Annotated in this window: 39 protein-coding genes (1 of these 39 running past the window's edge); 16 read left to right on the plus strand and 23 right to left on the minus strand. The window is 59.9% G+C overall.

Annotated elements, in window-relative coordinates:
- Positions 1–267 precede the first annotated feature (267 nt).
- Positions 268–2640 (minus strand): FAD-dependent oxidoreductase, encoded by a 2373-nt coding sequence (locus ACILSR_RS18925; protein WP_395751364.1) that lies wholly within the window; start codon positions 2638–2640, stop codon positions 268–270.
- A gap of 264 nt (positions 2641–2904) precedes the next feature.
- Entirely contained in the window at positions 2905–3963 is a 1059-nt protein-coding gene (locus ACILSR_RS18930; protein WP_395751365.1) for an NAD(P)-dependent alcohol dehydrogenase, read from the minus strand.
- Positions 3964–4053: 90 nt separating this feature from the next.
- Between ACILSR_RS18930 and ACILSR_RS18935 the strand changes: the two genes are divergently transcribed.
- From ACILSR_RS18935 to ACILSR_RS18950, 4 genes are all read left to right on the plus strand, one after another.
- Complete coding sequence (locus ACILSR_RS18935; RefSeq protein WP_395751366.1) at positions 4054–5058, plus strand: LacI family DNA-binding transcriptional regulator; 1005 nt, start codon at positions 4054–4056, stop codon at positions 5056–5058.
- Positions 5059–5388: 330 nt separating this feature from the next.
- A complete protein-coding gene (locus ACILSR_RS18940; protein WP_395751367.1) occupies positions 5389–6468 on the plus strand; it encodes an efflux RND transporter periplasmic adaptor subunit in 1080 nt (359 codons plus the stop codon).
- A 12-nt stretch (positions 6469–6480) separates the two neighbouring features.
- Positions 6481–9684, plus strand: coding sequence for an efflux RND transporter permease subunit (locus ACILSR_RS18945; RefSeq protein WP_395751368.1), 3204 nt, complete (start codon positions 6481–6483; stop codon positions 9682–9684).
- Positions 9685–9694: 10 nt separating this feature from the next.
- Positions 9695–11173 carry a TolC family protein gene (locus ACILSR_RS18950; protein WP_395751543.1) on the plus strand — a complete coding sequence of 493 codons (1479 nt, stop codon included), beginning with the start codon at positions 9695–9697 and terminating at the stop codon, positions 11171–11173.
- Positions 11174–11683: 510 nt separating this feature from the next.
- Here ACILSR_RS18950 and ACILSR_RS18955 read toward each other — a convergent pair.
- Positions 11684–12355: a hypothetical protein gene (locus ACILSR_RS18955; RefSeq protein WP_395751369.1), complete on the minus strand. Its 672-nt coding sequence runs from the start codon at positions 12353–12355 to the stop codon at positions 11684–11686.
- 96 nt (positions 12356–12451) lie between these two features.
- On the opposite strand from ACILSR_RS18955, the gene ACILSR_RS18960 reads away from it, so the two are divergent.
- The 7 genes from ACILSR_RS18960 (at position 12452) to ACILSR_RS18990 (ending at position 17189) form a co-directional block, all read left to right on the plus strand.
- Complete coding sequence (locus ACILSR_RS18960; protein WP_395751370.1) at positions 12452–13042, plus strand: TetR family transcriptional regulator; 591 nt, start codon at positions 12452–12454, stop codon at positions 13040–13042.
- 38 nt (positions 13043–13080) lie between these two features.
- Positions 13081–13368, plus strand: coding sequence for a YciI family protein (locus tag ACILSR_RS18965; RefSeq protein WP_395751371.1), 288 nt, complete (start codon positions 13081–13083; stop codon positions 13366–13368).
- Positions 13369–13375: 7 nt separating this feature from the next.
- Positions 13376–13987: a DNA-3-methyladenine glycosylase I gene (locus tag ACILSR_RS18970; protein WP_395751372.1), complete on the plus strand. Its 612-nt coding sequence runs from the start codon at positions 13376–13378 to the stop codon at positions 13985–13987.
- A gap of 6 nt (positions 13988–13993) precedes the next feature.
- Positions 13994–14350 carry a TfoX/Sxy family protein gene (locus tag ACILSR_RS18975; protein WP_395751373.1) on the plus strand — a complete coding sequence of 119 codons (357 nt, stop codon included), beginning with the start codon at positions 13994–13996 and terminating at the stop codon, positions 14348–14350.
- Entirely contained in the window at positions 14347–15447 is a 1101-nt protein-coding gene (rlmN, locus tag ACILSR_RS18980) for a 23S rRNA (adenine(2503)-C(2))-methyltransferase RlmN (RefSeq protein ID WP_395751374.1), read from the plus strand. Before ACILSR_RS18975 ends, rlmN begins: the two co-directional genes overlap by 4 nt.
- Positions 15448–15654: 207 nt before the next feature.
- Positions 15655–16116: a cupin domain-containing protein gene (locus tag ACILSR_RS18985; RefSeq protein WP_395751375.1), complete on the plus strand. Its 462-nt coding sequence runs from the start codon at positions 15655–15657 to the stop codon at positions 16114–16116.
- Between the two features lie 176 nt (positions 16117–16292).
- The gene (locus ACILSR_RS18990) at positions 16293–17189 is read left to right on the plus strand and encodes a class I SAM-dependent methyltransferase (RefSeq protein WP_395751376.1); all 897 of its coding nucleotides are present in this window, start codon (positions 16293–16295) and stop codon (positions 17187–17189) included.
- 290 nt (positions 17190–17479) lie between these two features.
- Here ACILSR_RS18990 and ACILSR_RS18995 read toward each other — a convergent pair whose 3' ends face one another.
- From ACILSR_RS18995 to ACILSR_RS19015, 5 genes are all read right to left on the minus strand, one after another.
- Positions 17480–18130, minus strand: a complete 651-nt coding sequence (locus tag ACILSR_RS18995) for an SGNH/GDSL hydrolase family protein (RefSeq protein ID WP_395751377.1) — start codon at positions 18128–18130, stop codon at positions 17480–17482.
- 5 nt (positions 18131–18135) lie between these two features.
- Positions 18136–18348 (minus strand): hypothetical protein, encoded by a 213-nt coding sequence (locus ACILSR_RS19000; RefSeq protein WP_395751378.1) that lies wholly within the window; start codon positions 18346–18348, stop codon positions 18136–18138.
- 95 nt (positions 18349–18443) lie between these two features.
- Complete coding sequence (locus ACILSR_RS19005; protein WP_395751379.1) at positions 18444–19220, minus strand: hypothetical protein; 777 nt, start codon at positions 19218–19220, stop codon at positions 18444–18446.
- Between the two features lie 15 nt (positions 19221–19235).
- A complete protein-coding gene (locus tag ACILSR_RS19010; protein ID WP_395751380.1) occupies positions 19236–19769 on the minus strand; it encodes a SelL-related redox protein in 534 nt (177 codons plus the stop codon).
- 42 nt (positions 19770–19811) lie between these two features.
- Positions 19812–19970 carry a hypothetical protein gene (locus ACILSR_RS19015; RefSeq protein ID WP_395751381.1) on the minus strand — a complete coding sequence of 53 codons (159 nt, stop codon included), beginning with the start codon at positions 19968–19970 and terminating at the stop codon, positions 19812–19814.
- A gap of 98 nt (positions 19971–20068) precedes the next feature.
- Here ACILSR_RS19015 and ACILSR_RS19020 point away from each other — a divergent pair, with 98 nt between their 5' ends.
- The gene (locus tag ACILSR_RS19020) at positions 20069–20527 is read left to right on the plus strand and encodes a DUF5069 domain-containing protein (protein WP_395751382.1); all 459 of its coding nucleotides are present in this window, start codon (positions 20069–20071) and stop codon (positions 20525–20527) included.
- A 25-nt stretch (positions 20528–20552) separates the two neighbouring features.
- Here the strand turns inward: ACILSR_RS19020 and ACILSR_RS19025 are convergent, their stop codons facing one another.
- Together ACILSR_RS19025 and ACILSR_RS19030 are read right to left on the minus strand one after the other, a co-directional pair.
- Entirely contained in the window at positions 20553–21479 is a 927-nt protein-coding gene (locus ACILSR_RS19025) for an NADP-dependent oxidoreductase (RefSeq protein ID WP_395751383.1), read from the minus strand.
- Between the two features lie 17 nt (positions 21480–21496).
- Positions 21497–22252: a 3-oxoacyl-ACP reductase family protein gene (locus ACILSR_RS19030; protein WP_395751384.1), complete on the minus strand. Its 756-nt coding sequence runs from the start codon at positions 22250–22252 to the stop codon at positions 21497–21499.
- A gap of 152 nt (positions 22253–22404) precedes the next feature.
- Here ACILSR_RS19030 and ACILSR_RS19035 point away from each other — a divergent pair, with 152 nt between their 5' ends.
- Positions 22405–23322, plus strand: a complete 918-nt coding sequence (locus ACILSR_RS19035) for a LysR family transcriptional regulator (RefSeq protein ID WP_395751385.1) — start codon at positions 22405–22407, stop codon at positions 23320–23322.
- A 254-nt stretch (positions 23323–23576) separates the two neighbouring features.
- Here the strand turns inward: ACILSR_RS19035 and ACILSR_RS19040 are convergent, their stop codons facing one another.
- Positions 23577–24596 (minus strand): methyltransferase, encoded by a 1020-nt coding sequence (locus ACILSR_RS19040; protein ID WP_395751386.1) that lies wholly within the window; start codon positions 24594–24596, stop codon positions 23577–23579.
- Between the two features lie 122 nt (positions 24597–24718).
- Here ACILSR_RS19040 and ACILSR_RS19045 point away from each other — a divergent pair, with 122 nt between their 5' ends.
- The gene (locus tag ACILSR_RS19045) at positions 24719–25735 is read left to right on the plus strand and encodes a fatty acid desaturase (protein ID WP_395751387.1); all 1017 of its coding nucleotides are present in this window, start codon (positions 24719–24721) and stop codon (positions 25733–25735) included.
- Between the two features lie 38 nt (positions 25736–25773).
- On the opposite strand, the gene ACILSR_RS19050 is transcribed toward ACILSR_RS19045, so the two are convergent.
- The 3 genes from ACILSR_RS19050 to rpsO form a co-directional block, all read right to left on the minus strand.
- Positions 25774–26364: a hypothetical protein gene (locus ACILSR_RS19050; protein WP_395751388.1), complete on the minus strand. Its 591-nt coding sequence runs from the start codon at positions 26362–26364 to the stop codon at positions 25774–25776.
- 100 nt (positions 26365–26464) lie between these two features.
- Positions 26465–28615: a polyribonucleotide nucleotidyltransferase gene (locus tag ACILSR_RS19055; RefSeq protein WP_395751389.1), complete on the minus strand. Its 2151-nt coding sequence runs from the start codon at positions 28613–28615 to the stop codon at positions 26465–26467.
- Between the two features lie 179 nt (positions 28616–28794).
- Positions 28795–29055 (minus strand): 30S ribosomal protein S15, encoded by a 261-nt coding sequence (gene rpsO / locus ACILSR_RS19060; RefSeq protein ID WP_395751390.1) that lies wholly within the window; start codon positions 29053–29055, stop codon positions 28795–28797.
- 334 nt (positions 29056–29389) lie between these two features.
- On the opposite strand from rpsO, the gene leuB reads away from it, so the two are divergent.
- A complete protein-coding gene (gene leuB, locus ACILSR_RS19065; RefSeq protein WP_395751391.1) occupies positions 29390–30496 on the plus strand; it encodes a 3-isopropylmalate dehydrogenase in 1107 nt (368 codons plus the stop codon).
- Between the two features lie 91 nt (positions 30497–30587).
- On the opposite strand, the gene ACILSR_RS19070 is transcribed toward leuB, so the two are convergent.
- From ACILSR_RS19070 to ACILSR_RS19100, 7 genes are all read right to left on the minus strand, one after another.
- Positions 30588–31544: a D-2-hydroxyacid dehydrogenase gene (locus ACILSR_RS19070; RefSeq protein ID WP_395751392.1), complete on the minus strand. Its 957-nt coding sequence runs from the start codon at positions 31542–31544 to the stop codon at positions 30588–30590.
- A gap of 40 nt (positions 31545–31584) precedes the next feature.
- Positions 31585–34092: a VWA domain-containing protein gene (locus tag ACILSR_RS19075; RefSeq protein WP_395751393.1), complete on the minus strand. Its 2508-nt coding sequence runs from the start codon at positions 34090–34092 to the stop codon at positions 31585–31587.
- A gap of 391 nt (positions 34093–34483) precedes the next feature.
- Entirely contained in the window at positions 34484–36193 is a 1710-nt protein-coding gene (locus ACILSR_RS19080; RefSeq protein ID WP_395751394.1) for a VWA domain-containing protein, read from the minus strand.
- On the minus strand, positions 36190–37056 hold the full coding sequence (locus ACILSR_RS19085) for a DUF58 domain-containing protein (protein WP_395751395.1): 867 nt from the start codon (positions 37054–37056) through the stop codon (positions 36190–36192). Before ACILSR_RS19085 ends, ACILSR_RS19080 begins: the two co-directional genes overlap by 4 nt.
- Entirely contained in the window at positions 37053–38033 is a 981-nt protein-coding gene (locus ACILSR_RS19090) for an AAA family ATPase (RefSeq protein ID WP_395751396.1), read from the minus strand. Before ACILSR_RS19090 ends, ACILSR_RS19085 begins: the two co-directional genes overlap by 4 nt.
- Positions 38034–38093: 60 nt before the next feature.
- Positions 38094–39779, minus strand: coding sequence for a hypothetical protein (locus tag ACILSR_RS19095; protein ID WP_395751397.1), 1686 nt, complete (start codon positions 39777–39779; stop codon positions 38094–38096).
- A 62-nt stretch (positions 39780–39841) separates the two neighbouring features.
- A complete protein-coding gene (locus ACILSR_RS19100; RefSeq protein WP_395751398.1) occupies positions 39842–48676 on the minus strand; it encodes a hypothetical protein in 8835 nt (2944 codons plus the stop codon).
- Between the two features lie 135 nt (positions 48677–48811).
- On the opposite strand from ACILSR_RS19100, the gene ACILSR_RS19105 reads away from it, so the two are divergent.
- The gene (locus ACILSR_RS19105; protein ID WP_395751399.1) at positions 48812–49612 is read left to right on the plus strand and encodes a ThuA domain-containing protein; all 801 of its coding nucleotides are present in this window, start codon (positions 48812–48814) and stop codon (positions 49610–49612) included.
- 20 nt (positions 49613–49632) lie between these two features.
- Here ACILSR_RS19105 and ACILSR_RS19110 read toward each other — a convergent pair whose 3' ends face one another.
- Together ACILSR_RS19110 and ACILSR_RS19115 are read right to left on the minus strand one after the other, a co-directional pair.
- Positions 49633–54510, minus strand: a complete 4878-nt coding sequence (locus ACILSR_RS19110) for a PAS domain S-box protein (protein WP_395751544.1) — start codon at positions 54508–54510, stop codon at positions 49633–49635.
- A gap of 292 nt (positions 54511–54802) precedes the next feature.
- Positions 54803–57671, minus strand: the 3' portion of a protein-coding gene (locus tag ACILSR_RS19115; RefSeq protein WP_395751400.1) for a PAS domain S-box protein. Its footprint extends 326 nt past the window's final position; the window shows 2869 of its 3195 coding nt (coding positions 327–3195); the start codon falls outside the window, past its right edge — the gene reads right to left on this strand; it ends in the stop codon at positions 54803–54805.

The following is a 57671-nucleotide window of genomic DNA, read 5'->3' on the forward strand; positions in this document are numbered from 1 at the left end:
GAGCGGCCCCATTGGCTGCGTTAGTCGCTTGCCTGTCATTCTTCAATAGCAGGCGGCGCTCCCGCCTTGCCACTGGGGCCGCTGCGCTCGCCGGTCAAAATGACAATCTTTTCGAGAACTGGTCTACTTGGCGGGGAGGATCTGGACGGCGTCGAGGTGGACGTTGCCGCCGGCTCCGGTGGTGCGGAAGATGACGGCGGATTCTTCGCCGGCGGTGAATTGCGGGAGGGAGTTTAAAGTTTCAGGTTTAAAGTTCCCATTCGGGGGTCATTTGGCGGGGACGATCTGGACAGCGTCGAGATGGACATTGCCGCCTGCGTTTGCGGTGCGAAAAATCACTGCGGACTCTTCGCCTGCATTGAACTTGTAAGTTCCCAAAGTGTAAGCTCCCTGAGGATCTTTGGGGGCTTTGGTTTGATCGACGGTCACCTGCTTTTCGCCGTCGGCGGTGAGGAGGGTGACGGGGGCGGTTTTGGCGCGGTTTTCGTGGGGCTGGAAGTAGATGCGGACTTCGTAGTTGCCGGTCTGCTTGACGCTGAAGGGGAAGCGGGCGCTGGCGGCTTTGTCGCCGGTGTAGCTGTAGTGTTTGCCGATGTAGGGCTTGAGGCCCTGGCCGTGGGCCCATTTGCCGGTGAGCTCGGCTTCGGTGTCGTCGATGACGATGCCTTCGAGCTTTTTGGGGTCGATGCTGCCTTCGCCTGAGTCGGCGGCGCCGGGTGGGGGGAGATCGGGGAGTTTTTTGGCGTTGGCGGGGAGGTAGAGGCTGCCTTCGAGGGTATCGCGGCGCATGGCGCCGGGCTGGGACATGAGGTCTTTGAGGATGTCGAGGTACTGCTCATAGACGCCACGGGGGGAGGTGTGGTGGCGGACGCAGATCCAGGCGGCTTTGCCGACGACTTCGCCCATCATGCCGCAGGTGCGCATGACTCGGGTGGAGCCGAGGGCGTGGCGCTCGACGGAGATGGTGCGGCCGGCCATGAAGAGATTGCCGATGTCTTTGCTGTAGAAGCAGCGGTAGGGGACGGGGTAGCCGTTTTTGCGGTCGGTGTGCTTGCCGAATTCGGCGCGGCTGATGAAGGGATTGTCGGGGAAGTTTTTGGCGTACTGTTCTTTGGGGTAGTGGAGGTCCTGGTCCCAGGTGGTGGGGACGCAGCCATCGGGGTGGATGATGCCTTTGACCATGTCTTCGCCGTTGAGGATCATGTCGCCAACGATGCGGCGGGATTCGCGGGGGCCGCCGATGTAGGCGAGCCAGGTGAGATCGAAGTCGGCGTACTTGTCGGCCTTGAGGGTTTTGAGGGCGGTAACGGCTCCGTAAACGGCGCGGAAGTTGTGGTCGCGGATGAGTTCGAGGTCGTTGATGGGGTGCTTGTCGAAGCCGCTTTCCCAGAACCATTCGCCGTGGACGTAGTCTTCGGGATCGGGCACGGGGGTGTAGCCGAGGTCGTAGCCTTTCATGTTTTCGGCGTTCTTTTTGCCGACGGGGGCGAGGGGGCGTGGCTCGGGGAAGTCCTCCAATTTGAGGGGGAGGGCCCAGGGGGTGGCGGGCCAGGTGACGGGGTGCTTGAGGTTTTGCATGACCCACATGTTGCTCATGCCCATGCGGCCTTTTTCCTCCATCATGAACTCGGCTCCGGCGAGGGCACCGACGCTGCCGTGGCCGGTACAGTCCACGAAGAGCTTGCCGAGGAAGCGGGTTTCTTTGCCGGTCTTGGTATCGAGGCCGATGACGGAGCGGATGTTCTTTTTGTCGGTGGTCATTTCGACGCCGTAAACGTGGGTATTGAGATGGAGGGAGATGGTTTTCTCGGCTTCGACGGTGTCTTCTTTGAGCTTGTCATTGAACTCCTGGGGATTGGCGGCGGGGCTGTTGCTGGCGCGGTCGGCGAATTCTTCGACGATCTCGCCGAGGTGGGGGTAGAGGCCGCGACGGGTGCCGCCCATGGCCCAGACCTGGATTTCGCTGGAGCCGTTGCCGCCGAGGACGGGGCGGTTTTGGATGAAGGCGACTTTGAGGCCCTGGCGTGCGCCGGAGATGGCGGCGCCCATGCCGGAGTAGCCGCCGCCGATGACGACGAGATCGTACTCGGTGGTCTCGGGGGCTTTTTCGGGGAGGCCGAGGAGCTGGCGGCGGAGCTTGTTGGTGGCGGCGAGGTCGTTTGGCGGGGTGAAGCTGTCGTCTTTGCTGAGGATGAGGGCATCGACGCGGCCATCGAAGCCGGTGAGGTCGTGGAGGGCGAGGGTGGTTTTTCCTTTGCCGGTGATTTTGACGGGGGCTGATTTTTCCCACTGCCAGTCTTTTCCGGTGGTGCCGAAGGTGTGGTCGAGCTTCTGGCCGTTGACGGTGATCTCGAAGCGGCCGGGGGCGCCGGTGGCATTGAAGGGGGCGACCCAGTTTTTGGTGCGGGCCCAGAGGGTGTAGGTGCCGGCGGGGAGGTCGATGGTGGTGGTGGCGTCTTTGACGGGCTTGCCCATGCCGTGGGCCATGAGGTAGGGGGAGCCCATGACATCGATGAACTGGGTGTCGAGAACCCAGCCGCCGGGAGAGGAGAAGGATTCGGCCTCGAGCCAGAGGGGCTGCGCGTGGGCCGCAGCGGCGGCGCCGAGGGTGAGGAGGGTGGCGAGGAGGACGGATTTCATGGTTGAGGGTGGTTTTAAACGATGGCGAGGGGGGAAAGCAATCGTGGAGTGTTTGTTACGGTAACAGAGGGGCGGGGGAATTTATGATTTACGATTTATGATTTATGATTTGGGACATGGGGGAGCGCGGAGGTGTGGTTGCGACGGAGCGGATGGATCAAGGACGAGTTCGAGTAGGAGGACGAGGACGAAAGTGGGGCGATGGAGGAAAATGAAAAACGCGGTGCCTTTGGGAGGGCACCGCGTTTTGGAGAGGGGTTTCGTTTACTCGGATTTGAGGGAGGCCATGTCGATGGAGAAGCGGTATTTGACGTCGCTTTTGAGGAGGCGGTCGTAGGCTTCGTTGATTTTTTGGATGGGGATGATTTCGACGTCGGAGGTGATGTTGTGAGTGCCGCAGAAGTTGAGCATTTCCTGGGTTTCGGCGATGCCGCCGATGAGGGATCCGGCGAGGCGCTTGCGACCGAAGAGGAGGCCGAAGGCGGAGACGGGGAGAGGTTTGTCGGGGGCGCCGACGAGGGTGAGGGTGCCGTCGATTTTGAGGAGGTTGAGGTAGGCGTTGATGTCGTGGTCGGCGGAGACGGTGTCGAGGATGAAGTCGAAGCTGAAGGCGTGGCGCTGCATTTCGTTGGCGTCGGTGGAGATGATGACTTCATCGGCACCGAGGGCGAGTGCGGCGTCTTTCTTTTTGGGGGAGGTGGAGAGGACGACGGTGTGGGCACCGAAGGCGTGGGCGAATTTGACGCCCATGTGGCCGAGGCCGCCGAGGCCGACGACGCCGACTTTTTTGCCTTTGAGGTCGCCCCAGCGGCGCATGGGGGAGTAGGTGGTGATGCCGGCGCAGAGGAGCGGGGCGACGCCGGGGAGGCTGAGGTTTGCGGGGACGGTGAGGGCGAAGTGCTCATCGACGACGATGGAGGAGGAGTAGCCGCCGTAGGTGACGGGGGCAGTGCCGTGCTTGTCGGGGGAATTGTAGGTGAAGGTGGCGTGGGGGCAGAACTGCTCAAGGTTGGCGGCGCACTGGGGGCAGGACTGGTCGGAGCCGACGAGGCAGCCGACGCCGACGATGTCGCCGACTTTGTGCTTTTTGACGGCGGAGCCGACCTGGGTGATGCGACCGACGATTTCGTGGCCGGGGACGCAGGGATAGACGGTGGGCATGGCGCTCCACTCGTTGCGGGCCTGGTGGAGGTCGGAGTGGCAGACGCCGCAGTAGAGGATGTCGAGCTCGACATCGCGGTCGGTGGGAGCGCGGCGGGGGATGCTGAGGTGGGAGAGTGCGGAGGTGGGGCTGGAGGCGGCGTAGGCTTTGGCGGTGGGCATGGCGAGGAGGGGGTGAGAGCGGGGATACGTGTGGCGGGGAATTTATGATTTACGATTTATGATTTATGATTTGGGAGGGTAGAGTGGGGGATGGGGCGGGTTTCTTTGAATGATCTTGCGGTGAGGCTTGGGGTTTCCAAGATGACGGTTTCGCGTGCGCTGCGCGGGGGGAAGCATGTGGAGGCGTCTTTGAAGGAGAGGATTGTGAGGATGGCGGAGAAGATGGGGTACCGGCCGGACCCGGAGATCGCGAAGCTGATGAGGCATATGCGGCAGGCGCGGGAGGTGGCGGAGCCGAGGACGCTGGCGTTTGTGTGGGCGGAACGGGGGGCGGAGGAGATCGGGCGGTCGTCGTGGTCGCAGCAACTGGTGCTGGGGGCGCGGCGGCAGGCGGCGAAACTGGGGTTTCAGCTGGAGGAGTTTCACCTGGCAGCGCGGGGGATGACAGGGCGGAGGCTTTCGGAGATTTTGGAGGCACGGGGGATACCGGGATTCATCCTGTCTCCGCTGGTGTCGCGGAGCCGGGGGCATGTGAGCATGGCTTGGGAGAAGTTTTGCAGTGTGGTGATCGGGCTGGGGTATGCGCGGCCGCAGTTGCACCGGGTGCATCATCACCATTATCTGGGAATGATGACGGCGCTGCGGATGCTGAAAAAGCAGCGGTATAAGAGGATCGGATTTTACTGTGGAAGCACGATCAATGAGCGCATGTTTCGTGCATGGTCGGCGAGCTTTCTGGCGCACCATCCGCTGGCGGAGCCCGGCAAGCTGCTGGCGCTGAGGAAGGTGCCGAGCCGGGGTGACTTTCTGGATTGGGTGAAGACCGTGAAGCCGGAGGTGGTGATCGACGGAGGGCATGTGGTGAAGGGCTGGCTGGAGAGCCTGCCTGCAGGACGGAGGCCGGAGCATGTGACGCTGGGGTGGCGGGCGGACATGGCGGAGGTGGCGGGGATCGACCAGCAGGCGGCGGTGCTGGGAGCGGCGGCGGTGGACCTGCTGGTGACGCAGTATCAGCAGAATGAACGGGGGGTACCCGGATCCCCTAAAATCGTGATGACAGAGGGGGTGTGGAGGGGAGCGGAGAACGCAGGCTGAATATCAAGGGAGCTTTAGCAGCCCGGGTGCCATGCCAGGATTCCATGAGCGGGGAATGAATTGGATTTATATCATTGATATTAAATGTTTTAAGCGGTCCTTTTTTGGGCCAACTCTTGATGATTGCGGTGCCAGGAGCAGCCCTTCGACGGGGGTGAAATAGACGATTTTGTATGGCTTTGTGGCGGCATTCCTTTCTGGGGGAGGCTGCCAGTGGTGCCGGGGCTGGGTGTAAAAACCCCCTGAAGAGGTTATATGAATAGACCGTGGTTTATGGCTTCGTATGCACCAAGAATGGAATCCCTGCATATCTCTCCCCGCAAATCCCTCATGTTAGTCGGCCTGCTGGCCAGCGTGATCCTCAGCGGCTGCCACCACAAGGAGGCGGAACACACGGAGGAGGAAGAGAAGCCGCAGCTGGTCCTGACGAACCCGATCCAGCAGGATACGCTCGTGTCCCGTGAATATGTCTGTCAAATTCGCTCCTGCCGCAACATTGAGGTGAGAGCCCTGGAGAGAGGCTACCTGGAAGGAGTCTTTGTGAAGGAAGGCCAGCTGGTGAAAGAGGGCGATCCGATGTTCAAAATCATGCCGCTGGTGTACCAGGCGGAGCTGAAGAGTGCGGAGGCGGAAGCGCAGGTGGCGAAGGTGGAGTTCGAGAACACCAAGCGCCTGACCGAAAACAAGGTGGTGTCTGACAAGGAACTGGCGATGGCGAAGGCCAAGTATGACGCGAAGATGGCGGAGGTGAACCTGGCGCAGGCGCATCTAGGGTTTACCAACATCAACGCGCCGTTTCCGGGACTGATGGACCGACTGAGGCTGCGAAACGGAAGCCTGGTGGACGAGGGGGACCTGCTGACCACGCTTTCTGACAACAGCGAGATGTGGGTGTATTTCAACGTGCCCGAGGCGGAATACCTGGACTACATGACCCAGCCGCAGCCGGAAGAAAGAAAGAAAGTCCAGCTGGTGATGGCGAATGGCAAGACTTTCAACCAGCCCGGAAGACTCAACGTCATCGAGGCAGAGTTTAACAACCAGACAGGAACCATTCCGTTCCGCGCGGATTTCCCGAATCCGGACCGTCTGCTCCGCCACGGAGAAACGGGCAACATCCGGATGCAGAAAATGGTGAGAGGCGCGATCCTGGTGCCGCAGAAGGCGACGTTTGAAATCCTAGACCACCACTATGTGTATGTGGTGGGCAAGGATGAGATCATCAAGCAGGAGAGAATTCACGTGGTAGAGGAAGTGGAGGATCTGTTCATCGTCAGTTCAGGTGTGACCACGGGCGACAGGATCATTTTTGAAGGAGTGCTGCAGGCACGCGATGGCGACAAGGCAAGCGACTACAAGACAGTCGGAGCGGCGGAAGCCTTCAAAAATTTGAAGATCAAGGCGGAATAAAATACCTCTACCATGTTTACGAAGATCCTGAAAAGGCCAGCCCTGGCCATTGTTATTTCGCTGATCATCCTCTTTCTGGGAGGGCTTTCGATCCTAACGCTGCCCATCTCCCAGTTCCCGAATGTGGCGCCGGTGCTTGTGACGGTGACGCTGGACTACCCGGGTGCGAGCGCGAAGGTGCTGGAAGAGTCCTGCCTCATCCCGCTGGAGCAGTCCATCAACGGGGTGCAGAACATGAAGTACATGGTGTCCAGCGCGGCGAGCTCCGGCGAGGCGGTGATCCAGATCTTCTTCCACATGGGGACGGACCCGAACCAGGCGACGGTGAACGTGCTCAACCGTGTGAACGCGGTGTCCTTCCGACTACCGCCGCTGGTGGTTCGAGAGGGCATCATCGTGTGGAACCTGGCGCCGAACATGCTGATGTACGTGAACCTGTACAGCAAGGACAAGAACGCGGACATGAAGTTCCTGTTCAACTACGCGTACATCTCGCTGTTTCCGGAACTGTTCCGCACACGCGGCGTCGGTTACGTAAAGATTCTCGGAACGCGCCAGTATGCGATGCGCGTGTGGCTGAAGCCGGACCGCATGCGTGCCTACAATGTCTCAAGCGAGATGGTGATGACGGCGCTACGAGAGCAAAGCATGATCGGGTCTCCGGGACGAATAGGACGAGCGGACAGCAAGACGTCCCAGTCGCTGGAATACGTGCTGACGTATGTGGGACGATTTAACACAGCAGAACAGTATGAGAACGTGATCCTGCGCTCCACGGAGAACGGGGAGCTGCTGAAGCTGAAGGATGTGGCAGAGGTGGAACTGGGAAGCGAATTCTACGACTTGTACTCCGACCTGGATGGCGACCCTTCCGCGGCGATCGTGATCAAGCAGAGCTATGGAAGCAATGCAGCGGAGGTTATCAAAGAGCTGAAGGGCAAGCTGGAGGATGCCAAGAAGACCTTCCCGCCGGGCATGGACTACAAGATCAGCTATGACGTCTCCAGCTTCCTGGATGCCTCGATCCACCAGGTGCTGCACACGCTGGTGGAAGCCTTCGTGCTGGTGGCGCTGGTGGTGTTCGTCTTCCTGGGAGACTGGCGATCCACGCTGATTCCGACCCTGGCGGTGCCGGTGTCCCTGGTGGGAGCTTTCTTCCTGATGCAGATGCTGGATGTGAACATCAATCTGATCACGCTGTTCGCGCTGGTGCTGGCGATCGGGATCGTGGTGGACGACCCGATCGTGGTGGTGGAGGCCGTGCATGCGAAGATGCATGGCACGGACATCTCGCCGTATCGAGCGACCCAGATGGTGCTGCATGAGATCGCGGGTGCGGTTATCGCGATCACGCTGGTGATGACGGCGGTGTTCGTGCCGGTGACGTTCATGTCCGGCCCGGTGGGCGTGTTCTACCGACAATTCTCGATCACGATGGCGGTGGCGATCATTCTTTCCGGCGTGATGGCGCTGACGCTGACGCCGGTGCTGTGCGCGATGATCCTGAAGAAGTCGGATCATCATCATCACAAGCCGAGAGGGCCGATCGCGTGGCTGCTGGGCATCTTCAACTACTGGTTCGACAAGGCGACGAATGTGTATGTGGGCCTGCTGAAGCACATCGTGCACCGCCGTCTTCTGACCTTCCTGGTGCTGGGAGGAGCGATGGCGGGGATCTACTTCATCAACCTCACGCTGCCGTCCGGATTCATTCCGACGGAGGACCAGGGCATGATCTACGCGATCTTGCAGACGCCACCGGGGACGACACTGGAGCGAACCTATGCGAAGTCACGTGAGATGATGAAAGTGGCCAAAGAGATCGAAGGCATCGACTCGGTCTCCACGCTGGCAGGCTATGAAGTGCTGACGGAAGGCCGCGGCTCGAACTCGGGAACGTGTCTGATCAACCTCACCAACTGGGAGGAACGCAAGATGACAGCGCCGGAGATCATCGCGGAGCTCAAGGAGAAGTGCTCCAAAATCTCGGGCGTGCGGATCGAGTTCTTCGAACCGCCGGCGGTGCCAGGCTACGGTGCGGCGGGCGGCTTTGCGCTGAGCCTTCTGGACAAAACGAACTCGGGTGACTATGACCGTCTGCAGGTGGTGAACAACGAGTTCATGGAGAAGCTGGCGAAGCGAAAGGAAGTGCGCGGCCTGTTCACCTTCTTCAGCGCGAACTATCCGCAGCTTGAAATCGTGATCGACAACAAGATTGCGATGCAGAAGGGAGTCTCGATCGGCAAGGCGATGGACAACCTGGACATCATGGTGGGAAGTACTTACGAGCAGGGCTTCATTCTGTTTAACCGGTTCTGGAAGCTCTACATTCAGGCGCATCCGGACTACCGCAAACTGCCGAAGGACCTGCAGGACTTGTACGTGGCCAATGACAAAGGCGAGATGGTGCCCTACTCAGCCTTCATGACGCTGAAGCCGCGGCTGGGCCTGAATGAAATCACCCGATACAACGCGTATCCGGCTCCGAGCATTCAGGGAGCGCCGGCGGATGGATTCAGCAGCGGCGAAGCCATCGCCGCGATCAAGGAGGTGGCGAAAACCCTGCCGCGCGGCTACGACATCGCGTGGGCGGGCCTGTCGTTTGACGAAGCTGCGCGAGGCAACGAGGCGATCGTGATCTTCATCGTGGTGCTGCTGTTCGTTTACCTGGTGCTGGTGGGCCAGTATGAGAGCTTCACGCTGCCGCTGGCGGTTATTCTGTCCCTGCCGATCGGGGTGATGGGATCCTTTGTGCTGCTGAAGGGCATGGAGCTGAGCAATGACATCTATGCGCAGGTGGGGCTGATCATGCTCGTGGGTCTGCTGGGGAAGAACGCGATTCTGATCGTGGAATTTGCGCAGCAGCGACACCATGAAGGCCTGACCATTCTGGAAGCCGCCATTGAAGGTGCGAAGGTGCGCTTCCGCCCGATTTTGATGACCTCCTTCGCCTTTGTTGCCGGGATGATTCCCCTGCTGAGGGCCTCCGGAGCGGGTGCCATCGCGAACAAGACCATCGGTGCCTCAGCCGCCGGCGGCATGCTGCTGGGAACGATCATCGGCCTCCTCGTTATTCCCGGACTCTACTACATCTTTGGCACCATAGCCGCCAAGGGGAAACTCCTCCCTGACGAAGACGATATGCCGTTGAGCGAACTCGGAGAGTACGGTAAGCATGATCATGAAAAAAGTGAATCGCAAGTTCCTAGCATTTAATCTGGCCTGCATGTGTGTCCTTGTGCAGGGGTGCTCGTCGGTGCTCCGACGCGGACCGCTGCCCTCGAGCGACCCGCCATTGCCGAAGAATTTTCCAGACACGATCGGGAAAAAAAGTTCCGCGATGATCGGGTGGCAGGAATACTTCAAGGACCCGAACCTGAAGGCGCTGATCAGCAATGCGCTGCAGAACAACCAGGAGCTGAACATCCTGATTCAGGAGATTGAGTTTGCGAAACAGGATGTGCGCCTGACCCGAGGGAGGCTTTTCCCGTTTGTGAGCGCAGGAACGACGACGGGCATCGACAAGGTGGGACGTCATACGTCAGCGGGGGCAGCGGAGGATAACATCGCAAACGAGATCGCGGCTGGAAGGGCCATACCGACCAACACGCCGAACTTCGGGCTGTCCGCGGACTTCGACTGGGAAGTGGACATCTGGAGAAAGCTGCGGAACGAGCGTGATGCCGCGATCCTGCGCTACCTTGGCACGCAGGAAGGACGAAACTTCATGATCACAACGATCGTGGCCGAAATCGCTCAGACCTATTATGAGCTGGTGGCCTTTGACAACCAGCTGTCCATTCTGACGGCGATGATCGAGAACCAGAAGAATGCGCTGGAAGCCGTGAAGCTGCAGAAGGCGAACGCGCGAGTGACGGAGCTGGCGGTGCGACGCTTTGAGGCTGAAGTGCTGAAGAACCAGAGCCGGCTCTTCAAGATCCAGCAGCAGATCGTGGTGGCGGAAAACAGGCTGAACTATCTGACCGGCCGCTATCCGCAGCATGTGAAGCGCAGGTCCGACGGGTTCGACAAACTGATGATGGCAAACATCAACACCGGGCTGCCGATCGAACTGCTGAGGAACCGTCCGGACGTGCGCCGTGCGGAGCTGGAACTGGCGGCGACGGGACTGGATGTGAAAGCTGCGGCGGCGCGGTTTTACCCTGCCCTGAGCATTCAAGGTGCGCTGGGCCTGCAGTCGTTCAGCCTGGGCTCATTCTTTAATGCTCCGGCCTCCGTGGCGTATGGTGCAGCAGCCAACCTGATGGCACCGCTGATCAACCGAAGCGCCATCAAGGCGGCGTTTCTGGGAGCGAGCGCGAAGCAGATCTCTGCGATCTATGCCTACCAGCAGACGGTGCTGAAAGCGTACATCGAGACGGTGAACCAGCTGGCGCAGATCAAGAACTACGGCAGCAGCTACGACCTCAAGAGCCAGCAGGTGGCAGCACTCAATGATTCGATCACGATCGCCGGCCAGCTGTTCTTCAATGCACGCGCGGACTACACGGAAGTGCTGTTTACCCAGCGTGATGCGCTGGAGGCTAAGATGGACCTCGTGGAGCTTAAGCAGCAGCAGCTGGGTGCGTTTGTGAAGGCCTACAAGGCGCTGGGCGGCGGCTACAACCGCAACGCTGGCGGGTCTGGAAACACCACGCAAATGCCGGTGCCGAAATCGGCGGGGGCGCTGCGCGGGGGGAGCTAGGATGAATGAATATACCCCACAGCGACAGGGTTGTGGGGTGGTGATTTGAGAGAGCATGAGCGAGAGCGCGTTGGGATATGTTTCCGGCGCGCTTTTTTGTTCTCTGTTCTCTGTTCTCTGTTCTCTGTTCTCTGTTCTCTGTTCTCTGTTCTCTGTTCTCTGTTCTCTGTTCTCTGTTCTCTGTTCTCTGTTCTCTGCTTTTGGAGCTGGAGAGCCGGGAGTGGGAATTTGGCTTTTGCTATGACGAGAAGGCTTTTTTGGGGGCTTATACCATCAACAGTTAAAAAATGTTCTCGACACGTCTGGAAGGCGTCGGGGCGCGATGCAGACGCTGCTGGCCCCCGGCGTGGTATTGTGAAGCGGTGGATTTGCTTCCCGAATTATTTGCCATACCAGGGCTTGGCGCTGCGCGCCAGCGCCCTGGGGTGAATCCCCTGCCCCTTCAGGGCCGATGCTAAACAGAGCAGTTTCGGCCCTAGAGAACGGACCTGTTTTCAATGGATCGTGGTATTACTGGCCTTCCCAGAGGTGGATGGAGTCGATCTGGCAGGAGCCGGCATCGACGGCTTTGAAGTCAATCTGGGCCTGGCCGGTCATGTCGATGTTTTTGCTTTCGAAGACATGTTTTATGCCGTCGATCTTGAGGAGAATGGTGCCTTTCTTGAGTTCGATGACGACATCGTGCCACTGATTGAGGGTGAAGAGAGGCTGCTCGACGGGAAGGGTTTCGACTTTCTTTTTGATGACGAGGGTGGTGGCTTTTTCGCTAAAGGTGAGGGTGTGGATGTGATGGCCGAGATCGAAGAGAGGAAAGCCCTTCTGGTAGGTTGTGGCATCGTAGCGGACACGCATGGAGCAGACGAAATTTTCGGGGACTTTTTTGAGCCAGATGACGGGCTTGAGTCCTGCGTGAGAGGGATCATCGCTGGCTTTTTTCTTGTCCTGAAACTCCTTGGAGGAGGGGGAGCCGGTGAGGACGCCGTCCTTGATGGCCCAGGTGGTGTTCTGGCGGACTTCCCAGAACTCGGTGTTGAGGGGGCCGTCGAAGGTGTCTGAATAGACGAGCTTGAGGCTTTGGAAGAGCTCGGGCTTGATTTCAACCGGCGGAGTCTGGGTCTGCGCCTGGGACATCGGGGAAGAAAGGACAAGACACAGTGCGGCAGAGCGGAGGAAGGTGTTCATGAGACGCATGAAACGCCGGGGATGACAGCACATATCAGCAGGATGATGCGCTTGACATATTAGGACATTTGTCCTAACCGGTTTTGTTGCGAGACCATGAGCGCCAAGAACACGAGAGACCGAATCGTCGAAACAGCCGACCGGCTGTTTTATGAGAAGGGATTTGAGTATATCTCCGTGGGAGACATTGCAGATGCGGTGGAAATCACGCGCGGGAATCTCACGTTCCACTTCAAGACGCGGGATGACGTGCTGGAAGCTGTGATCGAACGACGCATGGGGCGCACCCGCGACATGCTGGCGCAGTGGGAAAAGGAGGGATGCACGGCGGCGGAACGCATCGGAAGCTTCATCAACATCCTCATCATGAACCGCACGAAGATTCTGCTGCACGGCTGTCCGGTGGGAACCCTATGCACGGAGCTGGCGAAGCTGGAGCATGCGGCTCTGACGAATGCGAACCGGATTTTCAGCCTGTTCCGTGACTGGCTGAAGAGCCAGTTTGAGCAACTGGGCTGCGGCGGAGAATCAAAAGCCCATGCGATGCATCTGCTGGCATGGAGCCAGGGGACGGCGACGCTGGCGCAGGCCTTCCGCGATGAAACGTTTATCCGTGCAGAGGTATCACGTGTGCAAGCGTGGCTGGCCGGACTGGGCAAGCAGGGCACGCGGCGAAGGAAGCGCTGAATTTTTTCATCTCTCCCACCAACTCATGCCTCATCCTTATGTTCATTATTTTTCTCCATCTGACTGAAAAGAAAACCAGGGCCGCCGAATTTATGGAAGGGCACAAAGCGTGGATCAAACGCGGATTTGCCGAAGGAGTCTTCCTGCTGACCGGGAGCCTGGAACCCGGACTGGGAGGCGGGATCCTTGCACACGGGAGCACGCGTGCGGAGCTGCAGCAGCGTGTGGATGAAGACCCGTTCGTGGTGGAAGGCATCGTGACTCCAGAGATCCACGAGCTGGATCCGGGCATGGCCGATGAACGCCTGCAGTTTCTCATTTCCTAAAACCGCCATGAGCCATACCTACACCTCCGACGACGGCAAGGAGCGCTGCCACTGGTGCGCGTCCGCGCCGGAATTCCCCGCGTACCATGACACCGAATGGGGCTTCCCAGTGGCGGATGGACAACGATTGTTTGAGAAGCTCTGCCTGGAGGGATTTCAGTCCGGCCTGAGCTGGCGAACGATCCTGACCAAGCGTGAAAACTTCCGCCGTGCTTTCCATGGCTTTGACTTTGACCGTGTGGCACGCTTTACCGAGAAGGATGTGGCGCGACTGCTGCTGGACGAGGGCATCATCCGGCATCGCGGCAAGATCGAGGCGGTGATCAACAACGCGAAGAGGGCGCAGGAGATGGTGAAAGAGGAAGGCTCGCTGGCGGCCTTTTTCTGGAGCTATGAACCGGAGATTGGGACGCTGGCGGAGCCGCAGACGGCGTCCACTTCGGCGGCTTCGATCGCGCTGTCGAAGGAGCTTAAAAAGCGCGGCTGGAAATTCGTGGGGCCGACGACGGTTTACGCATTCATGCAGGCGATGGGACTGATCAATGACCATGCGAAGGGCTGCCACATCCGCGCCAAGGTGGAAAAGGCTCGCAAAAAGTTTGAGCGGCCCGAAAAATGAGGAGCCATGCCCTACGACACCGCACTTGCGGACCGCATCACCGATCTGCTGACCGCCCGGCGCCTTCGCTTTGCAACGAAGGCGATGATGGGAGGGCTGTGCTTCATGGTGAATGACAAGATGTGCCTGGGTGTGACACAGGCACGCCTGATGGTGCGACTGGATCCCGAAGTGGAGGCGGAGGCACTGAAGCGCAAGGGCTGCAAGCCGATGGATTTCACTGGCAGGCCAATGAAGGGCTACGTCTTTGTGCACCCGGAAGGGTATGACGCGGAGGCGGATCTGCTATACTGGGTGGGGCTGGCGCTGGCATTCAATCCGAAGGCAAAGGCTTCGAAGAAAAGCAAACCTGCCGGGAAATGAGCCTGCCGAACAGACATGCAGTATTGTGCACGCTACCTGACCTCTCAGTGGAGGAGCTGGGGGTGTGGATGGAGGAGCAGGGATTTAAGGCAGGGCATGCGGCGAGGGTGCTGCGAGATCTGCTGGAGGTGCATGGAGACAAACGTGGGCCGAGGCCGGGGATGCTTCTGCCTGCGGAGCTGAAGGAGAAGCTGCGAGGTGCGTTTGCAAATGAGGCAGCGAGCCTGGCGATGCGGCAGGTGTCTGAGGACGGAACGACGAAGCTGCTGCTGCGCATGCAGGATGGGCGTACAGTGGAGTCTGTGCTGATGCCGGACTATCATGCGGAGAGGGCGGCGGGCTGCATTTCGAGCCAGGTGGGCTGCGCGATGGGATGTGATTTTTGCGCGACGACGCAGACGGGGTTTGAGAGGAATTTGACCTCGGGAGAAATCGTGGAGCAGTTCATTCAGCTCAGGCGGGAGGCGCGAGCTGGAGGGCGGACACTGAGGACAATTGTGTTCATGGGGATGGGTGAACCGATGCTGAACCTGAAGAACGTGCTGGCGGCAGTGAGGCGGATTGCGGATCCGAAGCTGGGTGCGTTCGGGTGGAGGCAGATCACGATTTCCACTGTGGGGATTGTGCCGGGCATTGATGAACTGCGGGAGGCGAACCTGGGGGTGCATCTGGCGCTGTCTCTGCATGCGCCGGATGATGCGACGCGGGCGGATCTGCTGCCGATGGGGAAACGATTTGATGTGGAGGATGTGCTGGCGGCGGTGGATCGCTATCAAGAGAGCAGCGGGAGGATCACAACGATTCAGTATTGCCTGCTGGATGGTGTGAATGATTCGCTGGCGCAGGCGCGTGACCTTTCGCGGCTGCTGGATGGGAGGCGGATGCACGTGAACCTGCTGCGGTACAATGCGACGGGACTGAGCCTGCGCGGGCGGACGTATGCTCCGAGCTGCGTGGAGAAGACGGAAGCGTTTCTGACGGAGCTGCGCGCGCATGGGACGGTGGCGCATCTGCGGCGGGCCCGGGGACCGGACATTGATGCGGCGTGCGGACAGCTGAGAAGGCGAGAGGCGGCGGGAATCTCGATGACGACTTAAAGTTGTTAAGTGAAAGAGACACGGATTTAACAACGCCAGAGATTAGAAGTCCGCAGAGAAATCCTTCTGAATCTGCGCTCCCAAAGACGATTTCAAATTCAGGATTCATAACGCGAATGGCCACGGAGATCCGCGACTTTTCAAGAATGATCAAATCAGGCAATTTTGGTGGAACAGCCTAGTTTAGTGAATTTGAATGACGATTGTATGAATCCTGTGGAAGGCTATCACCTCATCACTCCGAGTGATCTCACGTGGCGTTTGTCGAATCTGATGAAGATTCCGAATGCGGATTTTCTCGAGCGCACTGGCAGCGAGAACATGGGAGCACGATTGTGGCGCATGCCGCCGAAGAGCGCGAACACGCTGCACAAGCACCTGCGAGCGGAGGAGTTTTATTTTGTACTCGAAGGCACGGGGAAGCTGCGCGTGGGAGAGGAGACGCTGACGGTGCCGAAGCATGGCGGGGTGCTGGTGGGACCGGATCAACTGCGGCAGGTGTTTAACGACACGGATGAGGAGGTGTTGTGGCTGATCATTGGCGCACCGGAGGAGGTGGAGTTTTTGCCGGGGGCGACGACGAAGCCCGACATGACGCTGATTTATCCGAGGGATCCGAAGGAACTGCCAAAGGAGCTGGACGGGGTGGAGTGGCCGCCGCGAGGCTAAGGAGCAAATGAATCATCGACCCATGCGGCGTGCCTTCGTGCGGTGAAGCGGCGTTGATGCGAGATGGGAGAGCCCTGAGCGGCCGACTCTGATTGCCACGCACTGGATTCTGAGGCAGGAGTGATGGAGTGAACTTCCCCCCTGCCCCGCGTCCCGCCTCAACATCCGTAATCTGGATGACACAACCCCAGTGCCGAGTGATTGAGGCAGCGGGTACGAATGCTCATCGGCTGGCGTCGGGGCCTGGAGGATGGGTGGAGAGGCTGGGGGATGATGTGATCGTCTCGTATAAAAGTGATGGAGCGCGCGATGAGATGATGGCGGGGCTGGATGCCTGGTGCATGAAGGCGGAGTGGCGGCCGGCGCGGATTTTCCATCGCTTCATGCCGATCAAGAATGCGGACCGCATCTGCCCCGTGCTGCACAGCGGGGATGCGGCGCTGCCGCTGACGACGGTGGTCACGGAGGCGGGGATCCGCTATGGTCTGGACATTGGCGCGAGCTACAGTCACGGGCTGTTTTTGGATCAGCGGCTGAACCGCGCTAAGCTGCAGGCGCTGAAGCCGAAGCGGGTGCTGAACACGTTTGCGTATACGTGCAGCTTTTCAGTGGTGGCGGCGCTGGCGGGAGCGGAGACGGTGAGCGTGGATCTCTCGCGCAAGTCGCTGGATCGCGGCAGAGAGAATCTGAAACTGAATGGAATTGATGAGAGCATACACCGCTTCATCGCGGATGACACGTTGGAGGTGCTGGCGCAGCAGGCGGGCAAGGGGGAGAGGTTTGACGCGATCGTTCTTGATCCCCCGACTTTTTCACGAAGCAAGAGCGGGCGGCGCTGGCAGGTAGAGGATCATTTTGAGGATCTGCTGAATGCGGCACTGGAAGTGGCCGCGCCGAAGTGTGCGATCCTGCTTTCGACGAACTGCACGAAGCTGGACCCGGCGACGCTGGAGCGGCGCGCGCGATGGTGTGCAAAAATCAAGCGCCGGGCGGCGGAGTATATGGGCCTCGGTGCGCCGGTGGATTTTCCGGCGGGACATGGGGCGAGCACGTTGTGGATGATGGTGCGGTGAGGAGACGTGGAACGACTCTGCGCCGGTGCGGTGCAGAGACAGAGCAGTAAAATTTCCCGGAGTTTTGACCTGCCGCAGCACAAGAGTCGCTGAATGGACACTGAGAGGCGTGGTGATTTGGACCAACTCTCAAAAACCTTGTCACATTGCCCGGGCGGCGGAGCGGCCCCATTGGCTGCGTTAGTCGCTTGCCTGTTATTCTTCAATAGCAGGCGGCGCTCCCGCCTTGCCACTGGGGCCGCTGCGCTCGCCGGTTCAATATGACAATCTTTTCGAGGTGGCTGATTTGATTAACGGAGTGCTTTTAATCTCGGCGCGAGCACTTTGGCAATGGCGGTGTTTCCTGCGGCATCGGGATGGACGCCGTCTTTGAGGAGGGATGAATCTGGCACGGTGCCGAAGAGGCTGACGAACTGGCTTTTTGTCTCGGCGGCGAGTTTTTCGAAAGCGGAGTTGAGCTCGCGAAGCCTGGCTTCGCGTTCGTTGGCGATGGGCTTGGTGGGGCCGAGGGCGGCTTTGTTGATGTTGGAGGGACCGACGAGTAGGATGGGGAGAGCGGGGCCGTAGGTGGTGCGTGCTTTTTCGATCATGGCCTTCAAGTTCGCGACGGCTTTGGGGACGCATTGCGGGGTGATGTCGCGAGAGTCATTCATGCCGAGGGCGATGACGAGGGCGTCTGCCTTGGGATGACGCGAGAGCATGGCATCGAACTCGGGGAGTGAATGAGTGGGACGGCCACCTTTGCCTTCATTGATCAAGGTGAGTGTGCCGGAGGACTGCTGCTGAATCTGGGTGAGCCAGAGGAGGGAGCGCTCGGCCTGGGGGAGTGCGCCACCGGCGGTGATGGAATCGCCAAAGAGGATGATGGTGCGGGGAGGCGGGGTGGTTTGAGCGAACAGGCTCAGACTCAACGCGAGAAAGATGAGGAGGATGCGGGGCATGAAGATCAAACGGTGCGGACGAAGAACTGCCCGAAAAAACAAAAGGCACCAATGGCGAGGTGGCAGCAGCAGGTGGTGTAAAACGGACCCGGGCTGTCGGCGCGACGTATGATGCCTGCACGGCCGAGCGTGGCGCCGAGAAGAAGGCCGATGCCGCCAGCAGCGAGCATGAAGAGGCCGAAGTTTGCGGCCAGTTGCACGTTTTCAGGAGATGCCATGAGGTACGATCAGTGCAGGTGGCCTGCGGTGGCAACCGGAAAGTTGACCGAAGCAGAGCGGGCGAAGTGAGTGCGGAAGGACCGCAAAAGGCGCGTTATTTTTTACCGAGCCATTCCACGCTGAGGATCTGCTGGATCTCCATTTTGCCGCCGGCTTCGGGGATGTTCTCGATGGATTTTTTCCAGGTGACGCGGCATTTCCGGCCGAAGTAGGGCTTGGGATTGTCGATGACCTTGCTCACCGTGGCGTCGGGTTTCAGGATGAAGAAGGAGGCTTCTTCGCCTGCTTTTGTTTTCATGTTCCAATGAGCGTAATCGCCTTCTTCAATGGCGGTGAAGGTGCCTTCGGTGATCTCGGCGGCGGGGGCCTTGGCGGTGGATGAGGAGGCCTTTTTCAATGCGTCCACGAAGGCGGCGCAGCGCGTGGTGTAAAGTTCGGTGGTGGCGGCGTAGTCTTCGCCGTGAAAAACGGGCGCGGGTTTTTCGGTGGTGAGCCATTTGAAGATGCTGCCGTCTTTGAAGTAGAGGCGCTCGAACACGCCCTGGCCCTTCCCACCGTCAGCGGGCTTGATCGCGAAATGATTAAACACGAAGAGCGGCTGGCCGTTTTCCAGGTAGTACTCTGCGCCATAACCGCCCTTGGGGCTGGACAGTGCGAGGATCTTTTTTACCTCGCCGTTTTGAAGCCAGCCGGTGAGAGCGAAGGTGGTGGAATCGATCTTGTGAGTGGTGGAGACTTTGGTGAAGGATGCCTCGTTTTTATTGATCTGATCGTAAACCGCGCGGTGGTGGGCGGTGTCCTTGGACGACTCCTCCGCGAATGCGGTGATCGTGAGCAGGGCGAGAGTGGTGATGAGGGAAGTGAATTTCATGCGGGGGCAGAATGTTTATGCTGCCTGCAGAGGAGTGGCGAGAGCGATGTAGTCGGGACGGTCTGAAGCGTCGCGGTAGGTGTGGCTTTTGACGACCTTGCTGTGATGGAGGAGGAATGCGCCGGGAAGCTGGAGGGGATCTCCTTTTATTTTACCAGGGAGGTGGCCCGCCAAAGTGGATTTGATCCAGGCAGCGAGAACGCGATGGCCGATGAGTTGCATGAGGCGGCCGCGTTTGAGGCCGAGGCCTTTGTAGAGGGTGCAGTGAGGATCTTCCACTGCGGGAACGTCTGCGAGCCCGTAGCGTGCGGCGAAGGAGGCGAAGCCTTCGGCGGTGCTCATGTGGCCAAGGACGATGCGAGTGCCAGAGGCCTCGATCTGACGGCGCAGGCGCGCGATGTCCGACATGGCATTTCGGCAGAAGGAGCAGCCTTCATGACGCAGGAGCACGAGGAGGACGGGCGAATTCTCTGAGAGCTCCGCGAGTGATTCCCCGGTGCTGGTGCGCGTGCGGTCCAGCAACGAAGAAATGGCGGAGGATGTTCTCATTGAACGGATGATGCGGGCCTGCAGCCACAGGCTTGTGTTGTTTTATTTTCCGTCCGCCTTTTTCTCCGCCGGCTTTTTTTCGGGGGGCTTGGCAGCGGGCCTGGGGCCTGAAACGGGGATGAAATTCTGGCCACCGGACCAGCGGTCTGCCTTGGTCTTGAAGGGGCGGGGGGAACGGTTGTTGATCTTCTGACTGCGCATGAGGACCGATATATTTATAATTGGGCGGATTGCAAAGAGTGCTTGTGAAGCAGGTGTTGCTTGAACAAAGGGCGGGGGCTGTGGAAGATCGGGGCATCATGGCACTCCCCTTCCCCACTCTCATTCCCGGACTCCGCAGCCCGTACGATCAAGTGAACGGCCTGGTGTACTTCGGCCGGATGCTGGACAAGATCCGGCTGAACGCAGCAGGCAAGCTTCCGGAAGGCTGGCAGCCTATGCGTGGCAATGCGAAAGGGAGCTTTGACTGGCGCTGCTGTGAGTTTTTGAAAATTAATTATGCGGCTCTGGAGGCAGAAACGCTGAAAGGAGGCAGCGATGAAAGCCTGCTGGCCTGGGCTTATGCGAACGGACGCCAGCCCACGGAACAGGAGATCGAAGTGTGGAACGGATTCATGACCAAGCGTGGCTGGCGGGATGCCGGCACGCAGCGGCTGAATGAGCGACTGGAAGAAATCGGCCTGCCGCCGGGGACTGTGGAGACGATGTTTGAGTATATTGAGATTGATGAAGGGCGGCTGACACCGGGTGCGAAATGATGCAGCGTCAGGAAGCCATAGCTGGCTAAATGATCCGCAGCACCGTCTTGCCATGCCTGGCACCGGAAGTTGCGGCAAGCCATGCGTGATGCACGTGCTCCAGAGGACAAGTGCCGGCGATATGCACGTGAAGCTCTCGCGCGTCCAGCCGTCTGCCGATTTCGGCGAGCTGAGCGCCATCCGCACGGACGAGCAGGAAGGCAGAATGCACGCGCGGGTCTGAAGAGCCTGCGCTGGAGGCGGCGATGGTGACAAGACGACCGCCAGACCTGAGCACACGCCAGGAACGCTCCAAGGTCTCTCCGCCCACCGTGTCAAAAACGACATCGATGCCGCCGGTGAGTTCCTCGAACGGCGTGGAGCGGGAGTCGATCACTTCATCCGCGCCAAGCGACCGCACGAACGGCGCGTTTGCACCTGAGGCCGTGGCAACGACATGAGCCCCCAGGCCTTTGGCCATTTGCACGGCAAAGTGGCCCACGCCGCCGGCTGCACCGTGAATGAGGACGCGATCTCCGCGCTGGAGGCTGGCTTTTTCAAAGAGTGCCTGCCAGGCAGTGAGGGCGGAGATGGGGACCGCTGAAGCATGCGCGTGATCGAGTGATGCGGGCTTGCGTGCAATCATGGTCGCGGAGGCCACGACGTATTCGGCCTGGGCGCCGTTGGTGAACCAGTCGTTGAGGCCATAGACCTCGTCTCCGGCCTGAAAATCCGACACATCCGCGCCGAGGGATTCAATGACGCCGGAGAACTCGTGACCGAGAACGATGGGAAACGGACGCGCGGCACCGGATGCGAGATGAAAGGTGGGATACCAGTCGAGCTCGCTCGGGGTGATGGCGGTGGCATGAACTTTGACGAGGGCCTCTCCGGCCTTCGGAGAGGGTTTGGCTAGGGTGCCAAGTTCCAAAGCTTCGGCACCGGCCTGGCGAGTGAGATAGGCAGCTTTCATGATGCCAGTGGTGGAATTTAGGCGGCGAAACCACCGTCAATGGTGAGACTGGAGCCGGTGACAAAGCCAGCCTCTGCGCTGGCGAGGTAGGAGACCATGGCGGCGATCTCATCGACATGGCCGTAGCGTGGCATGGCCATGAGACCTTTGAGGGTTTCAGCAAAGGGGCCGCTGGCGGGATTCATGTCAGTGTCCACGGGGCCGGGCTGGACGTTGTTGATGGTGATGCCGCGGGGGCCGAGATCGCGGGCAAGACCTTTGACGAGGCCGACGAGGGCGGACTTGCTCATGGCATAGACACCGCCGCCAGCGAAGGGCATGCGGTCGGCATTGGTGCTGCCGATATTGATGATGCGGCCGCCTTCCTTCATGTGCTTTGCAGCCTCCTGCGCCGCGACGAACACGGAGCGGACATTGATGGCAACGGAGCGATCGAAGTCGGCAAGCGTGAACTGGTCCAATGGTGCGACGGAGAGATAGCCGGCGTTGTTTACCAGGATATCGATGCCGCCGAAGGTTTTGACGGTCTGAGCGACAGCCTGGACGGTGGCCTCGGCATCGGTTGCATCTGCCTTGATGGCGAAAGCCCTGCCGCCCGCTGACGTGATGGACTGTACGACTTCCTCCGCCTTTTCAGGCGAGGAGCTGTAAGTGATGGCCACGGCAGCGCCCTCGGAGGCGAGGCGATGAGCGATGGCGGCTCCGATGCCACGGGATGCGCCGGTGACGAGCGCTGTTTTGCCAGCCAGTTTGAGGGTGTTGTTCGTATTCATGATGTTTGTTTCTCCTGCTTGTTTTATTCGTTGGTTTTAAGGTGTGCGATGAACTCTTCGTCCATCTGGTGGCAGTGATAATGCGGGGAGAGAGTTCCGCCCAATACCGCGTTCCTTGCGCAGCGATGCTTTTCAGGCATGATGGATTTTGCATGGAACTGCGACATCTGAGATACTTTGCGGCGGTGGCGGAGGTGATGAACTTCACCAAGGCCGCGGCAAGGCTGCGTGTGGCGCAGCCTTCCCTGAGCAGACAGGTGCAGGACCTGGAAGATGAGATAGGAGTGGATCTGCTAAAGCGCAGCCCGCGCGGAGTGACACTGACGGCGGAGGGGAAACTCTTTCTGGCGGAAACGCTGGAGACGCTGAAGCGGGTGGATGAGTCTGTGGAGAAGGTGCGCGCACTGGCACGCGGTGAGTATGGGGAACTGCACATCGGCTATGCGCCCTCGCCGACGGTGGAGGTGCTGCCGCCGGCGCTGGCGGCCTTTCGCTACGCCGCGCCGGGGGTGAAGGTGGTGCTGCATGACCTGGCCGGAGATGAACTTTGTGAAGGACTGCACCGAGGCAGGCTGGAGATCGCGGTGATGATCCAACCGAGTGCGGAGTCTGGTGCGGGCCTGGAGTTTGAAGAGCTGAAGAGCTACCCGTACTATGTGGCGATGGCGCCGGGACACGCTCTGTCTAAACTGAAGAGCGTGACGGTGGAGCGGGTGGCTACAGAACCGCTGGTGGGGCTGCGCCGTCTCGATTACTCCGAGTATTACCGGATTTTAGACGGCATCTTTGCTCCTCACGGTGTGCGCCCGCGCATCGCGGTCGAGTGCGATGGCGCAAGCACGTTGATCGCCGAGATCGAAGTGGGCCGAGGCATCGGCGTGGTCAGCGAAGTTTTTCAACGTGCCGCGGGCAGGCGGCTTGTTTACAGGCGCATCTCCAACTCAGAGGAAGTCCAACGAGTGGGCATCGTCCGTGCGCAGAAAGGTGACGTGACACCGGCGGGGGAGAAGTTCTGCGAAATCCTGCGGAAGATCTCAGCGAAGGAGGAGGGTAAGACGAAGAGGAGGTGATTGTGCGTCGGTGAGGCTGAGAACGGAGAAGAGGGCGCGACCGACGCTTGCGAAGAAGATGAGTCTCCCCTCACCCCCGGCCCTCTCCACGAAGAGAAAATTTGATGTTATCGTTTTCCAGGGGCGGGGAGAGGGAGAGTCGCGCTGCTCCCTAACTAAGTCATTCGGACACGCAATGATGTAAGTGTTCTGGAACGGAGAGCTCTTTTTTTCGCAGGAACAAAGGTGCTTTGCTTCTTGGAACTGACGATTGATCACGCTGTGGCGATGACGGCGCTTTGCACGGTGGGTGGCAGGGGGTGGAGTGAGGCGTCGCTGAAGCCTGCGTCGGTGAGCATCTGCTGATACTCGGAGAAGGTGTAGGCGTCTCCTTCCGGAGTGGTGCCGAGCATGACGAGGCTGAAGCTGGCGGCGGGAGGTGGAGTGACGCGGTCTTCATTGGGCACGAATTCCACGATGACCACTTTGCCACCGGGACGCAGAGCGGTGTGCGCGCGCTTGAGGAAGGTTGTGCATTCTGCGGCGGTAAAGTGATGGAGGAAATTGGGCACGAGGACGACATCGTAGTCGCTGCCGAGATCGACGGTGAAGGCGTCTCCGGAGATGGTGCTGAAGCGAGATGCGAGGCCTGCGGCCGTGGCGTTTTCTTTGGTGACCGTGAGCACGGCTTCCCAGTCGAGAGCGACGAGATGGGTGCGTGGATTTTTGAGCGCGACGGCGATGCCATAAGCGCCGTGGCTGGCGGAGATATCGAGGACGCGGGTGTCGCGGGAGGGATCGAGGGTGATGAGCTCGGCAGTGCCCTGCGAGGTGGGAATCATCATGGGGCCCATGGCGCGGGCGAATTCGATCCAGGCGGGATGATCCGGTGCGGTGGTGCCCTGCTCGGTGGTGTGAAGGCGGCCGAGGCGGATGGTGGAGGCGAGATCGCTGAAGGCTTCCGTCAAGCCGGGGGCGAGGAGAAATTTTACGGCAGCGCCGAAATAGGCAGGAGATTTTTGATCGAGGAAGGCAGCGGAAGATGGGGTGAGGGCGTATTGCGAGCCGGTCTTGGTGAGGAAGCCGAGGATGGTCATGTTATCGGCGAGGATGCGGATGCCGCGCTCGGGGCACTGACAGAGGGTGGCAATCTCCGCTGCGGTGGCGGGCGTACTGCCGATGGCGGTGAAGAGGCCGAGATCGATGGCTGCTTTCAGCGCGGCTGATTTCTGAAAGGCATTGATCGTTTCGAAGAAAAGCTGGGGAGAGGGGGCGGTGGTGGCTGGGTCGGACATGATGCGAGGAGTAAGCGAAAGGGTGGATGATGGCGAGGCCAAGGTGGAACGAGAAAGACGAAGGCTAAATAAAGATTTAGTGGCTGTGAGGGGTGATACAAGCTCACATCTATGATCTGATTATGCACCGCCACGTTCTTTTCTGCCTTTTGCCTCAGGCGTTGTTTGTGATGCTGGCCCTGGGTGTGTGGGGCGGCGGATGGTGGCTGCTGCTGCCGATTGTGTTTTTACAGGTGGTGCTGCCGGCGCTGGACTGGATCACAGGCTGGCAGGATGACGGGCACTATGAGAAGAAGGATTTTACGGCGATACAACTGGCGGTACTGCACTGGAACACACGGCTGTATGCGGTGTTTTACATGGCAGCGGTGGTGTGGCTGGCGATGAACTTGGAGCGCTTTAATGCGATGGAGATTGGGATGCTGATCGCCTCGGCGAGCCTGCTGGGAGGGATCGGTTTTGGAGCGGCGCACGAGCTGCTGCATGGGAAGGAAGCGCTGGATCAGATCGCGCAAAGAGTACTGACGACGTTTTTATTCTACCCGCATTACAAGCTGATCCACATCCGCAGCCATCATGTGCACGCGGGAACGGAACATGATGAAAACACGGCGTGGCTGAACGAGGGCATTTACTCGTACATTTTTCGCACGATTCCGGGGAGCATGATTCGCTGCTGGAAGATGGAGGCCAGCCGGTGCGGGGGCAACGGGCTGCTGAAGAACAAGATGTTTGGGTATGCCATGGGGCAGGTGGCGCTGCTGCTGATCCTGTTTTTAATTTCAGGGCTGAACGGGATGCTGTTTTATCTGGCCCACGTCCTGGGGGCGCACATCGTGCTGGAGTCGGTGAACTACATCCAGCATTACGGACTGATGCGGCAGAAACAGAACGGTGAGTATGAGAAGACGGGCGCGGAGCATTCGTGGGACACGTACCACTTTTTCTCCAGCTACGTGACTTTCCGGGTGGGGCATCATTCGTATCATCACATCGCAGTGAAGCCGTACTACCTACTGAATCCCGAACCCACGGCACCGAAGCTGCCGGTGGGTTATTTCTGGGCGATCGCGATGGTGCTGATGCCGCCGTGGTGGAGGAGTGTGATCAATCCGAAGCTGAAGGTGGCGGGGGCGTGAGCCGCTGCTCTTTTCAGAAAGTAAAGACTGGATCAAGCTCACTCTTCATAGGGATCAATGCCCAATATCTTTTTGCTTTCTTCACGGGAGAGCTCGCGTTGTTCGACGTAAAACTCCCGCGACAAGAATTCGACGAATTTCTGACTTCTCCCGCCATTGTTCAAGGGCTTCTGCATCGACGACTTTGAGCTAAAAATCACCATTGCCTCGACATCCCACCCGGAGGGCACCTTGCGTTCTCGAATCAACTTGGCCGCCTCTTCGGTACTTACTCTGCTGAGAATTTCAGGAGGGGTCTGAATGGCTTCGACCTCTTTTGCGGCAGCGATGACGACGTCTTGAAGTCTTTTGTACTGATCGTCGCTCATGTTTTTTTTCTCCGCCTTAATGTCGGATCGATAGAATACCGGACCGTCTGGTTTTTCGCGAGAGAGCTCGATGGTCACACCATAAATTTGACCATAATCGGTCATGAGCGCCTGAGTGATATGAACTTCAGTCCAAGGACTGGACAAAAAGGCTTCCACTTGCACAACAAAGCTTTTCTTATCTTCAGCATTTGTATCTGTGCCAAGCAAGAGGCTTGCGATGACAAACAGCCAAAGCGGCAATGATCGGACCGAATACATGGCACTATTTTAACAGGTCCACTTTTTCTGAACCAACAAAAAAGAGGCCGCTTTGCAGCGGCCTCTTCGTGGGGGTTTTTAAGTTTTGGCGGGTGAGGGCTTAGCCGACGTCTTCGGCAGGAGCTGCGCCTTCGGCTTTGGCGGCGGCGTCCTTTTCCTTCATGGCGGCCTTGCGGCTCATCTTGATGCGGCCTTTGTCGTCGATGCCAATGCACTTGGCGGAGACGATGTCGCCGGTCTTGACGACGTCTTCGGTCTTGTTGACGCGGAAGTCGGCGAGCTCGCTGATGTGGATGAGGCCGTCCTTCTTGCCACCGAGGTTCATGAAGGCACCGAAGTTGGTCGTGCTGACGACTTTGCCAGTGTAGATTTTGCCGACTTCGATTTCCTGGGAGGTGCCGCTGATCATCTCGACCGCGCGCTCGATGCCTTCCTTGCGGGAAGCATAGACGTACACCGTGCCGTCGTCTTCGATGCTGATCTCAGCACCGGACTCGGCCTGGATGGCCTTGATGTTCTTGCCGCCAGGGCCGATGAGCTCACCGATCTTGTCAGGGTTGATCTTGATGATCTCGATGCGCGGGGCGTAGGGGCTGAGAGGCTTCACTTCTGCGATGGCCTGGGCCATGGCGGAGAGGACCTGAGTGCGGCCGTCCTTGGCCTTGACGATGGCTTCCTCGAGGATGCTCAGAGGGATGCCGGGAAGCTTGAGGTCAAGCTGGTAGCCGGTGACGCCTTCGGAGGTACCGCAAAGCTTGAAGTCCATATCGCCGAAGTGGTCTTCGCTGCCGATGATGTCGAGCATCGTGAGGTAGCGCTTCATGTTGTCGCCTTCGAATTCGGTGACGAGGCCGACGCTGATACCACCGACGGGGCGCTTGATCGGCACGCCTGCGTCGAGGAGGGCCATGACGCCGGAGCACACGGAGGCCATGGAGGTGGAGCCGTTGGACTCCATGACTTCACTGCTGACGCGGATGGCGTAGGGGAAGGTTTCCTTCGGCGGAATGACCGGCTCGATGGAGCGCTCTGCGAGGGCACCGTGGCCGATTTCACGGCGGTTCTGACCACCGAAGCGGCCGGTCTCACCGACGGAGAACGGAGGGAAGTTGTAGTGAAGGATGAAGCGCTTGGAGTCAGGGCCACCGGCGTAGGTGTCCATTTCCTGGGCTTCATCAGCAGGAGCGAGAGTGGCGATGGAGAGAGCCATCGTTTCGCCACGGGTGAAGCTGGCGGAGCCGTGGGTGCGGGGAAGCACGGAGGCTTCGCCGGAAAGCTGGCGGAGCTGGTCGATGCCGCGGCCGTCGCAACGGTTCTTCTTGTCGAGGATGGAGATGCGGAAGGCTTTCTTCTGGAGGTAGTCGAAGGCCTGGCTGATTTCGAAGCCGGTAGCTTCGGGGAACTTGGCCTTGATGGCGGTTTCCACTTCGTCCTTGAGGGCGCCGACGGCTTTGCCACGGGCGACTTTGGAAGGGGTGTAGAGAGCGCTTTCGATGCGGTCGCCAGCGACGGCGTAAGCGATTTCGAGAAGCTCATCTTTGACGAGCATGAGAGGAACTTCGCGCTTGGCCTTGCCGGCGAGCTTGGTGAGTTCTTCCTGGGCGACGACGATCTTGGCGACTTCGGCCTGGGCGAAGTGGAGGGCTTTGACGAATTCCACTTCTGGGAGTTCGTTGGCAGCGCCTTCGATCATGACGACTTCGGTCTTGCTGCCGACGTACACGAGATCGAGGTCGCTGTCGAGGCGCTGGCTCTGGGTGGGGTTCACGATGAACTCACCATTGATGCGACCGATGCGGACGGCACCGACGGGGCCTGCGAACGGGATGTCTGAGACGCAAAGAGCGGCGGAAGCGCCGTTCATGGCGCAGATATCCGGATCGTTTTCACCGTCAGCGCTGAGGAGGATGGCGACGACCTGGGTGTCGTAGTAGTAGCCTTTCGGGAAGAGCGGACGCAAAGGGCGGTCCGTCATGCGGCAGGTAAGGATTTCCTTTTCCGTAGGGCGGCCTTCGCGCTTGAAGTAACCGCCGGGGAAGCGGCCTGCTGCGGAGGCTTTTTCCTTGTACTCAACGGAGAGGGGGAAGAAGTCCTGGCCGTCCTTCACTTTCGTGGCGGAGACGGCGGTGACGAGGACGATGGTATCGCCGAGACGCACGGTAACGGCGCCATCAGCAAGCTTGGCAAACTTGCCGGTTTCGATTTCGAGGGAACCAGCACCGAGCTGGATTTTTTGGGTATGGATGGCCATAGGTTGGCAGTGTGTGTTGTTTGGTTTGGGTGAAATTGAATAGATTCCGGGCTTGGGCCCGGCGGGGGTACGGCAATGCGCACCATGCAGCATGAACATCGGCTTTGCCGACATGCGTGTAGAAGCCTGCTACAGAAAAAAGGGGCGATGCACGTGGCATCACCCCTCGTAAAATTCTGTTAGCGGCGGAGGCCGAGGCTCTTGAGCAGCTTCAGGTAGCGCTCGTTGGCCGTCAGCTTGAGATAGTCAAGCAGCTTGCGACGACGTGCGACCATTTGAAGGAGGCCGCGACGTGTGGAGTGATCCTTCTCATGCTTCGCAAGGTGCTGCGTGAGATCGTTGATTCGCTTCGTCAAGAGAGACACCTGGACATCGGCGCTGCCGGTGTCTTTTTCGTGGATCTTGAAGGAGGTGGAATCGATGGTGGTTGCTTCGCTCATGGTTCGTTAGAATGGCCGGACAACTTGTCAGGCGGTGTGAATTCTGGGATGTGGGGCCGCGAAGGAACCATAGATGGTGTTTTTGGCAAGGGAGAATTTGAGGGAAAAGGGGGAAGTTTGCAGTGGTTGGCGGTTGTTTGCGATTGTTGGCAGTGGTGAGCCAGAGATGGGGAGTTTACGGTTGTTTACAGTGGTTGACGATTGTTGACGGTGGTTGGGCGGAAACTGAGGGGAGTAGCGAGGCGATTTTTGGAATTTTCATAATTTGGGGTGGGGACTTGCCAGGGGGGGGATTTGGATGCAGTTAAGGCCCCCCTTCCCTACCTACCTATTTATGTCACGTACGTACAAACTCGCAGTCCTCCCCGGAGATGGCATCGGCCCTGAAGTTATGGCTGAGGCGCTCAAAGTTCTTGATGCCGTTGCGGCCCGCTCCGGACTTTCTTTCTCTTACAATCATCAACTGGTGGGTGGCGCGGCGATCGATGCGGTGGGCAAGGCGCTGCCGGCGGAGACGGTGGCGGCCTGTGAGGCGAGCGATGCGATTTTGTTTGGCTCCGTGGGCGGGCCGAAGTGGGAGAAGCTGCCGCCGAACGAGCAGCCGGAACGCGGCGCGCTGCTGCCGCTGCGCAAGCACTTTGGGCTCTTTGCGAACCTGCGCCCGGGCATCTGCTACCCTGCGCTGACCTCCTCCTCGCCGATCCGCCCGGATCTGGTGGAAGGTGGTTTTGATGTGCTGTGCGTGCGTGAACTGACGGGTGGCATGTACTTTGGCCAGCCGAAGAGTCGCACGACGCTGCCGGACGGCGACATCGAGGTGATCGACACGATGGTTTATAAGAAGAGCGAGATCGTGCGGATCGCGCATGTGGCGTTCAAGGCTGCGCAACTGCGCCGCAAGCATGTAACGAGCGTGGACAAGGCGAATGTGCTGACGAACTCCGTGCTGTGGCGCGAGACGATGGTGGAAGTGGCGAAGGAGTACCCGGATGTGACGCTGGCCCACCTGTATGTGGACAATGCGGCGATGCAGCTGATCAAGGCCCCACGCAGCTTTGACGTGCTGGTAACGGAGAACCTGTTTGGCGACATTCTGAGTGATGAGATGGCGATGATCGCGGGATCGCTGGGCATGCTGGCGAGTGCGAGCCTGGGCAAGCCGAAGGGCGACGGGCTCTACTTTGGTCTGTTTGAGCCTTCCGGCGGCACGGCTCCGGACATCGCGGGCATGGGCATCGCGAATCCGATCGCGCAGATTCTTTCGGTGGCGCTGCTGCTGCGTTTCGCGCTGGGCCTGGAGAAGGAAGCGGCGAGCATTGAAGCGGCGGTGAAGAAGGTCATCGATGACGGTCTGCGCACCGGGGACATCTTCAGCGGGGCTCCTGGCACGAAGAAGGTGAACACGAAGGAGATCGGCGAGGCGGTGATTGCGGCGCTGTAATCTCGGCAAATGCTCATAAACTCAAAACGCACCGGTGGGCAGTTCGCCCCCGGTGCGTTTTTGCAGGTGGAGATTACACTGGTTCTTCAACTCACCCGTTCACCACATTGACCGGCTTGCCTGCGAGGAAGGCTTGCAGGTTGGCGGCGGTGATGTCGATGAGGCGGGAGCGGGATTCGCGGCTGGCCCAGGCGACGTGAGGGGTGATGACGGCGTTTTTGGCGGTAAGGAGCGGGTTGCCGGCTTTGGCGGGTTCGACGGAGAGGACGTCGAGTCCGGCACCGGCGATGCGGCCTTCGTTGAGGGCCTCAGCGAGGGCGGGTTCATCGACGAGGGGGCCGCGGCCGGTGTTGATGATCATGGCGGTGGGCTTCATGAGGGCGAGGGTGCGTTCGCCGACGAGGTGCTTGGTGGCATCGGTGAGGGGGCAGTGGAGGCTGATGACATCGGACTGGCGGAAGATGTCGTCGATCTCAGCGGCGGTGACGCCAGCGGGTGGTGGCTCTTTCCAGGTGCGTTTGGAGGCGAGGACTTTCATGCCGAAGGCGACGGCGATGCGAGCGACGGCGCTGCCGATTTCGCCATAACCGATGATGCCGAGGGTGCGGCCGGAGAGCTCGATGATGGGGTGATCGTAGTAGCAGAAGTCGGGGCATTTGACCCAGCCGCCGGCTTCCACGCTTTTTGATGCGTGGCCGACGTGATTGGTCATTTCCAGCATGAGGGCGATGACATGTTGGGCGACGGCGGGGGTGCTGTAACCGGGGACATTGGTGACGATGATGCCACGCTCTTTGGCGGCGACGACATCGACCACGTTGAAGCCGGTGGCGGTGACGCCGATGTATTTGAGATCGGGGAGGGCGGCGATGATTTCGCGGGTGAGCGGGGCTTTGTTGGTGATGACGATCTCGGCACCAGAGCAGCGGGCCACGGTTTGATCGAGCGGGGTGCGGGCGTACACTTCACAAGGGGCGATGGCTTCGAGAGGCTGCCAGGAGAGGTCGCCGGGGTTTGCGGTGTGGGCGTCGAGAAGAACGATTTTCATGAGAGCCGCACCCTATGGCGACGAATTGGCGGTGCTCCACTCAAATTCGACGGAGCAGGATGCCGCCGAGGAGCATGCCGAGGGCGCTCCAGGCGAACCAGTGGCCGACGGGCTGAAGCTGCTTTGCGGGTGAGAGTCCGGCGGTGATGGTGGCGGTGTCGTATTTGGCGAGGGCGGCGAGGCTATCCGGTGTTTTGCCATTGAGGCGATATTCGGCGGGATAGGGAGCGTGGTAGTGTTTTACCTCGAGCTTGTCGTGATCGCGGTCGTGCATGCGGAGGCTGAGGTGCTTGCGGGTGCCGATGGGGATGCGGGCCTCGTAGCGGCCAAGGCCGGTTTCGCGGATGGACACGTCTTGGGTGTTGCCATTTTCGTCGAGGGACTGGGCGGCCCAATGGATGCCGGAAACAGGTGCGCCATCTTCACCGCGGCGGTCGATTTTCATGATCCATGCGCCGTCGCGGATTTCGCCGCGTGACTCCATGCCTTCGACGTCTGCCTTGCGCAGTGCGCCGCGCAGGACCTGTGCCCAGAAGCGGCCGCAGCCGTCCCATGCGAGCCATTCGCCGCCCCAGACTTCGGTAAGATCTCCGGTGTAGGCGAGACCGATGCCGAGGCCGAAGCGGCCGACGGCGAGGAGGGGATCGCCATTCTCCGCACCGAGGAGGACCTGGGCGGCGGGCTTGGCTTCGGTCATGACGTAGCCGAGGACGACGGGGAGGCCCGCGGATTCGTAACCGGCAAGCATGGGGTGCTCGGTGATGCCGATGTGGGTGAAGACGCCTTCCTGCACGGCGCTCTTCGATGCCTGGGTGGTTTCCTTGGTGAAGATCTGCGGGAGGGTGGCGGGGTCGTTGCTTTCGTAATAGCGCCCCTTCCCTGCTTCGGCGATTTGCGCGAGGAGTTCGCGGGCAGCGCCTTCGCCGAGACCGACGGTGGAGACGGTGACGCCACTGTCCACGAGTTGCTGCACGAGGCCCATGTGGTCGGCTTCCTGGGTTTGACCATCGGTGAGGCAGATCATGTGCTTCACTTTGGCGGTGGTGCGCTCGAGCATGTCCTTGGCGGCGACCATGCCGGTGTACATGAAGGTGCCGCCACCTTCTGCGATGGAATCGATGGCGGCCTGAATGGTGCCCTGCTGGGAGGCGGGGGTCATTTCGCAGATGATCTGGGCCTCGCCATCGAATGCGACTACGGCGATCTGATCCTGGGGGCCGAGAAGTTCGGCGGCGCTCTTGGCGGCCTGGCGTGCCATTTGCAATGGAAGGCCGGACATGGAGCCGCTTTTGTCGATGACCAAGGCCATGGCGAGGGAGGGCTTTTCTTTTTCTTTTTCGAAGCGTGAGACGAGCGGGAGGACTTCTTCGACGGGGGATTTGTAGTAGCCGCCGAGGCCGAAGCTGTTTTCGCTGCCGGTCATGAAGAGACCACCGCCGAAGTCGGAGACATAGCTGCGCAGCAGGCTCATCTGGCGCGGGGTCATGTCGGTGGCGGAAATGTTGGCGAGCACGATGGCATCGAAGGAGAGCATGTCTTCCATGCCTTCGGGGAGGCCGCGCTTGCCGCGGAGATCGACATCGAAGTCCTGCTCTTTGAGCGAGCGGATGAAGGGGCGCATTTTTTTCTCGTCCTGATGGATGACGAGGATGCGGGGCTTGCCACGGACGGTGATGGTGGTGGTGGCTTGGTTGTTGATGGGAAAGTGATCGCGCTCGGGAATGATCTCGGCGCTCCAAACGCTGGGGCCGGGAGTGGTCATCTCGGTATCGAACCAGACTTTGGCGTCTTCGCCGGGCTTGAGGGCGACGGTTATTTCCTGAACGGCGACGCCTTTATTCAGCAGGCGCACACGGGCGTTCATGGGCTGATTGGCGATGACGCGTGCGGTGAGGCGGAGGACTTCGCCGTGGAAGGCGAAGGGGGAGGTGCTCTCAAGAGCGACTAGGGCGGCCTCGGGTTCGCTGAGGGTTTTGAGGGTTGCGAATTTCACGTCCACGCCTTCACGGCGTAGTTGTTCCAGAGCAGAGTCCACGCCGGACTCGGTGTCGATGCCATCGCTGAAGATGATGAGGCGCTTGGCTTTGCCTGCGGGAAAGGCGAGGCGGGCGGCGAGCAAGGAATCGCCGAGGCGCGTATGGGAGCGGAAGGCATCATCGGCGACGCCTTTGGTCCAGTCGTCGAGCATCTTGGTGAGGGCGGGGAGCTTTTTGTCGCGCAGGCCATTGGCCATGGCGAAGAGCGAATGGGTGTCCTGCGGACGCAGGGCTTTGATGCCAGCGTCGATTTGTTTGAGGGCGTCTTTGGCGGACTCGAGATCGATGGACTGGGAGACATCGACGAGGAAGACGACGTGGGCTTCGTCTGACTCTTCGCCTGCATAGGGCTGGCAGAGGGCGAGAGCGAGGAGCACGACGCCGAGAATGCGCAGGATGAAGGAGGTGAGTTTGAGGCCGCTGGGGCGGTCAACGAGGGAGCGCCAGTAGCCGTAGCCTGCGACTGAGAGCAGGAGGAGCCAGAGGAGAGGGGTGAAGGTGGTGAAGCTCATGGCTGGCGCACCTCCGGCGTGTTGGCTTGATCACCGGCTTTCAGCGGCATGCGGGTGGCATACGGCGGCGTAATGCGGAGCACAGGTTTCGCGGCGGCGCTGACTCGGTATCGGAATACCGAGCTACATTGCCGCTGGGCTAGCCGGTCACGCCACTCACAAGGTGAGCCGAAAGGGAAATGGTACCCGGCTTGTCTTGAGGATCCAACAAGTGCCTGCGTCTGTACTCGGCGTAGAGCTTCGCGTTCTCCGGATGGTTGCGCTCCATCTGGGAGAGAAACTCCAGATAGGTAGGATTGCGCTGACTCAAGCGCACTTTGCGGAGAGCGTCCGGACCGGTGACCATGGAACAAAGTGTGCGCTGATCCGGTGTGAATGTCAAACTCTGTGCTCATCCGACTTTCCTCCTGTCGTAGAGGATGGACTCGGTGACGAGGACGCCGAGGGCGAGGACGAGGAGCCAGTAGCTGGGGGCTTCGCCGCTGGCGATGGGCTTGACGCTTTCTTTGAGGGTGTCGTTTTTCAGGAGGCTTTCTTCGGGGGAGACGAGGGAGGTGGCGAAGGTCCATTCGTCAGCTTGGTGGAAACCGGTGGTGAGCATAGGGCCGAAGGGAGTGGGATCGGCGCGACCGGGGACGCGGGCGGTGGAGCCAGTGGGAAGAGTGGCGGGCGGCATGTCCTCGCGATGGGTGAGGTGTGCGGCGGCGTTGTGAATGAGCACGGGGAACCAGGCGCTGAGGTAAAACTGAGCGGCGAGGGGATCCAGATTGACGACACAGACGGTTTGGGCGCCCTGACGCATGAGGTAGATCAAGGGCGGGCCGGATTCGTCAGCGACGAGGATAACGGCGCCGGTGGGTGCGGTGATCTGACGGGCACCTGCGAACGTCATGCTTTCGGCATCGAGATAGCGCAGCAGGGGATGATCTTTGGCGAGAACCTTTGGGACAGGCGCGGCGATTTCTGCGCCGACGTTGGACCAGACTGTGGCTTCGCCGGTGGGCTGGAAGACGACGGTGCTGATGTCGGCGGGCACCTTGCCCTTGCTGAGCATGAGGCGGGCGGATTTGGTTTCCTGTGCAAGGGAGAGGAGTTGGTCGCTGCGTTCGAAGGCGCTAACGGCGTTTTGGAAAAAGAAGGGATCGTCCGCCAAAACAGCGACGGGAACGGGCTGACTTGGCGGGACGTAGAGGTAGGCGGTGTTGTCGCTTTCGAGGGCGTCTTCGAGGCCGAGGGTGGCTTTCCAGGAGCCGGTGGGGGCATCATCGAGGGTGAGGGTGATGGCGGGATTTTCGCCGGGATTTAAGGTGATTGGGATGATCTTCACCATGCGGTCGGAATCGACATGAGTGAGGGTGATGTCGGTTTTGACGGGTTCAGTGAAGGACGAGACGGGGAGGATGAACAGGCCAAGGCGTGCGGGGCCGCCGGGAACGCTGCGGAGGTCGGCGCGGGCGATGCCGATGTTTTTGGCGGAGTCGGTGATGCGCAAGACTTCGACATTGGGAAGGCGGTCGGGGAGATCGAGGCAGCCATCGGTGATGAGGAGGACGCGGGTGTCCTTCATCCATTCGTCGCCGGGTTGCAGAGCGCGCAGGGCTTCGACGCGGGAGGGGAGTTCGGTGGGCTGGATGGCATCGACGGCTTCGATGAGGGCTTTGCGATGGCGGGTGGGGTGCTCAAGGATGCGCGTGACTTCGGCGAAGGAGGCAACGGCGGCGCGCTGCGTGCCATTCATGCCTGCGATGAGATCGCGGGCGCGTTTTTTGGCTTTTTCGAGGCGGGTGGTGGCGCCGTCTTTGGCGGACATCGAGGCGGAATGATCGACGACGATGAGGAGGTCTTTGCGTTCATCTCCGGCGAAGTCTGGCTCTGCCAGGGCGAAAGCGATGGCGGCAAAGGCGAGGGCCATGAGCAGCAGCGACAAGACATCCCGCAGGCGCTTGAAGAGGGCGGAGGCTTTTTTCTCGGTGAAGATCTTCTGCCAGAGGAAGAAGGCGGTGACGGGCTTTTTGCGCGGCCGCACTTTGAGGAAATAGATCGCCGCCAGCGGTGCGAGGGCCGCCAGGGTCCAGAGAAATGCTGGAGCAAGAAGCGTCATGTGACGAGACCTCCGCGACGCAGGAGGTCGGTGATGACGGCTTCAAAGGATGCGTCTGTATTGGTGGATAGGAAACCGAGGCCGCGTTTGGCGCAGGTCTGCTTCAGGCCAGCGTTCCACTCGGCCATGGCGTCTTCGTAGAGCTTGGCCTCGCGAGGGGAGATGGTGACGCGTTCGCTGCGGCCGGTCTCGACGCATTCGAGGGTGACGTCCCCTTTCCACTCACAGCGGAGGTCGTTGTCGTCGAGGGTTTGCAGGCAGAAGACTTCGTGCTTGTGCCATTGGAGGCGGCTCAGGCCTTCTTCGTAGCCGCCGGGCAGGAGGAAATCTGAGATGACGCAGACGAGGCCTTTGCGGCGGTGGCGTGCTTCGAATTCACGCGCGCAGGCATTGAGATCGGTGTTGCCGCCGAAGGTTTGTGCGGCGTCCAGAGAGCGGAGAAAGGGGATGACTTGGTTGCGACCGCGCGAGGGTTCGAACAAGGGCTGCAGGCGATCGGCGAGGCCGTAAACGGCGAGACGGTCGAGGGTATTGAGGGCGATGTAGCCAAGCGCTGCGGCAAGCTGCTTGGCGTAGGCGTGCTTGCTGGCCATCGAGGGGCTGCCATCGATGAGGAGATAGATGGTGGCGTCTTCCTCCAGCTCAAAGAGCTTGATGAGGAGGGATTCGAACTTGGCGTAGATGCGCCAGTCGATGCTGCGGTAATCATCGCCGAGTGAGTACTGGGCGTAATCGGCGAAGGTGATGCCCGCGCCTTTTTTGGTGCTGCGACGATCCGACTGCAACGAGCCACCCAGGATCTTGCGCGCAAGCAAGTAGAGGGAGTCGAGCCGGCGGATGAAGGCTGGATCGGTGAGCGTCATGCCTTCACCTTTTCGATCACATCGGCGATGACTTCGTCTGTCTTCACGCCTTCGGCCTCGCCTTCGAAGGAGAGGAGAATGCGATGACGGAGAGCGGGGGTGGCGGCCTTGGCAATGTCTTCGCGGGCGACGTGGTAGCGGCCATCGAGCAGAGCGCGAACGCGTGCGGCGGCAAGGATGGTCTGTGCGCCACGTGGTGAGGAGCCGTGGCGCACGTATTTTTTCACGCGATCGGTGGCATTCACATCGGTGGGATGCGTGGCGCGGACGATTTTGACGAGGTAGTCTTGCACACTGGCCTCGAGCGGGACTTCGCGCACGACCTGGCCCATTTGCAGGATGTCATCACCGGTGGCGACGGCGTTGATCTCGGGAGTCGATTTGCCGCCGGTGCGGTTGAGGATTTCGATGAAGTCGCCGTGGCTGGGGACGGGGACGTAGAGCTTGAAGAAGAAGCGATCAAGCTGGGCTTCTGGGAGAGGGTAGGTGCCGTCCTGCTCGATGGGATTCTGCGTGGCGAGCACGAAGAAAGGCGAGCCAAGATTGTGCGAAGTGCCGGCAACGGTGACGCGTTTTTCCTGCATGGTTTCGAGCAGGGCGGACTGGGTCTTGGGTGTGGCGCGATTGATTTCGTCAGCGAGGAGGACGTTGCAGAAGACGGGGCCCTGCTGGAATTCGAAGACTTTCTGGCCAGCGCGCTCGACGAGGATCTGGGTGCCCACGATGTCGGCAGGGAGAAGATCGGGCGTGAACTGGATGCGCTGGAATTTGAGATGGAGGGCTTTGGCCAGCGTGTTGACCAAAGCGGTCTTGCCAAGGCCAGGAACACCTTCGAGAAGAACGTGACCGCCACAGATGACGGCGCTCAAGACCTGTTCGATGATGTCCTGCTGCCCGACGATGAATTTGGAGACTTCGGCTCTGAGTTTTTCAAAGGTTTCTTTGAAGTGGGTGACGGCGACGGGAGTTTCGGGCATGAGAATGGAAGTGGAAAAATGACGAATGCGGAATGATGAAGCGACTTCTTTGAGTCAGCTTTACCTGGTGACGGGGGCTGCGGCGTTTTCATCGCCGACCTGCTGGATGCCTTTGAAGTATTCCTTCACGCCTTCTTTGACTTCGGCGGGCACGTCTTCGCGCTGGATGAAGCTTTCAACCTGGCGCTGGAAGGCCTTTTCCTGAACGGTGGCGGTGCGTGTGGCGCGGCCGGTGCCGCTGTCTGCGGACTCCATGCTGGTGTTGCTGGGGCCGCTGCCTTTCTGGCCGGTGAGCTGATCGCGATTGCCATTGTCCTGAGTGGCTTCGCTTTCGGAGCGGCGGCTTTCGAGGCTGCCATAACCCGCGTTTTTGCCGGGCTTCAGGCAGGCCTTGAGACTCTGGCATTCTTTGTCGCACATGAATCCCTGGCATTTGCTGGTGCACTGGCTGAGCGAAAGGAGTTTTTTCATCACATCACGCTTGGCGGAGGACTGGCACATGCTCTGGCAGAGGCTTTGCAGGGCTTGATTGGCCTGGTTTTGGCAGTTCTGGCACTGGCTTTGGTTCTGATTGGGATTCTGCTGCTGTTGTTGCTGCTGGAGCTGTTGTTCCAAATTTTGGACGGACTGCTCGAGCGCGGTCATCTGCTGGTCCATGCTCTGCTGACCCTGGCTGCCCTGCTGTCCCTGGGACTGCTGCTGATTCTGACCGCTTTGCTGGGAGTTCTGGTTCTGGCTGGACTGCGACTGATTCCCCTTCCCCTGATTTCCCTGCTGGCCGGTGCGCTGCTGGAAATTGCGGGCGGCGGAGGCCATGCGCTGGGCGGCGGACTTGAGGCGGGCAAGTTCCTTCTGCGCTTCGTCGGGCTTGCGGACGTCTGCCTGAAGTTTCATCTGACGAAGCTGTTCGGCGGCGTGGCGGTAGTTTTGTTCTTCGAGGGATTTGGAGATGGGCTTGAGCTCGGCGTTTTGCTTCATCTCCTGCGCGGCTTTGGCAAGAAGCTGCTCGGTTTCGCGCTGGCCAAGCTTTTGGGCGGCATCGGCGATCTTGCGCTCAAGCTCGGCGTACTGGCGCATGGCCTCCTTGCGGTCCTTGGTCTCGCGCAGTTCTTTGACCCACTGGCGCCATTCGTCGGGATGGAGAAGCTCCTTCTCGTCTTCGCTGGCAGATTTGAGGAGTTCCTCGACCTGCTTTTCGAGCTCTTTGTTGATCTCGTCGCTCTTGAGCTCGGTCTCTGCTTCAAGCGCGAGACGTTCAACGACGATGGGGGAATTCTTTTTGAAGCCCATGACGAAGCAGGACAGAAGCAGCACACCGGCGATGGTGAGCACGCGGCGGGGCCACTGCACGGGAATGCTGCGCGGAGAGAGTGCCTGCACACGCACGGCGGTGGCCTCCGCCTGAAGGGCGATGAAGTCGCCTTCGCGATGCTCGTCATTGAAACCGAGGTGGGAACTGATGGCGTCCTTGAGATTGAAAAACACGTCCGCCATGCGTGCCGCCTTGCGCTGGGAGGCGCGCCCGAACTGCCAGGCGACGAGGGCGAAGACGGGCAGAGCGACCGCAGCGGCGAGGTAGCCGGTGGCGGGCACGGCGTAGCCTTGCAGCACCCAGACGAGGCACCACAGGCTGAGCGCGGAGCCGACGACCAGAAGAGAACCGCTGAAGGCCCGAACGAGCCAAGCGAGATCAAGACGGGCTTTCACGGCAGACAGAAACGCGAGGATTCGATCGTGAGCAGGCATGGAGTGCGGAATTGAATGGGTTTTACCAGAGCAAGACGTTTAAGACAAGGCATTGCTTGGGTTTACTTGGAAAGACGAGTGATGGCGGTCTCGACGGTTTTTTTAACACCGCCGCCCAGGCGCTTCTCTTCGAGCGACTTCAGCACCTGCAGGGCTTCGAGTTTTTTGCCGGTGCGCTCAAGGATTTCGGCCTGCTTCACGGCATAGCCTGCGGCGAGGTTGTAGTCCTTTTCGTTTCCTTTTCTGGCATGCTCAAAGGCCAGGGCGAAGAGAGGGACGGCGGCTTCGTTTTTGCCATTGGCGGCGAGGAGGTCTCCAGCCTCGCCGGCGGTGCGTCCCATACGCGGCAGGGCGGTGGCGATCTGGGCGGCGACGGGCACGAGTTCGTCCGGCTTGAAGACTGTGCTCTTTTGCACGATGTCAGCGATGAGGTTCGGAATGCCGGGACCGGCGGCGGGATATTTGGCGGCACACCATTCGTCCCTGGCCACAGCGGCCACCAACCCGGCGCGCTCCTCGGGAGTGAGGCGCATCTTTTTCTGCGTGCCCGAATACTGGCGGACGAAGCTCCATATGTCCCAGTCCTCGATGACGCGCTTTTTGAAGTCGCGGCGGTCCTCCTCTTTAAGACCTTTGCGCCAGGAGGCGAAAACTTCGGGTTCGTTCAGAGCGAGGTGAATGAACCACTTCTGGCTGACGCAGTCGGACACATGGTCGTCGCGCATTTCAGGAGGCGTTTTGGATATGACGTGATCATGGAAAGGAAGAAGCGCCCGAATCTCCGGCACGCGACCGGCCTCTGACTCGCGGCCCCAGTGCCAGCTGGCCACCCAGGTGGGCCCCCAGCCGGACTCTTTCAAAACGGAGCGCTGGAGGTAGCTTGAGCTGGAGCGGACGGACAGAGCGCGATCATAAGCGGCGAGGGCTGGCTGCAGGTCTCCGTGCGCGGCTTTCCAGCCGTATGCGAACTGAACGGGCTTGAGCTGGCGCCAGTGCTCCCAGGTATGATCCAGGGCTGCGATCGCCTCGATGTTGGTCTTGGCGGCGACTTCGTCCACTACATCGCGGATGGCGTCCGCGGCTCCGTAAACATTGCAGAGGACCTCGACGCAGTCCTTGCGCATCTCTTCATCGGTGAACTTGGTGTCCTTGAGCCGCTTGGCGATGTCGATGAAACGATCGTCCCTGCCCTTGAAGCCGGGGATGGAAGACTGTTCGGCCTTGGAAGGATCCTTGATGTAGGAGAGGTAGATCTCTCCAAGCAATGCGAGGCCGGGGTCGCCACAGGCTTCCTTGAAAGCGGGGAGGTTGCTCACGATCTCCTTGCTCCATAGCAGCTCCTTTTGCGGGTCCATCAAAAAGCCGCGCCATTCGGATTTGAAATGTTCCGCGGCGAGCTTTGGCTGGCCGCCGAGCATGAGACTGACAATGGCGGACTGTTCATTGCTGAAGGTGTGATGAAAGCGGCGCAGCATTTCGCGCATCCAGTCATCCTTGCCGGAGCGGGCAGTCATGCGGAGCATGCTGTTGATGACCCAGTCACAGGGCTCGTATTTGCTCATGCCACCATTGATGGAGCGTGCCATCCAGGCATCCCAGTGCTGCTGGGCTTCAGCGAGCCAGGCCTCGTCCACCGGGAGCAGATTGAAGGCGCGAAGGATCCAGCCGTACTGGTAGCCGTGGATGCAGTCCTTTTGTTTCATGGACACGAGGGCCGCGGCGGCACCGAGCCTGGTGCACTCGGGGTCGATGTCGTCATGAGACCAGTAGGAAAGGAAATGAACGAGGGCCTGACGCACGCGTGGACTGGCCTTGTCCGCACGGAGAAGAGTGCGGTGGTGCTCCCATGCGAGCTGCATGCCGCCGAGTTCTTCGATGGCTTTCTGAAAGCCGGCATTCTGGCGCGACTGCGGATCTGTGCTGAGGAAGAAGCGCCCAGCGAAGTCGAGCTCCCGGCCCAACGCGAGCTGCGGGTGCGAAGCGGGCAGTTTGGCCGCGTACTTCATGGCGGGCACGCGCAGACTCTGCGGCAGCCTTTGATAGAAGTCGAAGAAGGCGAGAGGCATGAGGGTGTGCGGCGTGTCCTGCAGGACTTCAGCCGTGCGCGCCAGCATGGCGTCAATGCCGCGCCCCATGGTGGCAGCACCGCCGTTGTTGCGCCAGATTTCAACGAGCACCTGACCATAGCCGCTGTTGGCCGCCCAGCCGTCTGACGAGAGATTGCCCGTGGTGTCTTCATGGCAGAGGCGCATGACGAAGGCCATGGTCTCGGGCTTGGGCCACTCCTTTTTCAACTCGTCCAGAATGTTGGAGCGGCTGGTCCAGGCATTGGCGCCTGAGTAGCCATTCCATCCGCCCGCACGGATTTTGACCTCCATGATTTCGCAGGCGTGAAGGAAGAGTTTCTGTGCCTTGTCGAGATCTCCGGGGATGAGAGTCTTCAGCATATCTTTGACCTTCTCCGCATAGGTGCCGGGGTCTGAATGCACATCCTCGGTGCGAGCGGCGGCGATCCATTTGTCGATCTCAGCCATGGCCTTCTGGCGCTCGGCGCCGAGGAGAGGATCCAACGCCGTGACCAAGGCGGGATCGGCCGAGGCGGGCTGGCCCAGCGCTGTGATCTGGGACTTGAGGAGGCTGATGAAGGCGGGGCCGCTTTTCACCGGGATCTTTGCCACATCCGCTGCGCGACGTTTCAGGAGAGCGGTGAGGGGGCCGGCTGGAGCATCCTGGAGGAAGGCCTCGCAGAACTCAGCACCAAAAGTGCGCTGCTCCCGCTCCGCCAGTTTGGTCCGCACCTCGCCCATGGTGTCGCGGTGTTCACGGACCTTTTTGAGGAAGACAACCTGAACGCAGTTGGAATCATTGGTGAGGATGATCTGCTCCGGCCCTCCCAGGAAGCCCAGTGCCTCCAAGCTGGAAATCACATGCTGGGGGGACTTGGTGACACGCTCGATGTTGTAACCGACGTTGCGCAGCCAGTTGGAGTTTTCATTGGCACCTACAAGCACAGCCATCTGCAGACCCGGGCCGAATGTCACAGGCTTGCGGATCATGTTGTCGATGATTTGGAGCATCGTGTAGGCGGAAGGGTTGTTGAAGGAGCCACCACGGCCGTAGCGTGCATCGATGGTGGTGCCGATGGTTTTGGCCCAGGTGCTCTGATTGGCCCCCAGTGCTCCCGCGATGATCTGGATCAAGAAAGGCTCCACGGCAGCGTCGGGGCGCAGCCGGTGGCGCGCGGAAAGGTAGTGGGAAACAGCATAGCCCTCACCAAAGTTGCGCACCTGTTTCATGCCGCCCGCGATCAATTCATCCAACGGAGTTCCAGCAAGGTTGCGCTCCTCCCAGCGGTCGGTGAGCCAGACCAGATGAGGGTCGTTGCCGTAGCCGAAGGAACCACGACTGGAGATCGTGGTCAAAAAGGCCCTGGATTTCTGAATGAAATCCTCGGGCTTGCAGGACCAGACATTCCACTGCGCACGCAGAACGCCGAGGCGCGTGGCGTCCAGAGCGGCCGAGGCCAGAGGCATGATCTCCTGAGCGACGCGTTCCGGATGGTTTTCCTTCCAGGCCTTCCAGACGAGAAACTCTGCAGGCGTGGGCGCCCACAGACCGGTCACTTCCTGATAAAAATTGTACCGACGGTTAAGCCCCGCGGACCGCTTAGTGCCCTGAGCTGTTGTGGCCTCCTCCAGCAGGCGATGGGCGGTGGACGCGAGCTCCTCCATTTTATTTCCCTCCGAAATGACCAGACAGGCAAAACGGCGAAAGCCTTCCTCAGCCAAAGCGGGGTGCTTCATGAGAGCTAGGCACAGACGGTCATGGACTTCGCGACGTTTTAAAGCTTCAGGAGAAGATGCGGGGAGGCACCCGTCATCGTCATCTTCGTCTTCCATGGAGTATCCCGGGCGGGAGTACAGATGCCGGAGCCGAGGTGCGCGATAGGTCGAGTTTGCGGTGATGCCGGGAAGGTCGATCATCCATTCCAACCCCTTGACTCCACTGCCGGACGGCAGGGAATCCAGCACACGGGTCAGCACGGTGATGATGTTCATGCGCGCTTCGAAGCCAACGGAGTCATTCCTGTTCAGCATGTCGGTGACAAGATTGCCGGTGCCGCTCTGCTGGAAGGCCGAGAGGGGAACTTCGGACATCATTTTCACCGCACGTTCTGAATTCGTGGTAGCGATGATGGCGCACAGATGCAGACGTGCCTCGAAGTGCTGGGGATTGACGGTCAAGATCTTCTCCAGGACCTTCACGGCCTCCAGCTTTTGCTCGATGAGCATGAGAAACTGCGCCTGCTCGAAGAGCTTTGCCACCGAGGCGGTCTCCCCGGGGTCAAAGACGGCGCGGATTTTTGCGCCCATGCCCGGCCTGGTGACCAGACGCATGATCTCTTTGGCCCGGCTGGAGGCATAGCTGCCATTGCCATTGGATGCGTAGGCAAGCGCACGACGCAGCTGAACCACGGCCTCCTTGAGGATGGCTTCATCCTCGCCGCCAGCCAGAAGTGTCTTGAGCTTGTTTGTGTCAATGCTTGAGGTGCTGACATAGGACTGAGTGCGTGGTGAGACAGCGGGAGCAGGAGCCATGGCGATGCGCGCCCACTGCTCCGCCTCATCCTGCATGCCGAGGGATTTCATGGCGGCAATGAGCTCCTCCTTCTGCTCAACACTGACACGGGCGCTGCGCATACGCCGCAGCGCCATCTGCGCAGGCTCGAGCAGAGGACTGCCCGGCTGCGGCTTTAATTTCAGCGCCACATGCGCGAGGGCTGTGTCAAAGGCCGGGCGGACACCGAGGGGAACATTCATGGAGGCGGCCTGCAGGAGCAAGGCGGCTACGCGGTCGTATTTTTCCTCGATGCCGAACCAGGAGGCCGCGAGCAGGATGTCATCGACACTGGGTGCAGGGGCGGCGAGGAGTTGAGTGATCTCCTTTTCCGCCAATGAGCGATCTCCAGCCTTGTAGAACAGCAAGGCACGCAAGACGGGAGACTTCATACCCGCGATGAAGGGCTTCAGTCCGGCATACTCCTCCGGCTCCGGCTCCAGCTTGTCATCGTCGCGAGCGTTGTACATGTCCTTTCTCCCGAAGTAGAATACCATTTGGGGAGGCACCTGTGTTCCGGAGGGGAAAGGCAGGCGAGAGATCGTCTCGACCACGGGATTCCGAGTGCGGCGCTGAAACTGTGCAGCGTATTTGATCCATTCCTGACGCGTGGGTTCATGCTCCGTCCAGATGCGGACCTCGCGCTCCAGGAGTGCTGCAAACTCCTTCCATGCCTCCTGGGTTCGGCAGGCATTGGCGTCAAATGGCAGGAAGGTATGGTAAACCTTCTGCTGCTGCGCCCCTTCATAAGTATCGTCGAGCTTGCTCAAGATGAGGGTCAAAATGCGGCGGCGCAACGGTGCCGGCAGAACGCCCGAGGATTCCTCCTCCTCACGCATGCTCTGGTTTCCGCCGAGCATGGATCTCAAAGAGTAATCCACGACGCCGTATTTCTTTTTCTCCTCCGAAGGCGCTTTGTCCCACAGGTCCAAAGCCTCTGTGAGGAGCGGTGGACCTCGGTCAGCATCCGCTCTCACGGCAACGACGGCGGCTCGGAATGCCAGCATTTGGAATCTGCCTTTGAAACGCTCAAACGATTTCGCGGCGGTTTCGAAGTTGAGATTCTCAGCATTTTCGATGATCCAGGCGAGCAAAACGTCGTCATCGGGGTGTTTTTCCTGCGCGTCGGGGCTTTCGCGCAGATTGAAATACTGATCGACATCAAGGGCGTCGAGGTAACCAGCGCCAGGCACGCCCGCGCTCATTGCGTCTGTCATCCAGGCCTTTTGTTTCTGCGCCGGCTCCCCTTTCATGAGGCTGACCAAATGAACAAGGGATGCGGCCTTGAGGTGGCCGAGATCGGCGGGAGTGATGACCGCTTTGGAGTTCTGGCCTGCCATACGGTATGACTGCGAACGATAGTTGTAAGCCTGGTAGTAGGTGCCAGAACCGGTCAAACGGGCCAGCCCTACGTAGCCCTTCGGCATGTTCTTCTCCACCCAGTCGGTGTCGAACTGGTTGACCGCCTTGGTCTTGGTGGAGGCGACGATCGAAGGCAGTTCCTGGGACTGGGCCATGAGACGGATGAACAGGGAAGCGGAGGGGTCTGACTTGCCGGACTCCTCCAGGGCGACGGCCTGCAGATAAGCCAGGCGGTAATCATCCGGATAGCGGCGGAGCAACGGCTCCAGAAAGCTGACCATCCTCGACCATTCCTGCTGAGCGGACATGCTTTTGGCCAGAGTGATGGCGTCATCGGCATCCATCTGCGCGCCGCCAGCCAGTTCGTAGAGCATGCGGTAGCCGGCATTGGCGTCTCCATATTCGATCTGGATGGATGCGATCATCTGCTGCACGCGGCCGCCCTTGGCGCGTGAGGCGACACGCTGGAGATCTTCGATGGCACGCTTCCACTGGCCCATGTCCAGCTCGGCGCGTGCGATCTGCATGGCGAGATTAGCGTCTTCCGGACGGAGGCGCATGGCCTCGCGCAAGGAGCGTTCCTGCTCCGTGGTATTGCCCGCCACGCGGTAGATCTCCGCCAAGGCCAGCCAGGGCGCGGCGTCCGCGCGATTGGTGCGCTGGCGATCAATGAATTTTTCAATGAGAGCCTTCAACTGTCCTCGATCATTGGCCAGCCGAGCCAGAGTGCCGACCCAGCGCATTTTATCCTCGGGCTTGTCCTCCTTTTCAAACAGCGAGAGGTAGATCTTCTCGGCATCGCTCATCTGACCCAGCTCTGTGTAAGCGGAGGCGAGGGAGTCCGCCACGGCCTCATCGTCTGCAAACTTCCGCGCGGCGGCCTGCAGGACCTTCAAGGCCTCGCGCCCTTTGCCATCCAGCTGAAGCAGTTTTGCCTCGCGCAGCCACGGCGAGGAGGAGCCGGGAGAGAGCGTCTTCCAGTCGGCGACCCATTTCAGCGCCTGATCCGGTTTGCCGGCGCGTTCTGCAAGATCCACGAGGCGCTGCAGATTGGTGGAGGTCCTGCCCTGCGGCATGGCGATGAGCTTTTCCGCCTCGGCGCTGGCACCCAGCCAGTCCTGGCGGGATTCCATGAGCTTTAGAAGACGCGTCTGAGCCGCGAGGGCGTGTTCGGGGGGAATCTCGCGCAGTGTTTTTTCCGCGCCCATGCGGTCCTGTTTTTCTTCAAGAAGGGCGGAAAGCAGCATGCGCTCCTGCACGGTGGGGGTGCCTTTTTGCAGCGCGGCCAGGGTGTCCGCGTACTTCACCTCGTCCGCGTTCAGGCAAAGAATGACCTGCCGCAAAGCATCGTCCATGAAGGCGACATCCGTCGTGGCGCGCGCACGCGCCAGCGCCCATGGGATGGCATCGACCGGCTTCTTGGCGCTGAGCGCCGCGTTGATCAGCAGCGCGAGGAAACGATCGTCACTGGCGAACTCGGCATGGCGCTGCTGCAGCACTTCCAAGGCGGCCTGCGACTCGATGCGGGCCATAAGAGCCTGCCCTACCGCCATGACTTGGGGAAGATCTCCGTTTTTCGCCAGTGCATGCCAGATGGCCAGGGCGGCATCGCGCTTGCCGCTGCGGTGCAGGTAATGAGCCTGGGCCTCCCTGGCGGCGCTGCTGTCTGGGAATGCCGCGACCATGCGCTCGTAGGCCTGGGTGGCCTCATCGACGCGGTCCCAGCTCTCATACAAGCGGGCGACGCGGAGGTGATCAAACTCGGCGGCGTCCTTTGCCGCGAGAAATTTTTCCAGGGTGGCCTTGGATGCCGGCATGTCCTTGGCACGTTCCTGAAGAGTGGCCAGCCGGATGAGCAATTCTCGATCCTCCGGGGACTGCTCGAGTAGAACGCGGGTCTGGGCGATGGCCTCCTTAAACTGCTCAAAGCGTGCGAGCAGATCCAGGTAGCTTTCCCGCAGATCGCGCTGGCCGGGCGTCTTTTGCAGGAGTGCTGCGTATGCAGCCAGGGCCTTGTCTTTTTCCCCAAGCTCTGCCAGCAAGCGTGCACGCTGGCGCTCAAGCGCCGTGCGCTGAGGGTGCGCGGCCTGAAGTTTTTCCAGCTCCTTCACCAGGCCGCTGAGGTTTTCATCCCGACGAAACGTGGCCTCAATCTGGGCCAGCACTTCGCCTTCGATCCAGGTGCCCTGGCCAGTGTTTGCCAGCGTCTCGGTCATCATGGCCAGAGCGGCCTCTTTTTTTGTGGCGCGGAGCTGGATCTCCGCCAGCCGGAGCTGGCGCACGACTTTGGCATAGGCGTCCTTGGTCTTGGAGATAAGGGCCTGCATCTGAGCCTCCGCCTCGGAAAACAAACCTTCGTCGAGCTGGAGATCCACCACCTCCTCGACCAAGTCCTCGTCATCTGCGCTGGCCTTCAGCAAATCCCGCCATGCCTGCAAGGCGGCATCGGGCTTGCCTGTGCGCAGAAGCCAGCGACCGCGCAGCTGACCGATCTCGCGGGCCATCGCGGTTTCCGAGGAGGTCTTGTCGGCTGAGGCGAGCGATTTGAGCGCGGTCTCGAAATTCATCATGCGTGCCTCCAGCTTGGCGCGCTGCAGCCATGCCCGCGCATTGGAGCCGTCACGCTCCAGGGCGGAGGTGTAGGCTTTCAGGGCCTCGGCTTCGTTGCCGCGCTGGTCATGGAAGATTGCCAGCAGGAGGAGGTCGGCGGCGGTGGTGGTGCGGGCGCTGAGAAAGGCCGCGAGGGAGTCGGCGGTGCCGGTTTCCATCCAGGCGGAGTAGAACCTGTCATAAACGAGGCCGGGTTGGGGCCGCTTCAGCAGCATGAGATGGTATTTTTCCGCCTCAGAACCCGGGGGCGGCGCGGACTGTCCGAAACAAACGAGGGTGGAGGCGAGAAAAAAGAACCAGATTCGCATAAAAGAAATTTCCCCCGCCATTTAACAAATATCCTATGCCGCACGCAAGATAGAACCACTGCAGCGCAAGAATCGTGAAAGACAGAGGACGGATACCGCGCATACTCGGCCACCCAACCCTGCCTGCTCCCCCCCATGCGTCCCCTTCTCATCTCCCTCTTTTCCATCGCCTGCCTGTTTGTAGCCGCCGCTCCGAACACGGAGGTGAAGCCGCTGAAAGTCCTCATGGTGACCGGCGGCTGCTGCCATGACTATGAAAACCAAAAGATGATCCTGAGCGAGGGGCTGAGCTCGCGTGCGAATGTGGAGTTCACCATCGTGCATGAGGAAGGGCCTGAAGGTAAGAAAGACAAGAGCCACAAGATCTCGATCTACGAAAAGGACAACTGGGCCGAGGGCTATGACGTGGTGCTGCACAACGAGTGCTTTGGCGCGATCGAGGACGTGGCGTTTGTGGAGCGCATCGCCAAGGCGCACCATGACGGAGTGCCGGCGGTGATGCTGCACTGCTCCACGCACAGCTACCGCGCGGCCAAAACCGACGAATGGCGCAAGTGCGTGGGCCAGACCTCGATGAGCCATGAGAAAAACCGGGACCTGCATGTGAAGAACATTGCCGAAGGACACCCGGTCATGAAAGGCTTCCCCGCCGAGTGGCTCGACGCGAAGGACGAACTCTACAAGAACGAGAAGCTTTGGGATCACTTTGTGCCGCTGGCAAAGGCCTATGGCGAAGACACGAAGAAGGACCACAACGTGATCTGGGTGAACGAATACGGCAAGGCGAAGGTCTTTGGCACCACGCTGGGCCACGGCAATGAGACGATGCAGTCCCCGGTGTATCTGGACCTGGTGGCGCGCGGACTGCTGTGGGCCTGCGGCAAGCTGGACGAAAACGGCAAACCGCTGCCAGGCTACGAGGCGAAGCAGAAGTAAAAGCAGCAGCAGCAAATCCTCTAGCGCTGCAGCACCTGGGCCACAGTCTTCAGCAGCGTTTCCGCCGAGTAGGGCTTGGGGATGAAGTGCTTCACGCCGGCGGCGGTCGCCTTGACCACCATGTCTTTGACGCTCAGGCCGCTGGCGGCGATGATGCGGACCTGGGGATTCATGCGCATGAGCACCTGGATCGTGGCCAGGCCATCCATGACAGGCATCATCATGTCCGTGAGCACCACATCGATCTCCCCTTGGTGGGCAGTGAAGATGGTGGAGGCCTCGACGCCATCCGCAGCCAGCATGACCCTATAACCGAAGGCTTCCAAGGTCTGCCGGATGATCTGCCGCACCGTGACTTCGTCATCAACCACGAGAACGAGCTCGCCGTTGCCACGCGGCAGCTGGGTTTCGGCCGCAGCGGCCTCAGGAGCGCCTCCCGATTTGTCCGCCGGCAGGTAGATCTGGAATTTAGTCCCTGATCCCACCTCGCTCTGAACACGGAGGAAGCCATGATGCCCCTTGATGATGGCGAGTGTGGTGGAAAGACCGAGGCCGGTGCCCTTGCCAAGCTCCTTGGTGGTGAAGAAAGGCTCGAAGATGCGCTCGAGGACGTCCGGCGGCATGCCGAGGCCGTTGTCCGCCACCTCTATGAGCACATGAGGTCCGGGCCTGGCCTCGGAACTGAGCTCGCCGCAGTGCTCGTCCAGCACCACATTGCAGGCGGAGAGCTTGAGGATGCCACCGCCGGGCATGGCATCGCGGGCATTGACGCAGAGATTGAGCAGCACCTGGTGCAGCTGGGTGGGATCCCCCTGCACAACCCAAAGATCCTTTTCAAAAGCGCAGCGGATTTCGATGTTTTTGAGGAAGGTTTCGTTGGTGATTTTTTCGATCTCCCTGAGCAGACGCCCAACCTCCACTGCGAGCTGCCTGCCTTCGACGCCCCTGGCAAACGAGAGCACCTGCTGCACCATGTCCGCACCCCGTCTGGCACTGCTCTCAATGGTGGAGAGAATGTTCAGGCGACGGGCATTTTTTTCCTGCAGCTTCAGGAGCTGAATGGACATCATGATGGGAGTCAGGACATTGTTGAGATCATGCGCGATGCCGCCTGCAAGCGTGCCGATGCTCTCCATGCGCTGGGAGCGCAGCAGCTGGGCCTCCACCTGCTTGCTCTCCGTGATGTCCTCCGCCGTGCCGACAATGCGCAGTACATTGCCATGGGAGTCTCGCACGGGGAAGGCGCGGTCATGAATCCACCGCAGGGTGCCGTCCGTGCGCAGGATGCGGTAGCGCTCGTCATATTCGCCGGTGGTCCGTTTGACCGCCACGGCCGCTGCCAGACGCTCACGGTCGTCCGGATGCACGGCCTCCAGCCAGCTCATAGGATTCGCATAGAGGCTGGCGCAGGTGCGGTGCCAGATCTTTTCATAGGCAGGACTGACGTAAATCATTTCGCCGCCGTCCGGGTCGGTCATCCAAAACACCTCTTCGATGGTTTCAGCAAACTGCCGGAAGCGCTTTTCACTCTCACGCAGCGAGGTCTCCGCCTGCCTGCGCTCCACACCTTCCAACGCCAGAGAGACGAGATTGGACATGGCCAGTGCAAAGGTCTTTTCGTCCGCAGTCCATTCCCTTTGGGTACGAACATGCTCAAGGCAGAGAACGCCCGTGCGGAATCCGCCGACCACGATGGGAACATCCAGCATGGACTGGATGCCATTGGGGCGAAGATAGTCATCGACGAACTCGCTGGTGCTGGGATCTGTGGCGGCGTCATCCGCGACGATCATTTCCAGTTCGATGAGGGCGCGAAAATAGGCCGGGTGGGTGCTGGCTGAAAGCTCCAGGCCGGAGGAATGCCTGCCGTCCTCCCATTCAAAAAGATCGACGCAGCGGATGGCGGAGCGGTCGCTGTTGTAACGCCAGATACTGACGCGGGAAACGCTCAGCGTCTGAGCGGCCCCCTCGGCGATCTTGCGGAGGAGCAGCTGGGCATCGTCTCCTTCGCTGCCCCAGTGGCGTGTGAGTTCGATCAAAGCCTTGCGCTGCTTGATGAAGCGTTTGTCCGCCTCTCGCAGCTCCATTTCCCGGCGGTTGATGTCGAGAGCGAAACCGATGTCCACGGCCAGCTCGTCCAGCAGCTTGAGCTCGTCTGCGTCAAAGAAGTGCGCGGTATCGGCATAGAGATTGAAGACGCCGATGGTTTTGCCTCCGCACTTCAGAGGCAGCGAGGCCATGGAATAATAATGGCGGCAAAGGGCGTCGGCACGCCAGGCCACGGCATCAGGATCATTTTCGATGTCATTGCAGACCGACTGCTCCCCTGTCTGCAGCGCGCGCGCAGTGATGATGCATCCCGGTCCGGAGGGCGATTCGGAGAGGATGTCTTCAAGTTTCTTCAAGGTCTCCTCCGCTGCGCCCACCTGCGCAGCGATGCGCAGACGGCCCGTGGCGGGATCCACGAGGCCAATCCAGGCCATGCCGAACAAGCCTCTCTCAACGGCGATGCGGCATGCTGCCGTGAGCAGTGCTTCGGAGCTCTTTTCACGCACGATGGTCTCATTGATGCCGCTCAGCACGGCATAGAGACGATTGAGCTGATGTATGCGCTGCTCCGCTTTTCTGCGCCCGGTGATGTCCTGCATCTGGGAGACAAAAAAGGCGGGACGGCCCTGCTCATCATTCACCATCGAGACACTGAGCAGGATCCAGACAATGCCGCCCTTCTTGTGCAGGTAACGTTTTTCCATCTGGAACGTCTCGATCTCGTGCCGGAGCATTTTATGCACTTGATCGAGGTCCTCATTCAGATCGTCCTTGTGGGTGATGTCCTGAAATGAAAGCGCCAGCAGCTCCGACTCCGTGCGTCCCACGATGTCACAAAGGACGCGGTTCACGCGGAGGAAGCGGCCGTCCGGAGCCACGAGCGCCTTGCCAATTGGCGCATTTTCAAAGGCCGCCGCGAAGGTGGCTTCACTTTCGCGCAGGGCCTCCTCCGCACGCTTGCGCTCGGTGATGTCCTGCACCGTGCCAAAGCACTGGAGGGGAGAGCCGCCCTGGTCATTGAAGCGGATCTCCACTTTTACCAGGACATGTGCAGTCTGACCGTCCGCGCGCAAAGCACGGTATTCAAAGGGCGCGATGACGGCGCCGGGTGTCGCAGCAGTCAGCTGCGCGTGATAGGCGTCATGGCGCAGGCGGTCGTTCGGGTGGACCATCTCCCGCAACCGCGCGTAATTGAGACTGACAGACTGAGGCTGAAGTCCAAAGATGCGGAAGAGTTCGTCCGACCATTTGATGCTGCCATCAGCGGAAGTGTATTCCCAGCTGCCAATGTGGCTGATCAACTGCGCGCGCTCGAGGTCGGCGCTCACCTGGGAAAGCGCCGCTTCCGCGCGTTTGCGGCTGGTGATGTCAACGAAGGTCGCGACGAGATGCGGCTCCCCTTGAAGCTCGATGACTTCCATGCTGGCGATGGCATGGAGTGCGGCGCCGTCGCGCGCCCGCAAAGAAATTTCCATGTCGCGAATGGAGCGCTTTTCATCCAGGCCCGAACGAAGCATGGCGTCCGCCTCACGATCAATGACGGCAAGCTCGATGAGGGAATGGTCCACGGCCTCCTCGCGTGTCCAGCCCAGGAGGTTTGAGAAGGCGTCATTGACCTCCACGAGATGCTGATCGCTCAAACGACCGATGGCGAGCGCGACGGGACTGCTGCGGAAGGCCTTGATCAGGCGTGCCTGCCCTTCGCGAACCATCTCGGTGATTTTTCTGCGAACAGTGACGTCCTCGGTGAACATGATGAGGCCGCCGATCGAGTCGTCCGCCAGGCGCCATGGCTGGATTTCCCAACGTATCCAGTCAATGCTGCCGTCTGCGCGCGCGAAAGCCTCCTCATCGCATTTGACGACTTCACCGGCGAGACAACGCTGATGAACTTCCTTCCAGTGCTCGGGAATCTCCGGGAAGACCTCGTAGTGGCCGCGGCCGACGATGGACTGATCCCCGAGGCGGTAATCAGTCATCCAACGGCGGCTGACAACGAGATACTTCAGATCGCGGTCCAGCATGGCGATGGCTGCGGGGCTATGCTCCGCGTACAAGCGAAGCTGCTCCTCGCGCTCGCGCAGGGCACGCGTGCGTTTTTTGACCAGCCTGGCAAGCAGACCGCTCCAGCCCAGAAGCAGGACCATGACCGCCGCGGCCGCAAGCGCGGTGTAGCCCAGGTAACGAAGGTAGCGCGAACTGCTGAGAGTCTGCCCGAACCACTTTTTTTCGATGCGGGCGAACTCCGTTTTACTGACGTCTTCAAAGCCTTTCTCGATCACTCGCAGCAGGCTGGCATTGCCCCTGCGAACAGCGCGATGAAATTCGCCAACACTGATCGGCTCCGACATGCGAAACTCCGACTCGATGCCCTTCTTGTTGAGGAAGTACAACGCCGGGGGCTTGTCGACCACAAAGACATTCACCTTGCGCTCCTGCGCGGCAGTGATGATGGCCTCGTAGTTGTTGTAAAGGATCAGAGGACCGATGCCTTTTGCCTGGAGCTGCAGGGTGGTGGCGTCCCCCTCTTTGGCGGCGACGGGAAACCCCTTGAGCGATGCCATGTCCGTGATTCCCGCAATCGTGGTCCGGAAAAAAATGGGAACCTGAATCGTGGCGTAAGGCTTTGAAAAATCGAGAAAGGAGGCACGCTCCGGAGTTCTGAAAATGGTGTCGATGGCGTCAAACTCCCCTGCCTGCATCCGCCTGACGGCCTCGCCCCAGTCCATGCCGTGGATCTGGACGGTGACGCCGGTTCTTTTCTCCCATGCACGCCATTGGTCGATGATGATGCCCTGCATCTCCCCGGAGCTGTCCCTGAAAGCATAGGGCGGAAAGTTGTCGTCCATCACGACACTGATTTTGGGGAGTGATGAAGGCTGCTGGGCCCAAGCCGATGAGACGCCGAAAAGAGAAAAGAAGAATGCAAAAAAGCAGCCCGCCAAAAACTGGCAGAGCCGAGCCGCAGCATGGCGTGTTAACAACCCTCCGGCTTGCATCAACACACAAGCCTTGACCATTGGAGCAATCCTGGACGTTTTCTCCATGCCACACTTATATCAGAGCACGTAGGTTCATTGGCATTCAATAACGCACCAACTTCACTTAGTCTAACGCTTTGGGCGTCAGAGACTTTTAGATTTACAACGGCTCCAAATTGGGAGCGGCCATCAGCGCAAGCAGATGATGATCGGGGCCACGCAGCACAGCATCGAGCGTTTTGAGCAACGTTTCCGCGGTGTAGGGTTTGGGGATGAAGTTTTTGACCCCTGCGTTCGCTGCTTTCTCCTCCATTCCAGCAGCATTCATGCCACTGGCGGCGATGATGCAGATGTCTGGATTCATGCGCATGAGCACCTGAATGGTGGCCGGCCCATCCATGAGCGGCATCATCATGTCCGTGATCACCAGGGCGACTTCTTCGCGATGAGTGGAATAAAGCGACACAGCCTCGGCACCGTCCGCAGCCAGCAGGACACGATAGCCGAAGGTTTCCAGAGTCTGCTTGGTGATCTGCTGCACTCCAGCTTCGTCATCGACCACCAGCACCAGTTCGCCATTGCCACGCGGAAGCTCCGCAGGGGCGTGCACTTCCACATCTTCGGCGGCGGTGATATGCGCCGGCAGATAGATGTGGAATGTGGTGCCCTTTCCGACCTCGCTCTCCACGCGCAGCCAGCCATGGTGGCTTTTGACGATGGCCATGACCGAGGGGAGGCCAAGCCCGGTGCCTTTGCCCAGTTCTTTGGTGGTGAAAAACGGCTCAAAGATCCGCTCCATCACCTCCGGTTGCATGCCTGTTCCGCTGTCCTCCACCTGGATGTGGAGACAAGGGCCTGGCCTGGCGCCTGAAGTCATGGAGGCGGCCTGCTCGTCCACGATCAAATTTCTCGCCGACAGCTTCAAGACACCGCCATTGGGCATGGCGTCACGGGCATTGACACAAAGATTGAGCAGCACCTGGTGGATCTGCGTGGGATCTCCCTGCACAGGCCACAAACCCGCTGAAGTTTCATAGCGAACCTGAATGCTTTTCAAAAAGGTCTCGTTGGTGATCTTCGCGATCTCCTTGAGCAGGTGACCGACCTGCACGGCCAGCTGGCGCCCTTCCACACCCCTGGCAAACGAAAGCACCTGCTTCACCAGATCCGCCCCACGTTTGGCGCTGCACTCGATGGTGCCGAGAATGTTCTGCTTTTGCGCACTGCGCTCCTGGAGCTTTAAAAGCTCGATGGACATCAGGATGGGAGCCAGCACGTTGTTGAGGTCATGGGCGATGCCGCCCGCAAGCGTGCCGATGCTCTCCATGCGCTGGGAGCGCAGAAACTGCTGCTCAAGTTTTTTGCGCTCAGTGATGTCGGTGTTGATCGAGAGGATGGACTTGTGGCGGCCGAGGGAATCGCTGATGAGCGTCCAGCGTGACTCGACGATCACCATCCTGCCTTTTTTGTCGTACTGCTGCAATTCGCCGGCCCATTCGCCATGCGTCATGACTTCGTTCAACACGGCGAGAAACTGGGCCGGGTCACGGCTGAGCAGATCCATCTGGGAACGATCCTGCACCTCGGCGGCCTGCCAGCCATAGAGTCGTTCCGCGCTGCGATTCCAATAGACAATGCGGTGCTCCTCCAGCCCGCAGACGATGATGGCGTCCCGCGCCTTGTCCAGGAGCGAGGCCTGCTCGCGGATCTTATCCTCGGCCATTTTTCGCTGCGTGATGTCACGCATGATGCACTGAAGACGACCGTCGGGAAGAATGGTGGCGCTGACCTCCGCAGGAAAAAGAGTGCCGTCTTTGCGTCGGCAGAGCCACTCGCTGCGCACGACCTCTCCTTCGCTCAAGCGGGAAACCTCCGGAAGGATTCGAGCCATCTCTCCGGACGCCACCATGTCCACGTAGCCCATGCGTACGAGCTCCTCGCGCGTGTAGCCGAGCATCTGACAGGCGGCGGCGTTGACTTCCAGCAGACGTCCCGCGGTGTTTGACACGAGGATGCCGTCAGAGGCGGATTCAATGAGCGTGCGAAACTCGGCCTCACTCGCCCGGAGAGCCAGCTCAGCCTGCTTGCGGGTGGTGATGTCCTCGGAAAAGATGATGAGACCGCCGATGGTGCCGTCCGCCTTGTGCCAGGGACGGATCTCCCAGCGAATCCAGTCGATGGAGCCATCCGCGCGGACGAATTTTTCATCATCGCATTTCTCCACCACACCCGTGAGACAACGGCGGTGAATTTCCATCCAGTGCAATGGCACGTCAGGAAAAACTTCGTAATGACTGCGCCCGACGACGACCTGATCTCCCAGGCGGTAGTCCTCCATCCAGCGCAGGCTGACGACCAAATACCTCATGTTATGGTCCAGCATGGCGATGGCCGCCGGGCTGTGTTTGACACTGAGGCGCAGCTGCTCCTCGCGCTCTTGAAGCGCGAGGGTGCGTGCCTTGACCTGACCAGCCAGGATCCAGCTCCAGCCACCAAGCAAGGTGACGAGGGAGACAAAACCCAGGGCTGCATAGCCGAGGCCGCGCAGGTAGGGATGACCGTCCAGGGTCTGCCCGAACCATTTTTTTTCGATGACGCCAAGCTCCCTGGCACCCACATCCTCGAACCCTTTTTCAACCAGCTGAAGCAGGCTCGTATTGCCCTTGCGGACCGCCCGGTGAAACTCCCCGATGCTGACGGGCTCGGACATGCGGAACTCGGACTCAAGGCCCAGCTTCTGCAGAAAGTATTGGGCGGGCGGCTTGTCCACCACGAAGACGTTCACCTTGCGTTCGTTTGCAGCGGTGATGATCGCCTCATAGTTGTTGTACAACAGCATGGGGGTGATGTCATTTTCCTGCAGAAGCTTGACGGCGGTGTCTCCGAGTTTGGCCGCCACAGGGAAGCCACGCAGCGAGGCGAGATTGTTGATGCCCGAAATGGAGGAGCGGAAAAAGATGGGAACCTCGATGGCGGCATAAGGCTTGCCAAAGGACAGGTAGGCGGTGCGCTCCTCGGTTTTGAAAATG

The organism is Prosthecobacter sp., from assembly GCF_044222565.1.
GTDB lineage: Bacteria > Verrucomicrobiota > Verrucomicrobiia > Verrucomicrobiales > Verrucomicrobiaceae > Prosthecobacter.

What these genes read in the sequence shown, in the direction of transcription:
- ACILSR_RS18935 (WP_395751366.1), top strand. Translation starts at nt 4,054, where the DNA reads ATGGGGCGGGTTTCTTTGAATGATCTTGCGGTGAGGCTTGGGGTTTCC.
- leuB (WP_395751391.1), top strand. Translation starts at nt 29,390, where the DNA reads ATGTCACGTACGTACAAACTCGCAGTCCTCCCCGGAGATGGCATCGGC.
- ACILSR_RS18990 (WP_395751376.1), top strand. Translation starts at nt 16,293, where the DNA reads ATGACACAACCCCAGTGCCGAGTGATTGAGGCAGCGGGTACGAATGCT.
- ACILSR_RS19055 (WP_395751389.1), bottom strand. Translation starts at nt 28,615, where the DNA reads ATGGCCATCCATACCCAAAAAATCCAGCTCGGTGCTGGTTCCCTCGAA.
- ACILSR_RS19095 (WP_395751397.1), bottom strand. Translation starts at nt 39,779, where the DNA reads ATGCCTGCTCACGATCGAATCCTCGCGTTTCTGTCTGCCGTGAAAGCC.
- ACILSR_RS19050 (WP_395751388.1), bottom strand. Translation starts at nt 26,364, where the DNA reads ATGTATTCGGTCCGATCATTGCCGCTTTGGCTGTTTGTCATCGCAAGC.
- ACILSR_RS19030 (WP_395751384.1), bottom strand. Translation starts at nt 22,252, where the DNA reads ATGAATACGAACAACACCCTCAAACTGGCTGGCAAAACAGCGCTCGTC.
- ACILSR_RS19010 (WP_395751380.1), bottom strand. Translation starts at nt 19,769, where the DNA reads ATGAGAACATCCTCCGCCATTTCTTCGTTGCTGGACCGCACGCGCACC.
- ACILSR_RS19110 (WP_395751544.1), bottom strand. Translation starts at nt 54,510, where the DNA reads ATGGACGACAACTTTCCGCCCTATGCTTTCAGGGACAGCTCCGGGGAG.
- ACILSR_RS18995 (WP_395751377.1), bottom strand. Translation starts at nt 18,130, where the DNA reads ATGCCCCGCATCCTCCTCATCTTTCTCGCGTTGAGTCTGAGCCTGTTC.
- ACILSR_RS19075 (WP_395751393.1), bottom strand. Translation starts at nt 34,092, where the DNA reads ATGAGCTTCACCACCTTCACCCCTCTCCTCTGGCTCCTCCTGCTCTCA.
- ACILSR_RS18985 (WP_395751375.1), top strand. Translation starts at nt 15,655, where the DNA reads ATGAATCCTGTGGAAGGCTATCACCTCATCACTCCGAGTGATCTCACG.
- ACILSR_RS19070 (WP_395751392.1), bottom strand. Translation starts at nt 31,544, where the DNA reads ATGAAAATCGTTCTTCTCGACGCCCACACCGCAAACCCCGGCGACCTC.
- ACILSR_RS18930 (WP_395751365.1), bottom strand. Translation starts at nt 3,963, where the DNA reads ATGCCCACCGCCAAAGCCTACGCCGCCTCCAGCCCCACCTCCGCACTC.
- ACILSR_RS19090 (WP_395751396.1), bottom strand. Translation starts at nt 38,033, where the DNA reads ATGCCCGAAACTCCCGTCGCCGTCACCCACTTCAAAGAAACCTTTGAA.
- ACILSR_RS19040 (WP_395751386.1), bottom strand. Translation starts at nt 24,596, where the DNA reads ATGTCCGACCCAGCCACCACCGCCCCCTCTCCCCAGCTTTTCTTCGAA.
- ACILSR_RS19005 (WP_395751379.1), bottom strand. Translation starts at nt 19,220, where the DNA reads ATGAAATTCACTTCCCTCATCACCACTCTCGCCCTGCTCACGATCACC.
- ACILSR_RS18940 (WP_395751367.1), top strand. Translation starts at nt 5,389, where the DNA reads ATGTTAGTCGGCCTGCTGGCCAGCGTGATCCTCAGCGGCTGCCACCAC.
- ACILSR_RS19000 (WP_395751378.1), bottom strand. Translation starts at nt 18,348, where the DNA reads ATGGCATCTCCTGAAAACGTGCAACTGGCCGCAAACTTCGGCCTCTTC.
- ACILSR_RS19025 (WP_395751383.1), bottom strand. Translation starts at nt 21,479, where the DNA reads ATGAAAGCTGCCTATCTCACTCGCCAGGCCGGTGCCGAAGCTTTGGAA.
- ACILSR_RS19100 (WP_395751398.1), bottom strand. Translation starts at nt 48,676, where the DNA reads ATGCGAATCTGGTTCTTTTTTCTCGCCTCCACCCTCGTTTGTTTCGGA.
- ACILSR_RS19085 (WP_395751395.1), bottom strand. Translation starts at nt 37,056, where the DNA reads ATGACGCTCACCGATCCAGCCTTCATCCGCCGGCTCGACTCCCTCTAC.
- ACILSR_RS19105 (WP_395751399.1), top strand. Translation starts at nt 48,812, where the DNA reads ATGCGTCCCCTTCTCATCTCCCTCTTTTCCATCGCCTGCCTGTTTGTA.
- ACILSR_RS19045 (WP_395751387.1), top strand. Translation starts at nt 24,719, where the DNA reads ATGCACCGCCACGTTCTTTTCTGCCTTTTGCCTCAGGCGTTGTTTGTG.
- ACILSR_RS18975 (WP_395751373.1), top strand. Translation starts at nt 13,994, where the DNA reads ATGCCCTACGACACCGCACTTGCGGACCGCATCACCGATCTGCTGACC.
- ACILSR_RS18945 (WP_395751368.1), top strand. Translation starts at nt 6,481, where the DNA reads ATGTTTACGAAGATCCTGAAAAGGCCAGCCCTGGCCATTGTTATTTCG.
- ACILSR_RS18970 (WP_395751372.1), top strand. Translation starts at nt 13,376, where the DNA reads ATGAGCCATACCTACACCTCCGACGACGGCAAGGAGCGCTGCCACTGG.
- ACILSR_RS18960 (WP_395751370.1), top strand. Translation starts at nt 12,452, where the DNA reads ATGAGCGCCAAGAACACGAGAGACCGAATCGTCGAAACAGCCGACCGG.
- rlmN (WP_395751374.1), top strand. Translation starts at nt 14,347, where the DNA reads ATGAGCCTGCCGAACAGACATGCAGTATTGTGCACGCTACCTGACCTC.
- rpsO (WP_395751390.1), bottom strand. Translation starts at nt 29,055, where the DNA reads ATGAGCGAAGCAACCACCATCGATTCCACCTCCTTCAAGATCCACGAA.
- ACILSR_RS19080 (WP_395751394.1), bottom strand. Translation starts at nt 36,193, where the DNA reads ATGACGCTTCTTGCTCCAGCATTTCTCTGGACCCTGGCGGCCCTCGCA.
- ACILSR_RS18925 (WP_395751364.1), bottom strand. Translation starts at nt 2,640, where the DNA reads ATGAAATCCGTCCTCCTCGCCACCCTCCTCACCCTCGGCGCCGCCGCT.
- ACILSR_RS18950 (WP_395751543.1), top strand. Translation starts at nt 9,695, where the DNA reads ATGTGTGTCCTTGTGCAGGGGTGCTCGTCGGTGCTCCGACGCGGACCG.
- ACILSR_RS19020 (WP_395751382.1), top strand. Translation starts at nt 20,069, where the DNA reads ATGGCACTCCCCTTCCCCACTCTCATTCCCGGACTCCGCAGCCCGTAC.
- ACILSR_RS18965 (WP_395751371.1), top strand. Translation starts at nt 13,081, where the DNA reads ATGTTCATTATTTTTCTCCATCTGACTGAAAAGAAAACCAGGGCCGCC.
- ACILSR_RS18955 (WP_395751369.1), bottom strand. Translation starts at nt 12,355, where the DNA reads ATGAACACCTTCCTCCGCTCTGCCGCACTGTGTCTTGTCCTTTCTTCC.
- ACILSR_RS19035 (WP_395751385.1), top strand. Translation starts at nt 22,405, where the DNA reads ATGGAACTGCGACATCTGAGATACTTTGCGGCGGTGGCGGAGGTGATG.
- ACILSR_RS19015 (WP_395751381.1), bottom strand. Translation starts at nt 19,970, where the DNA reads ATGCGCAGTCAGAAGATCAACAACCGTTCCCCCCGCCCCTTCAAGACC.